50 protein-coding genes and 1 pseudogene (2 of these 51 only partly in view) are annotated in these 57671 nt (G+C 63.0%); 30 read left to right on the top strand and 21 right to left on the bottom strand.

Going from position 1 to position 57671, the window contains the following annotated elements:
• The 6 genes from xylA to RX331_RS30125 all read left to right on the top strand — a co-directional run.
• Positions 1-1207, top strand: partial view of a xylose isomerase gene (xylA, locus tag RX331_RS30150; protein ID WP_317253238.1) — the 3' portion only. 116 nt of this gene lie to the left of the window's left edge; only the last 1207 of its 1323 coding nucleotides appear in the window; the start codon falls outside the window, past its left edge; its stop codon occupies positions 1205-1207.
• A gap of 13 nt (positions 1208-1220) precedes the next feature.
• Positions 1221-1985 (top strand): ATP-binding cassette domain-containing protein, encoded by a 765-nt coding sequence (locus RX331_RS30145; RefSeq protein WP_317253237.1) that lies wholly within the window; start codon positions 1221-1223, stop codon positions 1983-1985.
• Entirely contained in the window at positions 1985-3067 is a 1083-nt protein-coding gene (locus tag RX331_RS30140; RefSeq protein ID WP_317253236.1) for an ABC transporter permease, read from the top strand. Before RX331_RS30145 ends, RX331_RS30140 begins: the two co-directional genes overlap by 1 nt.
• Before the next feature lie 89 nt (positions 3068-3156).
• Positions 3157-4089, top strand: a complete 933-nt coding sequence (locus RX331_RS30135; RefSeq protein WP_317253235.1) for a sugar-binding protein — start codon at positions 3157-3159, stop codon at positions 4087-4089.
• Between the two features lie 92 nt (positions 4090-4181).
• Positions 4182-5159, top strand: a complete 978-nt coding sequence (locus RX331_RS30130) for an aldo/keto reductase (RefSeq protein ID WP_317253234.1) — start codon at positions 4182-4184, stop codon at positions 5157-5159.
• 60 nt (positions 5160-5219) lie between these two features.
• Entirely contained in the window at positions 5220-6005 is a 786-nt protein-coding gene (locus tag RX331_RS30125) for an amidohydrolase family protein (RefSeq protein WP_317258273.1), read from the top strand.
• A gap of 42 nt (positions 6006-6047) precedes the next feature.
• Here RX331_RS30125 and RX331_RS30120 read toward each other — a convergent pair whose 3' ends face one another.
• The 8 genes and pseudogenes from RX331_RS30120 to RX331_RS30085 all read right to left on the bottom strand — a co-directional run bounded on the left by RX331_RS30120 (position 6048) and on the right by RX331_RS30085 (position 12054).
• Positions 6048-6320, bottom strand: coding sequence for a hypothetical protein (locus RX331_RS30120; protein ID WP_317253233.1), 273 nt, complete (start codon positions 6318-6320; stop codon positions 6048-6050).
• A 148-nt stretch (positions 6321-6468) separates the two neighbouring features.
• Positions 6469-7626, bottom strand: coding sequence for a lactonase family protein (locus RX331_RS30115; protein ID WP_317253232.1), 1158 nt, complete (start codon positions 7624-7626; stop codon positions 6469-6471).
• A gap of 137 nt (positions 7627-7763) precedes the next feature.
• A pseudogene (gene greA / locus RX331_RS30110) lies at positions 7764-8247 on the bottom strand (transcription elongation factor GreA).
• Between the two features lie 91 nt (positions 8248-8338).
• The gene (locus tag RX331_RS30105; RefSeq protein ID WP_317253231.1) at positions 8339-9850 is read right to left on the bottom strand and encodes an ATP-binding protein; all 1512 of its coding nucleotides are present in this window, start codon (positions 9848-9850) and stop codon (positions 8339-8341) included.
• A 257-nt stretch (positions 9851-10107) separates the two neighbouring features.
• Positions 10108-10590, bottom strand: a complete 483-nt coding sequence (locus tag RX331_RS30100) for a DUF992 domain-containing protein (RefSeq protein ID WP_317253230.1) — start codon at positions 10588-10590, stop codon at positions 10108-10110.
• A 2-nt stretch (positions 10591-10592) separates the two neighbouring features.
• Entirely contained in the window at positions 10593-11183 is a 591-nt protein-coding gene (locus RX331_RS30095; protein ID WP_317253229.1) for a hypothetical protein, read from the bottom strand.
• 43 nt (positions 11184-11226) lie between these two features.
• Positions 11227-11472 (bottom strand): hypothetical protein, encoded by a 246-nt coding sequence (locus RX331_RS30090; protein WP_317253228.1) that lies wholly within the window; start codon positions 11470-11472, stop codon positions 11227-11229.
• A 54-nt stretch (positions 11473-11526) separates the two neighbouring features.
• Complete coding sequence (locus RX331_RS30085) at positions 11527-12054, bottom strand: hypothetical protein (protein WP_317253227.1); 528 nt, start codon at positions 12052-12054, stop codon at positions 11527-11529.
• Between the two features lie 552 nt (positions 12055-12606).
• On the opposite strand from RX331_RS30085, the gene RX331_RS30080 reads away from it, so the two are divergent.
• Positions 12607-14907: an MHYT domain-containing protein gene (locus RX331_RS30080; protein WP_317253226.1), complete on the top strand. Its 2301-nt coding sequence runs from the start codon at positions 12607-12609 to the stop codon at positions 14905-14907.
• Positions 14908-14931: 24 nt separating this feature from the next.
• Here RX331_RS30080 and RX331_RS30075 read toward each other — a convergent pair whose 3' ends face one another.
• A complete protein-coding gene (locus RX331_RS30075) occupies positions 14932-16128 on the bottom strand; it encodes an acetyl-CoA C-acyltransferase (protein WP_317253225.1) in 1197 nt (398 codons plus the stop codon).
• Positions 16129-16519: 391 nt separating this feature from the next.
• The gene (locus RX331_RS30070; protein ID WP_317253224.1) at positions 16520-17299 is read right to left on the bottom strand and encodes a response regulator transcription factor; all 780 of its coding nucleotides are present in this window, start codon (positions 17297-17299) and stop codon (positions 16520-16522) included.
• Between the two features lie 381 nt (positions 17300-17680).
• Here RX331_RS30070 and RX331_RS30065 point away from each other — a divergent pair, with 381 nt between their 5' ends.
• The 9 genes from RX331_RS30065 (at position 17681) to RX331_RS30025 (ending at position 30050) form a co-directional block, all read left to right on the top strand.
• Complete coding sequence (locus RX331_RS30065) at positions 17681-18268, top strand: hypothetical protein (protein ID WP_317253223.1); 588 nt, start codon at positions 17681-17683, stop codon at positions 18266-18268.
• Positions 18269-18535: 267 nt separating this feature from the next.
• Positions 18536-19342 carry a hypothetical protein gene (locus RX331_RS30060; protein WP_317253222.1) on the top strand — a complete coding sequence of 269 codons (807 nt, stop codon included), beginning with the start codon at positions 18536-18538 and terminating at the stop codon, positions 19340-19342.
• 131 nt (positions 19343-19473) lie between these two features.
• A complete protein-coding gene (locus RX331_RS30055) occupies positions 19474-21405 on the top strand; it encodes a hypothetical protein (protein WP_317253221.1) in 1932 nt (643 codons plus the stop codon).
• 48 nt (positions 21406-21453) lie between these two features.
• Positions 21454-23664: a type I secretion system permease/ATPase gene (locus tag RX331_RS30050; protein ID WP_317253220.1), complete on the top strand. Its 2211-nt coding sequence runs from the start codon at positions 21454-21456 to the stop codon at positions 23662-23664.
• A gap of 38 nt (positions 23665-23702) precedes the next feature.
• Entirely contained in the window at positions 23703-25067 is a 1365-nt protein-coding gene (locus tag RX331_RS30045) for an HlyD family type I secretion periplasmic adaptor subunit (RefSeq protein WP_317253219.1), read from the top strand.
• 38 nt (positions 25068-25105) lie between these two features.
• Positions 25106-26665, top strand: coding sequence for a GNAT family N-acetyltransferase (locus RX331_RS30040; RefSeq protein ID WP_317253218.1), 1560 nt, complete (start codon positions 25106-25108; stop codon positions 26663-26665).
• 49 nt (positions 26666-26714) lie between these two features.
• Positions 26715-26861 (top strand): hypothetical protein, encoded by a 147-nt coding sequence (locus RX331_RS30035; protein WP_317253217.1) that lies wholly within the window; start codon positions 26715-26717, stop codon positions 26859-26861.
• A 358-nt stretch (positions 26862-27219) separates the two neighbouring features.
• Entirely contained in the window at positions 27220-29370 is a 2151-nt protein-coding gene (locus RX331_RS30030; protein ID WP_317253216.1) for a VTT domain-containing protein, read from the top strand.
• Positions 29367-30050, top strand: a complete 684-nt coding sequence (locus RX331_RS30025; RefSeq protein WP_317253215.1) for an endonuclease/exonuclease/phosphatase family protein — start codon at positions 29367-29369, stop codon at positions 30048-30050. Before RX331_RS30030 ends, RX331_RS30025 begins: the two co-directional genes overlap by 4 nt.
• A 9-nt stretch (positions 30051-30059) precedes the next feature.
• Here the strand turns inward: RX331_RS30025 and RX331_RS30020 are convergent, their stop codons facing one another.
• Complete coding sequence (locus tag RX331_RS30020) at positions 30060-30251, bottom strand: hypothetical protein (protein ID WP_317253214.1); 192 nt, start codon at positions 30249-30251, stop codon at positions 30060-30062.
• A gap of 139 nt (positions 30252-30390) precedes the next feature.
• Between RX331_RS30020 and RX331_RS30015 the strand changes: the two genes are divergently transcribed.
• Both RX331_RS30015 and RX331_RS30010 read left to right on the top strand, forming a co-directional pair.
• The gene (locus tag RX331_RS30015; RefSeq protein ID WP_317253213.1) at positions 30391-31989 is read left to right on the top strand and encodes an alpha-amylase family glycosyl hydrolase; all 1599 of its coding nucleotides are present in this window, start codon (positions 30391-30393) and stop codon (positions 31987-31989) included.
• A gap of 64 nt (positions 31990-32053) precedes the next feature.
• Positions 32054-33649 carry an alpha-amylase family glycosyl hydrolase gene (locus RX331_RS30010; RefSeq protein ID WP_317253212.1) on the top strand — a complete coding sequence of 532 codons (1596 nt, stop codon included), beginning with the start codon at positions 32054-32056 and terminating at the stop codon, positions 33647-33649.
• A gap of 15 nt (positions 33650-33664) precedes the next feature.
• Here the strand turns inward: RX331_RS30010 and RX331_RS30005 are convergent, their stop codons facing one another.
• Positions 33665-34594: a dihydrodipicolinate synthase family protein gene (locus RX331_RS30005; protein ID WP_317253211.1), complete on the bottom strand. Its 930-nt coding sequence runs from the start codon at positions 34592-34594 to the stop codon at positions 33665-33667.
• A 106-nt stretch (positions 34595-34700) separates the two neighbouring features.
• On the opposite strand from RX331_RS30005, the gene RX331_RS30000 reads away from it, so the two are divergent.
• Positions 34701-35888, top strand: a complete 1188-nt coding sequence (locus RX331_RS30000; protein ID WP_317253210.1) for a CoA transferase — start codon at positions 34701-34703, stop codon at positions 35886-35888.
• Positions 35889-35931: 43 nt separating this feature from the next.
• Here the strand turns inward: RX331_RS30000 and RX331_RS29995 are convergent, their stop codons facing one another.
• Complete coding sequence (locus tag RX331_RS29995) at positions 35932-36426, bottom strand: septal ring lytic transglycosylase RlpA family protein (protein WP_317253209.1); 495 nt, start codon at positions 36424-36426, stop codon at positions 35932-35934.
• A gap of 733 nt (positions 36427-37159) precedes the next feature.
• On the opposite strand from RX331_RS29995, the gene RX331_RS29990 reads away from it, so the two are divergent.
• The 4 genes from RX331_RS29990 to RX331_RS29975 all read left to right on the top strand — a co-directional run bounded on the left by RX331_RS29990 (position 37160) and on the right by RX331_RS29975 (position 42856).
• A complete protein-coding gene (locus RX331_RS29990) occupies positions 37160-37921 on the top strand; it encodes an SDR family oxidoreductase (RefSeq protein ID WP_317253208.1) in 762 nt (253 codons plus the stop codon).
• A gap of 36 nt (positions 37922-37957) precedes the next feature.
• A complete protein-coding gene (locus RX331_RS29985; RefSeq protein ID WP_317253207.1) occupies positions 37958-38794 on the top strand; it encodes an enoyl-CoA hydratase family protein in 837 nt (278 codons plus the stop codon).
• 259 nt (positions 38795-39053) lie between these two features.
• On the top strand, positions 39054-41402 hold the full coding sequence (locus tag RX331_RS29980) for a bifunctional salicylyl-CoA 5-hydroxylase/oxidoreductase (protein WP_317253206.1): 2349 nt from the start codon (positions 39054-39056) through the stop codon (positions 41400-41402).
• Between the two features lie 200 nt (positions 41403-41602).
• A complete protein-coding gene (locus RX331_RS29975; RefSeq protein WP_317253205.1) occupies positions 41603-42856 on the top strand; it encodes a flavin-dependent oxidoreductase in 1254 nt (417 codons plus the stop codon).
• A gap of 221 nt (positions 42857-43077) precedes the next feature.
• Here RX331_RS29975 and RX331_RS29970 read toward each other — a convergent pair whose 3' ends face one another.
• Complete coding sequence (locus RX331_RS29970; protein WP_317253204.1) at positions 43078-43533, bottom strand: cupin domain-containing protein; 456 nt, start codon at positions 43531-43533, stop codon at positions 43078-43080.
• 19 nt (positions 43534-43552) lie between these two features.
• Positions 43553-44740, bottom strand: a complete 1188-nt coding sequence (locus RX331_RS29965) for an ABC transporter substrate-binding protein (protein ID WP_317253203.1) — start codon at positions 44738-44740, stop codon at positions 43553-43555.
• 189 nt (positions 44741-44929) lie between these two features.
• On the opposite strand from RX331_RS29965, the gene RX331_RS29960 reads away from it, so the two are divergent.
• A complete protein-coding gene (locus RX331_RS29960) occupies positions 44930-45424 on the top strand; it encodes a MarR family winged helix-turn-helix transcriptional regulator (RefSeq protein WP_317253202.1) in 495 nt (164 codons plus the stop codon).
• Positions 45425-45586: 162 nt separating this feature from the next.
• Here the strand turns inward: RX331_RS29960 and RX331_RS29955 are convergent, their stop codons facing one another.
• Entirely contained in the window at positions 45587-46447 is an 861-nt protein-coding gene (locus RX331_RS29955; RefSeq protein WP_317253201.1) for a DMT family transporter, read from the bottom strand.
• Positions 46448-46517: 70 nt separating this feature from the next.
• Entirely contained in the window at positions 46518-47132 is a 615-nt protein-coding gene (locus RX331_RS29950; RefSeq protein ID WP_317253200.1) for a TetR/AcrR family transcriptional regulator, read from the bottom strand.
• Positions 47133-47346: 214 nt separating this feature from the next.
• On the opposite strand from RX331_RS29950, the gene RX331_RS29945 reads away from it, so the two are divergent.
• Positions 47347-47826, top strand: a complete 480-nt coding sequence (locus tag RX331_RS29945) for a GNAT family N-acetyltransferase (protein ID WP_317253199.1) — start codon at positions 47347-47349, stop codon at positions 47824-47826.
• 458 nt (positions 47827-48284) lie between these two features.
• Here RX331_RS29945 and RX331_RS29940 read toward each other — a convergent pair whose 3' ends face one another.
• Positions 48285-48560 (bottom strand): hypothetical protein, encoded by a 276-nt coding sequence (locus RX331_RS29940; RefSeq protein WP_317253198.1) that lies wholly within the window; start codon positions 48558-48560, stop codon positions 48285-48287.
• Between the two features lie 713 nt (positions 48561-49273).
• Positions 49274-50293, bottom strand: a complete 1020-nt coding sequence (locus tag RX331_RS29935; protein WP_317253197.1) for an AraC family transcriptional regulator — start codon at positions 50291-50293, stop codon at positions 49274-49276.
• 251 nt (positions 50294-50544) lie between these two features.
• Between RX331_RS29935 and RX331_RS29930 the strand changes: the two genes are divergently transcribed.
• From RX331_RS29930 to RX331_RS29915, 4 genes are all read left to right on the top strand, one after another.
• Complete coding sequence (locus tag RX331_RS29930) at positions 50545-50994, top strand: cupin domain-containing protein (protein WP_317253196.1); 450 nt, start codon at positions 50545-50547, stop codon at positions 50992-50994.
• A 32-nt stretch (positions 50995-51026) separates the two neighbouring features.
• Entirely contained in the window at positions 51027-52520 is a 1494-nt protein-coding gene (locus RX331_RS29925) for a flavin-containing monooxygenase (protein ID WP_317253195.1), read from the top strand.
• Positions 52521-52684: 164 nt separating this feature from the next.
• Positions 52685-54370: an AMP-binding protein gene (locus RX331_RS29920; protein ID WP_317253194.1), complete on the top strand. Its 1686-nt coding sequence runs from the start codon at positions 52685-52687 to the stop codon at positions 54368-54370.
• A gap of 25 nt (positions 54371-54395) precedes the next feature.
• Positions 54396-54851: a RidA family protein gene (locus RX331_RS29915; protein WP_317253193.1), complete on the top strand. Its 456-nt coding sequence runs from the start codon at positions 54396-54398 to the stop codon at positions 54849-54851.
• Positions 54852-55047: 196 nt separating this feature from the next.
• Here RX331_RS29915 and kynA read toward each other — a convergent pair whose 3' ends face one another.
• Positions 55048-55887 carry a tryptophan 2,3-dioxygenase gene (gene kynA, locus RX331_RS29910; protein ID WP_317253192.1) on the bottom strand — a complete coding sequence of 280 codons (840 nt, stop codon included), beginning with the start codon at positions 55885-55887 and terminating at the stop codon, positions 55048-55050.
• The gene (gene kynU, locus RX331_RS29905; RefSeq protein ID WP_317253191.1) at positions 55884-57077 is read right to left on the bottom strand and encodes a kynureninase; all 1194 of its coding nucleotides are present in this window, start codon (positions 57075-57077) and stop codon (positions 55884-55886) included. Before kynU ends, kynA begins: the two co-directional genes overlap by 4 nt.
• 141 nt (positions 57078-57218) lie before the next feature.
• On the opposite strand from kynU, the gene RX331_RS29900 reads away from it, so the two are divergent.
• On the top strand, positions 57219-57671 hold the 5' portion of the coding sequence (locus tag RX331_RS29900) for an alpha/beta hydrolase (RefSeq protein ID WP_317253190.1). It continues 378 nt past the right edge of the window; 453 of the gene's 831 nt are visible here — the first part of the coding sequence; its start codon is at positions 57219-57221; the stop codon falls past the right edge of the window.

Genomic DNA, 57671 nt, shown 5'->3' with positions numbered 1-57671 from the left:
GCGGCTCGAGGATCACCTGCGCTTTGCGGTCTGCTACTGGCATTCGTTCTGCTGGCCCGGCGGCGATCCATTCGGCGGCGAGACATTCCTGCGGCCCTGGCATCATGGCACGGATGCAATGGCGCAGGCGCGGGCCAAGGCCGATATCGCCTTCGAGCTGTTTCGCTTGCTCGACGTGCCCTTCTTTACGTTCCACGACGTCGATGTCGCGCCGGAAGGCGCCTCGCTCGCCGAATCCGTCGCCAACCTCAACGCCATTGCCGACCTGTTCGAGCAGAAGATGGCGTCTTCCAAGGTGCGTCTGCTTTGGGGTACGGCCAATCTGTTCACGCATCGCCGCTACATGGCCGGCGCCGCGACCAATCCGGATCCGGACATCTTCACCTATGCCGCCGGCCAGGTACGCGCCGCGCTCGAGGTGACCAACCGGTTGGGCGGGCAGAACTATGTGCTGTGGGGCGGACGCGAAGGCTATGAAACGCTGCTCAACACCGACATCAAGCGCGAGCTCGACCAGCTCGGTCGCTTTGTCTCGCTGGTCGTCGAGCACAAGCACAAAATAGGTTTCAAGGGACCGATCCTGATCGAGCCGAAGCCGAAGGAGCCGACCAAGCATCAATATGATTTCGACGTCGCCACCTGCTACGGCTTCCTGCAGCGCTACGACCTGCTGAACGACGTCAAGCTCAACATCGAACAGAACCACGCGATTCTCGCCGGCCATTCGTTCCAGCACGAGATCGCGCTGGCCCAGGCGCTCGGCGTGTTCGGCTCGCTCGACATCAACCGCGGCGACGATCTGCTCGGCTGGGATACCGATCAGTTCGCCATGAACGTGCCGGAGCTGGCGCTGGTATTCCACGACATTTTGAAAGCTGGTGGCTTCACCACCGGCGGTCTCAATTTCGACGCCAAGATCAGGCGGCAATCGATCGATCCGGACGATCTGATCCACGCCCATGTCGGTTCGATGGAGGCCTGCGCGCGGGCGTTCCTGGCCGCGGCTGATATGCTCGATGCCGAGGCGCTGACGGCGCCGATGGCCGATCGCTACGCCGGATGGACTGCTGCCGAGGGACGCGCGATCCTCGCCGGCCAGCGTTCGCTGGCCGATCTTGCCGATCGCGCGCTGGCGCCCGGATTCGATCCGCAGCCGCGGTCGGGCCGTCAGGAATATCTGGAATCTCTGGTCAACCGGTACGTCTGAGGCGAGGCCGAGCATGGAAACCGCTGACAGCACCACGCAGCCGGTTCTGGAATTGACCGGGATCGGCAAAGAGTTCGGCGCGATCCGCGCGCTGCATGACGTCGATCTGCGAGTTTCCCCCGGCGAGGTGGTCGGCCTGATGGGCGACAACGGCGCGGGCAAGTCGACGCTGGTGAAAATCATCGCCGGCAATTTCCGCCCGACCCACGGCGAGGTCCGGTTCGGCGGCAATGTGGTCCATTTCTATCGCCCCATTGATGCCCGCGCGGTCGGGATCGAGGTCGTCTATCAGGACCTGGCGCTGGCCGACAATCTCACGGCGGCGGCCAACGTCTTCCTCGGCCGTGAGCTCAAGCGCAAATTCGGTCCGTTCGCCTTCCTCGATCATAATGCGATGGCGGCGCGCGCGCTGGAACTGTTCGGCGAGCTGCGTTCCGAGACGAGACCGCACGATCTCGTCAAGCAGATGTCCGGCGGCCAGCGCCAGGCGGTTGCGATCGCACGCACCCGCCTGTCGAACGCGAGACTCGTGATGATGGACGAGCCGACAGCGGCGATTTCGGTCCGCCAGGTCGAGCAGGTGCTGAGCCTGATTCATCGGCTGAAAGAGCAGGGCGTCGCCGTCATGCTGATCTCCCACCGCATGCCCGACGTCTTCGCGGTCTGCGACCGCGTCGTCGTGATGCGCCGCGGCGAGAAGCGCGCGGACAAGCCGATCAACGATACCAGTCCCGAGGAAGTCACTGCCCTGATCACCGGCGCGAAGGAGGCTGCGTGATGGCCATGCCGCTCGAATCTCCGATCTCCTTCACCAATGTCGGCCGCAGCAGATGGTGGCAGCGCGGCCTCTTTGCGTCCCAGACCGGCTACGTTTTGCTTGCGCTGCTGGTGCTGCTGGTCGCGATGCATTTTGCCAGCCCGTACTTCTTCACGCAGGGCAACATGCAGAACGTGGCGAAGAACTTTTCCTTCATCGCCATCGCCACCCTCGGCATCACTTTCGTGATCATCACTGGCGGCATCGATCTATCGGTGGGATCGATGATGTGCTTCTCCGCCATGATCACGTCCATGGTGATGTCAGGCCTGTCGACGCCGGGCATGCCCGGCGCATCGCTGTTCGTGCATCTGGCTGCGGACGGCAAGACCGTGGTCGCCAATGTACCGGGGCTGATCCTGCTGGTCTCGGTCGTGGCGGGACTTGCCGTCGCGCTGATCGTCGGCCTCGTCAACGGCTTCTGCATCGCCGTACTCGGGCTGTCGCCTTTTGTCACCACGCTCGGCATGCTCTCGATCGTGCGCGGTCTCGGCTATGTCGTCTCCAACGGGCGCGGCAGCTTCCCAGGCGGGCCGGATGCTGATTATTTCTATGCGCTGACATCGGGCGATCTGTTCGGCGTGCCGGCGCCGTTCATCTATCTGGTGGTCCTCGCTCTGGTCATGGCGATCGTGCTGCATCACACCAGCTTCGGCCGCCATGTCTTCGCGCTCGGCGGCAATGAGAAGGCAGCGGAATTGACCGGCATCCCGGTGGTGCGGGTCAAGATCGAAGTCTACGTGATCTGCGCTCTGGCCGCAGGGCTGCAGGGCATCATCGTCTCGGGTTGGCTCGGATCGGCGCCGGCGAACATGGCGACGTCCTACGAGCTCAACGTGATCGCGGCGGCGGTGATCGGCGGCGCCAATCTCGCTGGCGGCGTCGGCGGCCCCCTTGGCGCCATCGTCGGCTGCGTGTTGCTCGAGGTGATCCGCAACGGCCTCGTGCTGGCGCAGGTCAGCTCCTACTGGCAGCAGACGCTGGTCGGCGTGATCATCATCCTCGCCGTGCTGGTCGATCGCATCCGCTCACGCGTCACATGAAATTACTCCGGAGGAAGCAACGAACGCATCGTCTATCCGCCTTCCGGAGCAGGCAGTTCGAAAAGGATAGGCACAAAATGGAGGGACACATGAAGAAGATACTACTTGCCGGCATGGCCATCGCGATGATGGCGACCCCGGCTTTTGCCCAGACTTACAAGTTCGTGATCGTGCCCAAGGCGATGAACAATCCGTTCTTCGACGTCGCCCGCGACGGCTGCCTGAAGCGCGCCAAGGAGCTCGGCAACGTCGAGTGCATCTACAAGGGGCCGGTCGAGCATGAGCCGGCGACGCAGGCGCAGATCATCCAGGATTTCGTGACGCAGAAGGTGGACGGTCTTGCGATTTCGGTCGCCGACGTCGCGGCGATGACCAAGTCGATCGAGGCCGCCACCGCGGCCGGCATTCCCGTCATCACCTTCGATGCGGATGCGCCCGGCTCCAAGCGCATCGCCTATATCGGCACCAACAACAAGGATTTCGGCCTCGCGCTCGGCAAGCAATTGCTGCAGCTCAAGCCCGAGGGCGGCAAGTATGCCGTCGTCTCCGGCGGTCCCGGCGCCAAGAATCTCGCCGAGCGCGTGGATGGCGTGCGTGAGGCGCTCAAGGGCTCGAAGTGGACCGAAGTCGCGGGCTCGCCGACCTTCTGCAATGACGATCCCGCGCTCGCGGTCCAGCAGATGGCGGACCTGCGCACCGCGACGCCGGATTTGGGAGCGATCGTGCCGGTCGGCGGCTGGCCCATGTTCGCGCCCGAGGGCTACAAGGCCTTTGTCAACAAGAACAAGAAGGACATCGAGGCCGGCAAGCTGACGCTCGTTGTCGCCGATACGCTGAAGATGCAGCTCGAACTGCTGCGCGACGGTTACTCCAACGCGCTGACCGGACAGCGCCCGTTCGAGATGGGCGAGAAGGCGATGGACACTCTGCTGGCCATCAAGAAGGGCCAGAAGGTTCCCGAGGTCATCTATACCGGTCTCGACCTCGTAACCAAGGATAACGTCGCTCAACTGTTGAAGTAGGAACGTTCGCCAGCCCCAACGTTCCTGCGCTACACTCCCTCTCTGGCTTGCCGGAGAGGGAGTGCTGCTGTTGACCTCGGAAGGAACTTGACATGAAGCGCGCGCGGCTCGCGAAGGGCCTCGACGTTACGGCGATCGGCCTCGGCACGGCGCCCCTTGGCGGATTGTTCTCGCCGGTCAGCGATGGCGATGCAGAAGCGACCATCGAACGCGCCTGGTCGCTCGGTGTCCGCTTCTTCGATACCGCGCCGCTCTACGGTTTCGGCCTGGCCGAGCGCCGCCTAGGCAGTGTTCTCCGCCAACAAAGGCGGGATTCATTCGCCATCTCGACAAAGGTCGGGCGTCTGTTGCGTCCGGCCACGGCCGCGCCGGAAGACGATCATTACAAGGGAACATCCGGCGAGCGGCCGCAATTCGATTTCAGCTATGACGGCGTGATGCGCTCGGTCGAGGAAAGCCTCGCCCGCCTGGGGCTCGACCGCGTCGATGTGCTGCTCGTCCACGATCCGGATGACCATTACGAGGATGCCATCGCCGGCGCTTTCAGCGCGCTCCGGCGCCTGCGCGACGATGGCACCGTCAAGGCAATCGGCGCCGGCATGAATCAATCCGGGATGCTCGCGCGCTTCGCGGAGGTCGCGCCGGTCGATTGCTTTCTGCTGGCCGGCCGCTACACGCTGCTCGACCAGGGCGCGCTGACGACATTGTTTCCGATCTGCCAGGCGAAGGGCATCGGCATCATTCTCGGCGGCATCTATAACAGTGGTATCCTCGCGAACCCGCGCATTGGCGCAAAGTTCAATTATGAGGACGCAGACGAGGCGCTCATCGCCCGAGCGCTAGAGCTGGAGGCGCTGTGCCGCAAGCATGGTACGGAGCTGAAGGCCGCCGCGGTCCAGTTCTGCATGGCCCATCCGGCGGTTACGGTCGCGCTGCAGGGGGCGCGCAACGCTGCGGAGGTCTCGGACAACATCGCTATGGCCGAGCGGCCGGTGCCGTCAGCCTTCTGGCAGGAACTCCGCGAGCGCAAGCTAGTCGATGCGGCGGCACCACTGCCGGATGGAGCCTGACCCACGGTGATCGACGCCCATCAGCATTTCTGGGATCCCGCACGCGCCGATTATCCCTGGATGGAGGCGCCTGAACTGGCGCCGATCCGCCGCGCCTTCGGGCCTGCCGCTCTCGCGCCGCTGCTCCGTGCCAACGGCATCGATGCGAGCATCCTGGTGCAATGCCGGTCCTCGATCGAGGAGACCGAGGAATTTTTGCGCGTCGCCGCGGCGACGCCCTTCGTCGTCGGCGTGGTCGGCTGGGCCGACCTGACGGATAGCGCAGTTGACGAGACGCTCGCGCGGCTGCGCGGTCTGCCCGGAGGCGACGGGCTGGTCGGCATTCGCCACCAGGTGCACGACGAGAGCGATCCTGATTGGCTGTTGCGCGAGGACGTGCAGCGCGGCCTGACCGCGGTGTTTGCGCAGGGGCTCACTTACGATCTGCTGGTGCGCACGCGAGAACTGCCAGCGGCGATCGCCACCGCGCAGGCCTTTCCGCAAGCGCGCTTTGTCCTCGATCACGCCGCCAAGCCGCCGATATCAGAGGGCTTCAGCCGCGAATGGGCCGATCTTCTTGCCGCGCTCGCCGCCTGCGGCAATGTCTGGTGCAAGATTTCCGGTCTCGCCACCGAAGCCAATTGGGACGATTGGGATGCAGAACGCCTGCTTCCGTTCGTCGCGCATGCCGCCGAATGCTTTGGCGAGGATCGGCTGATCTTCGGCTCGGACTGGCCGGTGTGTCTGCTCGCGGGAAGCTATGGCGCCATCAAGGGCGCGCTCGATGAATGCCTAACGAAGCTTGGTCCGCAGGTGCGCGACAAGGCGTTTGGCACGAACGCCCGGCGGGCTTATCGTCTTCCTTAGTCGTAAGCTGGATATGGCCAGCGCGAGGCGCCGCAGGCAGCGTCAGTCGCGCGAAGAAACATTTTTTATCTGCACCAGGAAGGTGATCAGCCACGCGGCCGCATACATGCCTGAGAGACCAAGCGCCGTTCTGCGATCGATCAGGGACAGGTTTGTCCACCACCAGATCCGATAAAGCCATAACCCGGTCGTGGCGACGCCAAGCAGGCAGACCAGCATCTTGAGAAAGGACGAGTGCGCGACACCCAATGCGCCGAACAAAAGCGTTGCTGGAATGAGAAACAGCATACAGGCGGATATCAAAGTCTCGTTCATGGCTCCTCAAGACATTTACGAATCGCGAGCGGCGTGGGCAGTTTGCAGCAAGCCGTATCCTTCCGGAAGGGAAGCCGATGCGACAAAGCCCCGGTGGGGCCCCGGGGCTTTGCAGCTTAGATAGTCGCTCAATTCGGCAGCGCGCAGCTCAGGGGATGTCGACAATCTCCACCCAGTTCGCGCCGTTGCCGACCGGGTAGCGGCTGGGTTCGCCCAGCTTCCCCGTGCTCTGGTCGATCTTGTAGACTGACAGGCGATCCGACTTTTCACCTGATGCGATGAGATACTGTCCGCTCGGATCGATCTTGATGCCGCGCGGCTGGGTCTCCGTCGTGAAATTGGCGACATAGGCGAGCTTGCCAGTGCCAGACGCCACCGTGAACAGGGCGATCTTGCTGGTGGTGCGTTCGGTCGAATACAGGAATTTGCCATTGGGCGTGATCTGGATGTCGGCCGCCCAGATTTTCGGCTTCTCTTCCTTCGGTGCCGCCGCCGCCGCCGTGCCGGCCGGCGCCTGCGGCACGCCCCAGACAAGGCCGGCTTCCGCCGGCACCGAGCTGATGCTCTCCGCGAGCGTCAGCGTTCCCTTCGCCCCATCGATTGCATATCGCGTGACGTGTCCCGAGAGCTCGTTGAGCACGTAGAGGTTCTTGTTATCAGGCGAGAACGCCATGTGGCGCGGGCCGTGACCGGCATCAGGGCTGACCGACGGCGGCTCATTGGGCGCGAGCTTGCCGGTTTTGTCATCGAAGGTGAACTGCAGCACCTGGTTGGCGCCAAGCGTGGTCGCATAGACGAATTTGTTGCTACGGTCGGGCAGGATCGCGTGCGCGTTGCGGCCGGTAGGGATGACCTGGATCGCTTCCTTTTCGACCAATTCGTTTTCGCCAATCGGGCTCACCGCCAGCTTGTCGCCGCCATAGGAGGCGGTGAACAGATAACGTCCGGTGCGATCGGTCGACACATAGGGCATGCTGTCGGGAAGCGGCGCTGACGCCTTTTGCGCGAGCGCACCGGTCGCGGGATCGATGGCGTAGGTCAATACGCGCGTCGGCTGCGAACGTATCACGGCATAGAGGTGCTTCTTGCTGGGGCTCACTGTCATCGGCATCACCAGCTTGGCGGCCTCGGTCTTGCCGATCGGTGTCAGCGCGCCGCTGGCGGTGTCCATGCTGTAGGCGTCGATATTGCCGTCCTGCGCATTCGACACGTAGACGAATGTTCTGGCGGCGGACATCGAGGTTACTCCGATAGTGAACAGCAGCGCGAACGCGACACACATCGCGGCGCTCTTTGGCGTTTTCATTTTTACTCTCCCAAGACCTGTCGAAAGTCGCTCTCGGCCGCGGTCAGTGCTGAGGCTTCGTGTGGCCTCCGGCGCTCAGGCGAAGGGGATCATACCCTGTTAAGCAAGCAGACCAAAGGGGGCATCCGCCTGAAGATTTAAGCGACCGCAATGATCTCAAGCTCTTGACCTGACATATCGAAGACATCGCCAATGGCCCTGCCCATAAGAAGCTTTGCGACCGGGGACACGAAGGAAATCGAGCCAGCCTTGGGGTCTGCTTCGTCCTCTCCGACGATACGATATGTCTGCACTCGGCCATCGTCGCGCTGGAAGGTCACCGTGCTGCCGAAGGCCACGGTGTCGGACGAGGCTGGATTGGGCACGACCTGTGCGGTCCGAACCCGCTCCGCAAAATAGCGCACATCGCGCAAGGGGATTGCCGCTTGCCGCCGCCGCTCATTCACGTCTTCGATCTTCTGTGCTGTCCTGTATGCCTCGCGTGCCTGATCGAGCTGAAACTCGAGCGCTTTCAATCCCGCTTCCGTCACGAGGTTCGGATGAGGCGACATCGGGCGGTCGGGAAGCATCGTCTCCGACGCCGTTTTCCGCACTGTCTTCCTTGGTGAAGGCAACGCTCAAGGCAAAAACTCCTTCAAAGGAACGATAGCGCAATGCTCAGCGATTTCCGCAAATCATACACCGCCGGGCGAGGCAGGCGCTATCGGCTACATCACAGAGCCGAGGAGGGGCAACCCAGCTTCGCTGGTGCTTCCTCGGCATTGGGGTCGCCCGGTGCCGTCGCCCAGGCCAGTTCGACCAGCGTTACGATGCGCCGGCCGGCGCCGTCGAGCTGGCAGACGATCAGGCCCTGCTCCTCGATATAGCTCAGAAGACGCCGCGCCCGGCGCAGCGAATGCGAGCCATAGGCGCGGGCAATCGCGGCATCGCCCGGGCAGGGCCAGCCTTCCTTCGCGGCACGCGCGATCATCATGAAGACGCCCTGCATGTCTTCCGGCAGCAGCGAGGCGCGGACCGTCACATCCTGCCAGCGGTCATCCTCTGAAATATCGGATCCGAGCCCGGCGCGGGCGCGTGTCAGCATGCGGCGGAATTCACCGAGATCGGGCACATCAGAGCCGAGGCCCTCAATCCGGCAGCGGACCACGAATTCCTGATAGAGCACGCCGATGGCGCGAAATCCCGCATCGGGCTCCGCCATGATGGCGCGCAGAATGCGGTCCACCCGCTCACGCCGCTCAGCGATCTCCTCGGCGCTGAGCGGCTGCTCCGCAGCTTCAGATCGGATTTCCTGCGCCGCCGTTTTCGCCGCCATCAGCTGATTGAGCAGATCCGGTGGCGGAGTGCGGCGCTGCGGCCGGTTAGTTTCCGGCGGCGGCGCAGCCAGGATGATGGCGCGTGCGTCCGGCGTCGCCTCCGGCAGCGGCATCAGGCGCGGGGTCGCGTTGCGCGGCGCGGTCTCCGTTGCACCGATGCGCAGTTCCAGCGGACGGCGAGAGAGCGCCGGACCGAGCGCCATGAATTGGCCGCGCTGCAGATCGCGGAAGGCTTCCGCCTGTCGCCGCTCCATGCCGAGAAGGTCGGCGGCGCGCGCCATGTCGATGTCCAGGAAGGTCCGGCCCATCAGGAAATTCGACGCCTCGGCCGCGACGTTCTTGGCGAGCTTCGCCAGCCGCTGGGTGGCGATCACGCCGGCAAGGCCGCGTTTGCGGCCGCGGCACATCAGGTTGGTCATGGCGCCGAGCGAGAGCTTGCGCGCCTCATCCGTCACCTCGCCGGCGACCGCCGGCGCGAACAGCTGCGCCTCGTCCACCACAACCAGCATCGGGTACCAATGGTCGCGGGCGACCTCGAACAGTCCGTTGAGGAACGCCGCGGCGCGCCGCATCTGGTTCTCGGCGTCGAGACCCTCGAGATTGAGTACCGTGGAGACGCGATGGATGCGTGCCCGCTCGCCGGCGACCTGCAGGCCCCGCTCGGTATGGTCCTCGGCATCGATCAGGAGGTGGCCGAAGCGGTCGGCTAATGTGACGAAGTCGCCCTCGGGATCGATGATCGTCTGCTGCACCCAGGGCGCGCTCTGTTCCAATAGCCGGCGCAGCAAATGGGATTTTCCGGAACCCGAATTGCCTTGCACTAACAGGCGGGTTGCCAGCAGTTCCTCTAGGTCCAGACCAGCCGGAGCGCCCACATTCGTTTGCCCCATCTCGATCGCAACGGTCATGTCCCGACTCAAAGTCTCCTCAGCGACGCGGGCTTAACAACCTGATTGCACCCCGTCGAGCGCGATGGCCGATCGTTGCCGTGTTCTCCACGGCTGGCCGCATGATCGTGAATATGTTGTGGAATGTGCCGCGCTGCCCGGCTTCGCGAATTGCCAAGTCCTTGAAGATATCTAACGAGCCGCGGCTGCTTTCGGCTTCGGGCCCGACAAATTGGGGCGGTAGCCGGGAATGCGTGAGAGCAGGCGCCTCGGCCCGGTTATCGTCGTCCTCTCTCGCCGAGGGTCAAATGGGTCACCGTCGCGGCGAGATTGATGCCGATCGCGCGCTCGGTGGACAACGGCTGCAGCACGACACTCCGGCGGGATCCGCCGATCAAGACGTTGGCGCCAAAGCCGGGGCCCAGCGCAACGTTGCCGCTGGCCCCCACATAGCTGCCGCGCATGGTGCCGGGGCCAATCCGCGAATTCCTGGCAAAGACGGCCCAGGATAGAACGCCACTTCCGGTGACGCCGAGGTCAAGACCGACACGCCTGATCCGCCCGGCGTAAATGTAGCGGTCCGACGAAGCACGCCGGTAGAATACGCAGCGCAGCGACTGCGTCGATCCAACGAGGAATCCGATCCTCGGGCTGGTGGAACACAGCAGCCGGCCGGCCCTGAACATCTCGCTTTGGGCGGGCGTTGCGAGGACAATTCCGACGGAAACGCACAGGGCGTAAAGCAATCGTCTCGTCTGCATCTTCAGGCCTCGACTTGATCTCCCCTGTTGGCAGGTGCCGCCGTGCGGCCGTAGCCGAGCCAGAAGGTCATGCCGATGCCGACAACGAATACCGCCGCGAGCAGGAAGAAGACCATCGACTGCTTCAGCCAGGACAGCGCCGGAACGGCGGCGCCCATGGTAATGCCGAGGAAGCAGATCTGCAGCGACAACAGGCTAAGGCCCGCAAGGAAGGTGCCGAGCGCCAGCAGTGTCAGAAGCACCAGGCTGGTTGCCGGTGTGGGGAGCAGTTGCTGAACGCCGGAGACCAGCATCATGTTCATTGTGACCAGTACGGCCACCCAATGAAGCGCCTGGGTCCAGATCAACCGGAACTGGGCCTGCTTGTTGTCGAGCTCGGGCCATTTGGTGACGACGCACACCACGGCGATGGCAAGCGCCAGGAACTCCCAGTAACCCACCAGCGGTTGATGCGAGATATTGGTATAGGCGACGCCCGCGACGGCCAGCACGAGGGCGACGGCGAACGGTAACCGCTGCCAGGGGACATTGGTTCTTCCGGAATCCGCGGAAGAAGGAGTGCCCTCGCTCTGCTGTCCGTAAGTCTCGCTCATAGGACATCTACCCGTCGGCTTCGTTTCCTGTGCCGCTTTCGATTCAGTTGGCCGACGTCCGCGCTGCAGGCGCGTGGGTGCGTACCCGCCGGCTGCCGAAATGCGGATGCCGTCCACCGTGGTGGCGCCAATAGCGGTGCTTGTGCGGGTTCACATTTACATTAGGTTTTGCGCTCTTTGGCGCAGCCGCACCCTGGTCCGCCGATTGCGCCAGCGACAGGCCTGACGGCACCGCGATGGCAGCAGCGACGCCGATGATCAGAGCCCCGAATATGAGTCGGACATTCATGCTCACCTCCATGTCGGTTGATCGCCGAAAAGGCCGCGGCTTGCGTACATTTGCTCAGGCGTCTCGCGTATCGTGTATGGCCTGGGCGACTTTCGTCGCCTGCGACACGCGACCGATCTTCGCTCCCGTGACGATCTTTCTTCGCCGCGTGCTTGAGCGCGGCGCCATGCCTTCATTCGGCGTCAATCCGGCGGAGGGGTAGGGAACGAATTTCGCGGCACGACGTAGCGCAAGCGCCTTTCGGGCCGCTTCGACATGGCGGGTCTTGGCCATGAGATTGTTGAGCCGTCTCAGTTCCCTGTTGAGCCGCTTCACGGCCGCGGCAAGAATCTGCTTGCGTTGGGACGGACGCTCGGCATTCCCAGGGAAGTTCGCACCGCGCGCCCCGCCTTTTCCGCGCACCTCTCGCCGCTTCTGCCGGCTCAGCGTCCGCTCCTTGTCGTGCATCTTGCGCAGGCGGGATCGCAGATCCACAAGAGCGGTCGCCTCGGCGTCGTAGATGGCGGGATGATGCGTGAGGCGGACCATCTCATACTCCTCGTGGCTGAGGAGGCTTTGTTCGAACTTGCATGGGACCGACATCTTCTGCTTCTCCATTGAAAATGGTCGAAGCTCGCGTGAGAAAAAATCACCCCCCAGTGTGGCGCCGCTGCTCGTGCCGCCCTGATCGATGACCGACAGATTTTGCTTCGACGCATGACCGGCCGCCGCGCTTACGGATGCGCAAAAGGAAGCTCTTTGGGCCGGCATTGGATCACAGGCTCAATGCATCGGCGTTCTGCGCGAAGCTTCCTGCAGTTCCTGTTCATGGGCAGGTTACTGCTCCAGCCCGGCATTTACAACCTGAGGTTTTTACATCGAATGGGAGCGATCCATGCGGCTGTCCAAGGGGAGTTTGCCGCAGGTGGAGGGGACCATGGAAACGGCGCCAAGCCATTGAAATCGCTGGAGCGCGGCTGGACAATTCGGTCAGATGCGCCTTGAAATTATTGGATACCTAACCAGTTTTGCTATCGGCATTTGGAGCTGCCATCCCGCCGATTTTGCCATTTTCAGCAACCGCCCGTTACACGAGAACAATGCGCCGCCACAATTTCGGTGCTATTGAGATGCTTTCGCTGCTTCGTCGACGGAATGCACCACCATCCTGGTTCCCACGATCCCGTTCTGGTCGCGCTGTCGGTCCTGATCGCCGCGCTTTCCTCCTACACGGCGTTGGATCTTGCGACTCGCATGCGGGCTGCTTCCGGCGCCGTCAGCCTCGGCTGGCTAGTGGCCGCGGCCGTCGCCATGGGCGGCGGCATCTGGTCGATGCATTTCGTCGCCATGCTGGCGTTCAGCCTGCCGGGCGTGGACGTTTCCTACGATCCGCTGCTGACGCTGCTCTCGCTGGCCCTTCCCATTCTGGTCGCGGCGGCGGCGTTCCTCATCGTCAGCCAGCGCTCAAGCACGCTCATTGCTTCCGGGATCGGCATGGGGCTTGCGATCTCAGGCATGCACTATACGGGCATGAGCGCAATGCGGATGGCGGCGTCGATCAAATACGATCCCTTCTGGGTGGTGACGTCCATCGCCATCGCGATCGGCGCTTCGATCGTCGCGCTGCGCCTTGCCTTTCACATGACCAGCGTCCGCGAACGCATATCCGCCGGGGTCGTCATGGGCCTGGCGATATCAGGCATGCACTACGCGGCGATGCAGGGCTCGTCCTTCGTTCTGACCGAAGGCGTTCTTGGCCGGGCCGCCTCCGGCACGGTGGGGCAGGCGCCGCTTGCCTTCCTGATTGCCGGCACCACCATCATGGTGCTCATGATCGGGCTGGTCGCGGCCGTCTATGACCGGGCCTCGGCCGAACGGGTCGGCCGCGAGGCCGAGGCGCTGCGGCGCAGCGAGGAGCGATTCCGCCTGCTGGTCGAGGGCGTGGCCGATCACGCCATCTTCATGCTCGATCCGGAGGGGCGGGTCGCGAACTGGAATCTCGGCGCGAACAGGTTGACCGGCTATGGCGGGGACATCGTCGGGGCGCATTACGCCATCCTGCACACCGACGAAGACCGCGACGCCGGCGTTCCGGACGCGCTGCTTCACGACGCCAGGCGCGACGGCAAGGCGGCGGGCGAGGGCTGGCGCGTTCGCAAGGACGGCAGCCGCTTCTGGGCCGAGGCGACGATTCGCGCGGTACGAAACGAGCCCGGCGAGACCATCGGCTTCGCCAAGATCGTTCGCGACGTGACGGAACGCCGCCTCGCCGAGGAAGCGCTGGAGCGCACGCGCGACGCGCTGGCGATCTCGCAGAAGATGGAGACCGTCGGGCAGCTCACCGGCGGCGTCGCCCACGATTTCAACAACATCCTTGCCGTGATCCTCGGCAGTCTCGAACTGGCGAAGAAGCGCCTGCAGCCGGAGGACCCGAGGATCCACCGGCTGCTCGACAATGCGATCCATGGCGCGCTGCGCGGCGCCTCGCTGACCCAGCGCATGCTCGCGTTTGCGCGCAAGCAGGATCTCAAGCCCGTCATCGTCGACGTCCCGGAGCTGGTCCGCGGCATGTCTGCGCTGCTGAAGTTCGACCCGGCGATCCGTGTCGAGACCCGTTTTCCGATCGAGCTGGCAAAAGTGAAGGTCGATGCCAACCAGCTCGAGCTCGCGATCCTCAACCTCGCCGTCAATGCGCGCGATGCGATGACGGCGAGCGGCGGCACCATCAGCATCGCCGCACGCGAGGAGCAGGCGAGCGACGGCCTGGCCGCGGGACGCTACGTCGCGCTCTCGGTCAGCGATACCGGATGCGGCATGGATACCGAGACGCTGCAGCACGCGCAGGAGCCGTTCTTCACCACCAAGGGCATCGGCAAGGGAACCGGTCTCGGCCTGTCGATGGTGAAGGGGCTGGCAGAACAGTCCGGCGGCGCGCTGCGATTGAAGAGCAAGATCGGCGAGGGGACCACGGCCGAAATCTGGCTGCCCGCCTCCCAGGAGCAGCAGGCGCCGGCGCGCTCCGAGACGGAAACCTCGCGCGCCATGCTGCGCAGCTTTCGCGCCCTTTCCGTGCTGGTGGTCGATGACGACCTGCTTGTTCTCGACAGCGTCGCCGCGATGCTCGACGATCTCGGCCACGCCGTGATCGAGGCGCGCTCCGGCGAGGAAGCCGTCCAATTACTGCGCCGGGCGCCGAAGGTCGACATCGTGGTGACCGACTACGCCATGCCGGGGATGAACGGGCTGCAGCTCGCTGATGCCGTCGCCGCCGAACATCCCGGCACGCCCGTGGTGCTCTGCACGGGGTATGCCGAGCTTCTCGGCACCGCGCAGCCTCATCTGCCGCGCATTTCCAAGCCGTTCGACCAGACGGCGCTGGTTGCGGTGATCGATGAGGTGATGCGCGCGCAGGCCGATACGCGCGCGGTTGTGCCGTTGCGCCCGAAGCGCGCCTGACAGGCGCGCTTCCTCGGCGCCTCGTCACCGCACGACGCGCTCGACTGCGATCGCGGTCGCCTCGCCGCCGCCGATGCAGAGCGCGGCGACGCCGCGTTTCAAGTTACGCGCTTCCAGCCCATGCAGCAGCGTCACGATCAGCCGCGCGCCGGTGGCGCCGATCGGATGGCCGAGCGCGCAGGCGCCGCCATTGATGTTAAGTTTCTCGGGGGGAATGCCGAGGTCCTTCTGCGCCGCCATCGCCACCACGGCGAAGGCTTCGTTGATCTCGAACAGGTCAACGTCGGAGCCGCTCCAGCCGACCTTCTCGAGCAGCTTGCGAATCGCGGGGATCGGCGCGGTGGTGAACCATTGCGGCTCCTGGCTGTGGGTGGCGTGGCCCTTGATCTCGGCGAGCACCGGCAGGCCGTCGCGGTCGGCGAGCGAGCGTTTAGCCAAGACGAGCGCGGCGGCGCCGTCGGCATTGGCGGAGGAGGCGGCCGCCGTGATGGTGCCGTTGGCCCGGAACGCAGGCTTCAGGCCGGGAATCTTGGCAGGGTCCACTTTCAGCGGATGCTCGTCATTGGCGATCACGCGCGGCCCGGCCTTCTCGATCAGCGTGACCGGCGTGATCTCGGCTTTGAACGCGCCGCCCTCGACCGCCTTGCGGGCGCGGGTCAGCGTCTCCATCGCGTAAGCGTCCTGGTCTTTGCGGGTGAACTGGTAGGCTTCCGCAGTGGCCTCGCCGAAATCGCCCATCGAGCGGCCGGTTTCGTAGGCGTCCTCCAACCCGTCCATCATCATGTGGTCGATGATCCGGTCATGGCCGGCGCGGTAGCCGCCGCGCGCTTTGGCCAGCAGATACGGCGCGTTGCTCATGCTCTCCATGCCGCCGGACACCACGATCGAGGCCGAGCCGGCGTGAATGATGTCGTGCGCCAACATGGTCGCCTTCATGCCGGAGCCGCAGACCTTGTTGATCGTCGTGGCGCCGGTGGCGTCAGGCAAGCCGGCGCCGCGCGCGGCCTGCCGCGCCGGGGCCTGGCCCTGGCCGGCCGGCAGCACATTGCCCATGAAAACCTCGTCGACCCGCACGGCATCGAGCTTTGCCCGCTCCAGTGCCGCGCCGATCACATGTGCGCCGAGCCTGTGCGCGCTGAGGGGAGATAGTTCGCCCATGAACCGGCCTAGCGGCGTACGCGCGGCGGAAAGGATGACGACGGGATCGGGGTTTGCGAGCATTGGTGGCTCCTGCGTTTTCGGGTCATTGTATGACGATAATCATATATTGAAGGATTGCAATGCGCCGCCATTGCCTTTGCGCGACAAAGGTCAGGAAGTTTGGTCAGCCAAGTTTCTCGGTAAAGGAGGACGACAATACCGCCGCGCCCGGCCTGGCGGGCCACAATCGGGCAATGCAGGATTAGGACAGGGCTTCCGCCACACTTTTTGTCAGGAACGCGGAGTGTGGCCCTCTTCCGCTCTGTTCGAATACCGCCGCATCAAAAGGATTACTACCAATGAAACGGCACAAATACTGAGCTTGTGTGGACGTCGCCCCCGTCCGAAGCCGCCTTTCACCGAGGGCCCTTTCTGTGGAGCGCTGCCGACCGGGTGCGCGGCGAAAATATTGTTATTGCGGAAGAGATGACTTGATGATGATTGGGACATCGGAGGGCACAAATCCAACGCCCTCGGCGCCGACGCCGCCGCGACCGGCAGCGATCGCGACTTGTGTGCGGTTGGACACACCAAGCTTGCGCATGATTTCCCGGACGTGAACCTTCACGGTTGTTTCCGTCATTCCGAGCTTGCGGCCGATAACCTTGTTGGGATCGCCCTGGCACAGGCAGACGAGAACGGCGTATTGCCGCTCGGTGAATTCGGGAGCGGGGCGGAGCCCGTCGGAGTGATCGCCACCGTGATGGATAGAGGCCTTTCCGTCGAAAAGAGAGCTTTGCTGTTCGTAAAGTATCTCTTCCTGGCCCCTACTTGATGGCTGATCTCGCGGCTCGAGTTCCGGGGATGTCGGCTCATGAATGAAATCAGGGGATCCGGCCGGCCGGCCGGCCATGATCGCGGCAGGTGGAAAATAGGTGCCGCCGTGCAGCACGAAAGAAAGCGCCTGCAACGCAAGGTCGGGGGCCATCGAATTGCTGAAGTAGCCTTGGGCTCCCGAACGGATCGCGGCGATGACCATCGCCGGATTTTCATCGTCGGAGAGGATTGCTAGCGCGGCTTCCCGGCGCAGTGTGTGGAATACCTGCATCTCGGTGAACAGCTCGAGATGAGAGGTCGCCCCGACGCTATAGATCAGCATGTCGCACGGGCTGCGCTCGACCAGCCTGGTATGCGCGTCCCCGGGATCGAGTGAAACCAGCTCGACCTGTTCGTTGCTGGCCCAGGAACTCAAGAAGCTCTCGGTTCGAGCTCGTCGAAATGCCATCGAGTCTACAATAAAAACGGTCTTTTGTGGTGGGACTGACATAACGCGCCCCCGGCTTTTGGCGATGCTATCGATAGTTTCCTTCTGGACCGCGCTGGCTGGTATGAATTAGTTCATGATGCCTCATAATTGTTCAGAAAAAGTTTACACTCGATAGTAGTAGACGCCAAGAAGGCGCCGTGTAACGAGATGTCGTCAAAACATCGCCTTTCAGCCACATTTTGACATCCCCGGATTGGAATTGTAGCATTACGCAACCGCAACTATTTATATCTTTCGATATGTACATCCGCGGCTGCGGTGCGGATTACGATGGTCCCTCGTCGGATGCACGTCGGGACAGATGCGATGTTTGTCAGCAAGTTGCCTCCAAAGCCGGATTTCGACCTGCTGGCTGCCGCTGCGCCGGCTTCCGCAGATCGCCGCACTTTCGTTCTCGCCCTGATAGGCAACCTGATCTGCAGCTGGTCGAACAACGAAAGCCTCTTCATCTACGTCCTTATGATTCTGTTGCGGACAGACGAGGCTTCGGCTGCCGTCGTGTTCGCTACCCTGAACACGACCAGGGCGAGGCTCGATTTGATCCAGCGGCTGGCGAAGATCAAGGTGACCGACAAGGCGCTTGCCCGGAGTCTGGCGGCGCTCGTCGAGCGCTTTTCGGACTCCACCAAGGTTCGCAATGAATTGAATCATTGCATGTTCATCTTCGATTCCAAGGGCGCCATCACCCACACCCAGTCGATGCGATTGATGGAAACAAGGTCGAGCCTGAAGTTCGGCGAGATCAAGCCGCTGGACGAAAGCCGGCTGCAGGAGATGCTGCAGACGACCCGCGAGATGACGAAGATCAATCGCGAGATCTGGGACCTGCTGCCGCGCCTCGAAGCCCATGTCTGCGGCGGAGAGCAGCCGGGCGTGCCGCGCGATGCGGCCTGAAAGAGTGATGGCGACGAACCATCTCGCCGCACTTCGTCTTTGATCCTCCCGATGGCTGATATCGCAAGATACGGCGATCCATCCAATGCATGCATGTTGTTGGCGAAGATGTGTCGGCAAATTGACGGAGCCGGCATCCGCAATAAGGCGAGGTGCCGTCAGTCGGAAGAACCGACGTCAACGAGCACCGCCGCGTATCGCAGACCGCAGACTTAGAAGATCAGCGATCTCGTTCCGTCCGCGATGCTCCAAGCGCAGGAGCATGCCATGAGTAAGCCAAAGCCGAAGTGGGATCCAAAGCACGATCAGGATCAGGACCAGGACCAGAAGCAGGACCAGGCGCAGGCGCAGGCCAATCTTCAGGCTCAGTTGCAGGGGCAAGGTCAGGGCCAAGGCCAGGGTCAGGGCCAGTTGCAGTTCGCCGTTCAGTCGCTGGATTCCAAGAGCGAGAACGACAACAAGAACGATAACAAGAACGGCAACGGCAACCTAAACCTCAATGAGAACAAGAACGAGAACAAGGTCGACAACGACGTCGACAACAAGCTCGACAACAGGGTCGACAACGATATCGACAACAAGATCGAGAATACTGTCGACAACAAGGTCAACGTCGATGTCGATGTGAAGGTCGATCTCGACCTGAAGGCCGATGGCCTGAGCAGCCCGGTCATCGATCTCACCCATTTCACCACGTCCGATTCCGTCGTGATGCCCGACGTGGTGAACCAGACGCTGTACGGGGGCGGCAACCAGTTCAACATCGATCAGGTCAACAACCTGGTCGATAACGACACCAACAACTCCTATGCCGTCTATAACGGCGGCGGCTCGGGCTATCCGGGTTCCGGGTTCGACATGGACGCCAAGATCGAGGGCGGCGAGTCCAAGATCGACGGCGCTCATATGGGCGACGCGGTAGGCGCAAGCGCCGGCATTCATTCCAGTGCCGATGCAATCCTCAACCAGTCCGCTTTCGACCAGAACATCACCCAGGGTGCGAACATCCAGTTCAACAGCATCACCATGCAGGTTGCCGGTCACGACCTGACCGATCACCACGATACACTCTAGTTCCGCGTTCGACCCGCGCGGCTTCTGCCGCGCGGGTCATTTCTTCTCAATGATTTTATTTCAGTCGCCGCAGTTGCCGACAACAAGCTGTCCGCGACCCTGACCGTTCACGGCAACAGGGGAAGATTCCGATGGCGTCAGCAAGCTTTACCGAGATTATTTCCCACTTCGCAGGATATCTGCATATCTTCCAGGACATCGCTCGCGACCGCGTGCAATATGATGACGGTCTCGTGGCCCGTTCTTCCGACGACTACACGACGGCGCCACCGAATTACGATCATCGCTTTGTGCCCGATGATATGGATACTGCAGCGGGTCCGATTCCGGAGCAACTCACGGACGATCCGATACACCTGGTTCGAGACCGTCCACTCAAATTGCTCCATGATGTGCAGGACCACTATCCCGATTTCTTTCCATCCCTGCCGAAACTGAATGTTCCGCTGCCGTTGCCGGCCGGCGGCGGTGGAGGCGGGCATGCCGAACATCATGTCAGGGTGACATACCAGGACGGGGGCGAGGAGACCCAGCTTACGGTTCACCAGTACAATTTCATGCATGATGACGACACCAATCTGCCGACGGGCGCGCTTGCCGTCGCAGAACCCCTGATCATGCAGGTCAACAGCAGTGCGATGGTCATCATTGAGCAACTGGCGGCCAATGCCGATGCGGAGATTCCTGCCAACTGGCAGATGCCGCAGGACGATGCCGGCGCGAAGAATTTTCTGTCCGCTCACGACGCTGCATGGGCCGACCACGGCGGTACGCCGGATCAGCATTCGGTGCCGGTCGGCTACTACGTCGATGGCGAGTTGCAGGACCGCCCGACCGAGCCGACTCCGCCGGCCGAGCGGCCGACGCTGCCGGACACCGGAGAGGGAATCGGCCAGTGGGCGACGTTGGGCAGCAACTTCAGCGTCAATGCGGCGCTGATCGTCGATATCGGCGAGGCCGCCCGCACGATGATCGTCATGGAAGATTACTTCAAGACGAACGCCGTCTTCCAGACCAACACCATCGTCGACCATGACGGCGTCCACGTATCGGGCGGCGAGCAGGCGGCCGCCCCGATCAACGAGGCGGATGTCGTCACGAACATCGCCGATTTTGCCGAGAAGCCCAGCATCTATGCCGGCTACTCCGCCACCTTCGCCGGCCCGAACTGGACCGTCGACGTGGTCGACGGCAATTACTACAGCGTTCATGCGGTGGCGCAGGTCAACTATCTCTCCGACAACGATGTAGCAACGCAGGTCAGCAGCAGCAGCCACTACAACCTCGTCGGCGGTTTCAATGCGCAGGGCAATCTGGCCGAGATTCTCGACGGCAGCGTTGAATACGACCTGATCATCATCAAAGGCAGCTATCACGGCCTCAACGTCATCTTTCAAAACAACATCCTGTTGGACAACGACAAGATCGTGATGGCCGCCGATGGGAGCCATCCGTCTCAATCGGCTATTTCGGGCGGCAACGACCTGTTGAACGACGCGACGATCGCGAATTACGGCGGCGACACCTTCGACGATCTGCCTGCGAATCTCGAACTGATCCAGAGCCTCATTGCCGCCGGCATGACGTCGCTCGATCCCGAGCTGGCCGGTACTGTGATCGGTCATGGCGGACCGCTGAAGGTGCTCTACATCACCGGCGACTATTACGACATCAACGCGATCTGGCAGACCAACATCACCTCCGATGTCGACGTGATGTACCAGCTGCAGAACCAACCGCCGGCCGATCTGATGGCGCTTAATCGGGACGGGCTCGTGACGCAGTCGGTCACGTCAGGTGCCAATGAACTGACCAACGACGCCGCAATCGTCGACGTCAATCCGGACGCGACCTACGTCAAGGGCCAGATCTATACCGACTTCATCCTGGTGCAGACGGAGCTGCTGCCGACGGCGTCCGATAACGCGGTCAACGCCGATGCCAATGCGCTGGTGACCGAACTCATTGCTTTCGTCGATCACCCGGAGGAAGCAGTGAGCGCACCTCCGCCGGCGGTCGCCAACCAGATGCAGATCGATCCGATGGCGAGCGTGCTGCACTAGCGGCAGGGTCAGTTGCTTTGCTTACTGTAATTGCAGGAGAGTACTCAAATGTGGGGCTGGGATAACCGTCCGGGCGCCAATGGTTGGCGCCTCATTCAGCATGACGAAGCAACGGCAAGCTCGGCCAAGATCATTCCGCTTCGTCCGTGGTTTGATCAGGCGCATCCCCGCCATGACGATTCGCCCGTCAAGTTTGCCGGCGAGAAGGTCGGATCGGCCGAAGCCAAAACCACCGTCAACACGACCGGACCTTCGTCGGTCGAGCGGTTTCCGCGAAAGGACGACGGAACACAGACCAGGCCGGAGGCCAGGGTGGAAGCGAAGCCGGAAGCCAAGCCCGAGGTCAAGCCGGAAGCCAGGGTGGACGGAAAGACAGAGGCCAAAACGCCGCCGGGATCGACCGTCGTGATCGAGCAGGCCACGCCAGCGCCCCCTCTGCGCACCGGAGGCGACAAGGACGGTGGCGGATCCGCCGGTGGCGGCGGTGGAGGTGGCGGGCGTGGTGGCGGCAACTCGCCGCCGCTGCATAGACGCTTCAGCGACAACGAGTTCAGGGACGTGCTCGGCGGCGGCCTGGCGAATGCCCGCCGCAACCTGGTGACCGTGGGTGTGTTCTCGGTCGCGGTCAATCTTCTGGTGCTCGCCATCCCGATTTATCTGTTCAACATGTCCGATCGCGTGCTGACCAGCCGCAGCACGGACACGCTTGTGATGCTGACGATCATCGTGATCGTCGCGATCGCGGCGCATGTGCTGATGGATATGATGCGCCGCTTCATCCTGATGCGGGTTGCCGTGGAGGCCGAGGCACGGCTGGGCGGACCGGTCCTGAGCGCCGCCGCCAAGGCCGCGCAAGGCGGCTCCAGCCGCGAGTTTCAGACATTGGCCGACTTGCAGCATCTGCGCGCGTTCATTACCGGGCCGGTGCTGCTCACAATGTTCGATACGCCGGTGGCACCGGTCTATTTCGTCGTCGTGTTTCTGATCCACCCCCATCTCGGGCTCGTCGTGCTCGGATCGGGCGTCGCGCTCATTGCCGTGGCGCTGTTGAATCAGCGCGTCACCGCGGCGCCGTTCAACCAGGCCAACAATTATGGCGCGCGGGCAAACCTGCAGGCGGAATCGATGGCCCGCAATGCGCAAGTGATCAACGCGATGGGCATGATTCCGGAAGGCGTCCTGGTATGGGGCCGTGAAACCGTGGAGTCGCTGAAGGCGCAGGTGACGGCGCAGGACCGCAACATCCTGATGACCGGGGTCTCGAAATTCCTGCGGTTGTGCACCCAGATCGCCATCCTCGGCTGGGGTGCGTGGCTCGCGCTGGAAGGCCAGGTGACCAGTGGCATGGTCATCGCCGCATCGATCGTCGGGAGCCGCGCGCTGGCCCCTCTGGAAGGAACCATCGAAGGCTGGCGCAACTTCGTACAGGCGCGTTCGGCCTATGCGCGGATCAAGGCGTTGCTGCTGAATTCACCGCTGAACCTGGAGCGGCTGCGGCTGCCGCGCCCCGCCGGCTATCTCAATGTCGAGCGCATCCTCTATGTACCGCCGCCGAACAAGAAAGTGATCCTGAACGGCATCAGCTTTCAACTGCAGCCCGGCGAATCGCTCGCCATTGTCGGCGACTCCGGCACCGGAAAGACCATGCTGGCGCGCATGCTGGTGGGCTCCATCATCCCGACCGCGGGCAGCGTCAGGCTCGACATGATGGATCTGCGCAATTGGGATCCGCGCCAGTTCGGCGAGAGCGTCGGCTATCTGCCGCAGGACGTGCAACTGTTCCCGGCCACCATCAAGGCCAACATCGGCAGGATGCGCGACGACGCCCGCGATGAAGATGTGTTTGATGCAGCGGAGGTCGCCGACGTGCATGAGATGATCTCGAGCTTCGCCCAGGGCTATGAGACCATTGTCGGCATGGACGGCGGTCCGCTCTCGGGTGGCCAGCGCCAGCGCATTGGCCTGGCGCGGGCCTTTTTCGGCAATCCCCGCCTGCTTGTGCTCGACGAGCCCAACTCCAATCTCGACGCCAATGGCGAACGGGCGCTCGCCAAGGCGCTGGTGCGCGCCAAGGAAAAGCAAATCACGGTGGTGACGATCACCCAGCGCGCCGCGCTGCTGATGAGCGTCGACAAGATCATGATCCTGCATCAGGGGTCGGTGCAGGCTTTCGGTGTGCGCGACGAGATCATTCCGATGATCACCGGACGCAAGCCGAACAACATTCCGACCGGACCGGGCGGGCCGTCTTTGAATTGACGGGTGCCGGCCGGTTTTGACAGCAACGAGGTTGCGCGATGGCGAAGAGGAAAATTGCGAACCGCTCCGCGGATTCCGAGGGCACCTGGTACGATTCGCTGCCGCGATCGACCAGGTTGCCGACAGTCGCAGGCGCGCTGATCATGGCCGTCGTGCTGATGGGATTCGGCGTCTGGGGCAACCTGGCGCCGATCGCCGGAGCCGTGGTCGCCTCGGGCGTGTTCGTCGTGACCGGACAGAACAAGATCATCCAGCATCTCGAAGGCGGCATGATCCGCGAGATCTATGTGCGCGAGGGCGACACGGTGGAAGCCGGGCAGATGTTGCTCGAGCTGGACGATACGGCGGCGCGCGCCGAATTGCAGCGGCTGTTTTTGCGGCGCATCCGCCTGACCGCCATCGATGCAAGGCTGCAGGCCGAGACAAAGGAGGAGCAGGACATCACGCTGCCGTCCGAGGTCGTCCAGTGGCTGGCCACTTCGCCCGAGGTCAAGGAGATCGTGGAGAGCCAGCAGATGACGTTCGCGGCGCGCCGCAACAACCTCAACAGCGACATCAAGAGCATCGATGAGAGCATCAAGGCGCTGGAGGAGCGGATCCGGGGGTCCCGGGTGCAGCTCGAAGCGGTCCACCGCCAGATCGTCCTGCTCGACGAGGAAATCGTGACCAAGGACAAGCTGGTCCAGCAGGGTCTGGTGCGCAAACCCGAATTGATGGTGTTGCAGCGTACCAAGGCCAACCTGGAAGGCGAGGTCGGCCGCATCATGGGCGACATCGGCGACGCCAAGGAGCGGATCGCCCGTGCGCTCGAACAGATCAACGGCGTACGCAAGACCGCCATCAAGACCGCGGTCGAGCAGATGCACGAGATCCGCGGCGAGCTGGCCGACGTGCGCGAGCGGATGCTGAGCGCGAAGGGCGTGCTCGACCGGGTGCGTGTTACGGCGCCGGTGAGCGGGGTGGTGGTGAAGCTCCGCTATCATACCAAGGGCGGCGTGGTCGAGCCGGGCAAGAATATCATGGAGCTGCTGCCGTTGAAGGACGAGCTGATCATCGAGGCGCGGCTACGGCCGCAGGATATCGATAACGTCAAGCACGGTCAGACGGCGATGGTGCGGCTGACGGCGTTGAACCAGCGTATCACTCCGATGGTGTCCGGCGACGTCATCTATTTGTCGGCCGATACGCTTGCTGATGAGAAGAAGTCCCAGCAGGTCGGACCGACCGACATCTATATCGTGCGCGTCAAGCTCAACAGCGAGGAGAGCAGGAGCGTTCCAAATTTCAGCCCGACGCCGGGCATGCCCGCGGAAGTCTATATCAAGACGGCGGAACGGACCTTCTTCCAATACCTCGTCAGGCCGATCCACGACAGCATGATGCGCGCATTCAGGGAGCGTTAGACAATCAGTCGACGCGTCGTATTGGAGAGGTGTCCGCCGTGCATATCGATATCATCGAAACCATGCCGCAGCTATCCAGGCTCGAGGAAAACTGGAACGCGGTCTACGACGCGGACGACGAGGCGCAGGTCTACCTGTCATGGCAGTGGCTGAGCGGCTGGCTGTCCTGCATCCCGGGGCCCTGGTTCATCCTGGCGGCAAAGGAGCGCGACGCCGCCGACCTGCCTTACGCCGGATTCCTTCCTTTGCGCCTGCAAACCACGATCGAGAAGGCGGACGTGTTCGGCGACATCAGGATGGCGGGCAATTTCGCCGCCGACTATACCGGTCTCGTCTGCCGCACCGAAGCGGAGAACCGGGTCATTCCGGCGTTTGCCCGCACCATCAAGCAGATGAGCTGGACGCGTTTGCATCTCGACAATATCAGGATGTCCGAGCGGCGCTGGCGGCTGCTGACGGCATGCTTTCCGAAGGCGGGCTTCCACGCCACGAACGTCGACAAGGTCAACTTCGAGAAGATCGACAACAGCCTTTGTCCCTACGCACCGCTGCCGGATGACTGGAACAGCTTCCTCGATCAGCTGAGCGCCAATACGCGGCAGAAGATCCGGCGGCTTTTGAAGCAGGTCGAAGCGTCGAGCGAGTACCGGATAACCGTGGCCACGCCTGAGACGTTCGAGCGGGACCTCAAGACCCTGCTTGGCTTCTGGGATACAAAGTGGCGTGCGCGGAAGGCGGACCGGATCGACGGCCTGATCCGCACCAACAGCGCGATGCTGACGCGCAGCTTCCAGTCCGGCCTGGTGTACCTGCCGACCTTCTGGCACGGCGAGCGGCCTGTCGCGGCGCTGGCCACGCTGATGGAGCCGCGCAAGCGGACGTTCTCGTTCTACATGACTGGACGCGACGAAACGTTCGTGGGGCCGCCGGCCGGCATGCTCCTGCACGCCTACAGTATTCGTCACGCCATCGAGCGTGGCTTTGTCGAATATGACTTCCTGCGCGGCAACGAGCCCTACAAATATTCGTTCGGCTGCAAGGAGCGGAAGATCTACTCCATCGTTCTGGAGACCCGCAGCGGCAGAAATCTCGGCGGCCGGATCGACCCCCGCTGCATCCCCGATCTGCTCGAGCAGGCGACCGAGCTTCACCGCAAGGGAAAAGCCGGCGATGCTGAGGCCGGCTACCGGCGGATTCTGGAGGTCCGGCCGAAGCACGCCGACGCGCTGCACCGGCTCGGCCAGTTGCTGGCAGCGAAACCTGATCTGGCCGGCGCGAAGCGGGCGTTCCGCGCCTTGACGACGGTCCGACCCGACGCTGCCAAGGCATGGCAGTGCCTCGGCCAGGTCTGCGAACGCCTCGATCAGCATGAGGAGGCGCTGCGTCACTATATCGAGTTCGTGCGGCTCCAGACGGATTCGCCGGATGCGTTCGTCGCGGTGGCCCAATGCATGGTGAAGCTCGGGCGGATGGCGGAAATCAATGCCGCACTTCTGGCCGCCATCGAGCCGGCGAACGGCGCATCGGTGAGGAAGTGGCGCGATTGGCGGAGCGTGCCGGACCGGCAAGCCACCCGCGGACAGGCCATTTCAGCGTAGGCTCGTTGTTGGCATTATCCCGCATGTGACGCGTGACCAGGAGAGCATCATGCTCGCGATGGCACGAAGCGTCGCGCATTGGCTCGGCGCCGCGACATTCTTCGCCGTGCCGCCGTTCGTCAGCCGTCTGGTGCGCCGGTGGAATTCGCGGCATGCATCGGAGACCGAACGTGCTTGTCGCTGGGCGTCCAGATGAGCGCCGCAAAAACCCTGGGCCGGGCAGCAGATCCGAGACCGAACTGCCGGACCAGCCGGCACTGCCGGGACATATCCGGGTCAGAACGAGCGCGATACGGTGCCCAAATTTGGCAGGTCGGGAGGAGGTCATCATTGGCTCGGGTCACTATCGCAGCACCTTCCGCGTCATGTTTGATGGATTCAAGTCGCCGACGTCGCTGCACAGCACCTACATAGAACCCGTGAACGAGGAAGAGCACGCGCGCGGCCGCACCGGCACGGAAGATGCCGCACGCCCCGCAGTTCCAATTGAGGTTGCTCGGTTCGGCAGAATGGAACCAACCCGGTAGCGGAACGTTGATCTGCGGCGAGCCGCTGTGCGTCCGCGCTTTGTTGTCCGCTTCTATGCCTTGCCGAGGTGCCGCCTGCTGCGAAGCTCATCCATTCTCGTTCCGGGTAAAACCGTCTGGAGAAGATGCAAGGCAGGGCGGCTGGCCATTCTCAACGACGCAGCCGCTTATTTTGCCGCTCTGCGCGAGGCGCTGCTGCTCGCCACGCGGCAGGTCTACATCATCGGCTGGGACATCCACAGCCAGACCCGATTTGTCGGGCCCTCCGGACAGGCCGATGATGGCTATCCGGAAGAACTCGGCGCCTTCCTCAAGGCGCTGCTGCTGGCCAAGCCGGACTTGCGCATCGACATCCTGGTCTGGAATTTCCCGCCGCTCTACGCCGCCGAGCGCGAATGGAATTCCGTCACCAAGTTCACCGCCGGCGTATCGGCGCGACTTCGCTTCTGCTTCGATTCCAGCCTGCCGCTTGGCTCCGCGCAGCATCAGAAGATCGTCGTCATCGACGGCGCGCTCGCTTTCGCCGGCGGGCTCGACCTCACGATCCGGCGCTGGGACACCAGCGCTCACGCGGTCCATGATCGGCTGCGGATCGATCCGGACGGCAGGCCCTATCCGCCGTTTCACGATGTGCAGTGCATGGTGGACGGCGAGGCCGCGGCCAGCCTGACCGAAATCGCCGAGAGCAGGTGGCGGACCGCCGGCTGCACCGTCGAGAAGCCGGTAGCAGTAAGCGGTGAGCGCTGGCCGGCGTCGGTGCCGGTGCAGTTGCGCGGCATCACGGCCGGCATCGCCCGCACCGAGATCGCCACCGCGAGCACGCCCGCGGTGAACGAGGTCGCGCTTCTGTTCGAGGCTTCGATCAACGCGGCCGACCGCTTTATCTACATCGAAAACCAGTTCACTAGCGCCACCGACATTGCACGCCTGCTGGCGCAGCGGATGCTTGAAGTGCCGCAGCTTCGCGTCCTGATCGTGACACCAAAGCTGCATTCGTCCTGGTTCGAATCGCAGGCGATGCAGAGCGGCCGCGGCGGATTCATCGGCCAGTTCGTGGCGGCCGGCGTCATGGACCGCGTCCGCTTTCTCTATCCCTCAGTGCGGGACGGCGAGGCGGATGCCGCGGTCATGGTGCACAGCAAAGTCATGATCGTGGACGACCGTATTCTGCGGGTGGGGTCGGCCAACCTCAACAACCGATCGATGGGCGCGGATACCGAGTGCGATCTCGCCTTCGAGGCGACATCCGACGCGCAGCAGAAATTTATCGCGCGGCTTCGCCGGCGGTTGATCGGCCATTTCTGCGGCGTCGACGAACAGGAGATCGCCAATAACGAGGCCGATCTGTTCGGATATCTCGACCGACGCGCGGAGGGCGAGGCGGCGAAATCCCTGCGGCCGATCGACCCGGCCGCGTCGGCGGGCGGCATGGCGGCCATGGTGCAGCCGGTCGCCGACCCCAGAGAGCCGCTGCATCTCGACCGCGCCGCCACGCGGATGTGGACGCCAAGAACCATTTTGGCCGTTTCGGGTCTCGCTGCAGCGCTCGCCGCTCTTGCACTCGCTTGGCAGTACACGTCGCTGCGTGACTTCACCGATGTCGGCTTCGTCTCCTCGGTCATTTCGCAGCCCGCGCGCTCGCAACTCGCACCACTGTTTGCGGTGGCTGCCTTCGTGCTCGGCGGGCTGGTGGTGTTTCCGGTGCTGGTGCTGATCGCCGCGACGGCGGCGGCGCTGGGACCCTGGATGGGATTCTTCAGCGCCGGCGCCGGCGTACTGCTCAGCGCGCTAACGCTGTTTGCGATCGGCCGCGTGCTCGGCCAGGCTCGGTTGCAGCGGCTGCTCGGGCGGCGGGCGGGGCGGGTGCAGAGCCGCATCATCGGCAAGGGCGTGGTGGCGGTCGCCATGATCCGGATGGTGCCGATCGCGCCGTTCTCGATCGTGAACGTGGTGGCGGGCGCCAGCAAACTGAGCCTGCGCGACTTCATGCTCGGCACGGTGCTCGGCATGGCGCCGGGCATTGCGGTGATGGCCGCGCTCGGCGCGCAGATCGCCGATCTCGCCAGAAACGCGTCGTGGACCAACGCCTTGCTGCTGGCGCTCGCGGTCCTCGCCTGGATTGCGCTATGCCTCGGCGTTCAGTTTCTGGTGACCTGGTGGGCGGGACGACGCACGTGACGAACACCCTGCGCATCATGACGTGGAACGTGCACGGCATCTTCCACCTCAATCCGAAGTTCGATGTCGAGGGCGTCTGCTCGATCATCCGCCACTGGTCTCCCGACATCGCGGCACTGCAGGAGGTCGATTCACGCGGAAGGACCGATGATCCCTTCGCCCTTCTGGCAAAAGCCATCGCCGGCCACAGCGTCGATGCGCGGACGATCGTCACCGAGGACGGCGACTATGGCCAGGTGCTGCTCAGCCGATGGCCCTTCGCCGCGCCGCCAAGGATCTCCGACGTCTCCTATCAGGAGCGCGAGCCGCGCCGGGCGATCGCCGCGCGCATCCTGGCCGACCAGGGCGAGGTCACCGTGATTGCCACTCATCTCGGGCTCAGCATCCATGAGCGGCACGCCCAGGCGCATGCCTTGGCCGAACTGGTGCAGCCGACGCGAACGCTGGTGCTCGGCGATTTCAACGACTGGTTCTGGGTGAAATCGGTGCGCGGCGTGCTGGCGCGGATTTGTCCGGTGCGTACGCGGCTGCGGACGTTTCCATCGCATTTGCCGATGATGCGGCTTGACCGCATCTATGCCTCGCGCGATCTCACCATCCGCTCGGCCTGGACCGATCGCAAAGCCCGCGCCTATTCAGACCATCTTCCCGTGATCGCGGATGTCGCGTTTGGGAATTGAGGCCGGCCGTCAGGTTGGCTTAGCGGGGTGCAACGTCCTTGGGTGTCGCTCGTGCAGCAGAACGGCGAGATCGTGGCGCAGCTCCGGGCGCGCCTTCATCGCCGTTTCGAACAGCGCCTCCTGGATGTCGCGGGGCATGTCGCCCCAGATGGCGATGGCTGCATCGCCGAGCAGCGGTGCGAAGCTCTTGTCATCCGTCATGTGATCCTCCGTCGGCTCTACGTCCGAGCCGCGCGAAGGTTCCCGCCTGCTGATCGGTCACGTTATTCGGAACCGCGGCTTGCGGGATGAATTGTCCTCGCTAAGCTTTCGTGGCCCTCGCACCGGAACGATTGACAGCATGAATGGACCGAGGCCATGGTGGGAATCCGCCGTCATCTACCAGATTTATCCGCGGTCCTTCCAGGACAGCAATGACGACGGGATCGGCGACCTCAACGGCATCACCGAGCGGATGCCTTATCTCGTTGATCTTGGCGTCGACGCGATCTGGATCTCACCCGTCTTCCGTTCGCCGATGAAGGATTTCGGCTACGACATTGCGGACTATGTCGACATCGATCCGATCTTCGGAACGATATCGGATTTCGACCGCCTGATTGCCGCAGCGCATGCGCGAGGGATCAAGGTGATCCTCGACTTCGTTCCGAACCATTCGTCCGACCAGCATGCGTGGTTCGTTGAAAGCCGCGCGTCGAGGAACAACCCAAAACGCGACTGGTACATCTGGCGTGATCCGGCACCTGGCGGCGGTCCGCCCAACAACTGGCTGTCCGAGTTCGGCGGCAGTGCGTGGGAGCTCGATCCGGCGACCGGCCAATATTACTACCATGCCTTCCTGAATTCCCAGCCCGACTTGAACTGGCGCAACCCGCAAGTCGTGGAAGCGATGCGCGAGGTGCTGCGCTTCTGGCTGGGCAAGGGCGTCGACGGCTTCCGCGTCGACGTGATCTGGCACCTGATCAAGGACGCGCAGTTTCGCGACAATCCGCTCAACCCGGATCATCGCCAGGATAGGCCACCGAACGAAGCGCTGGTCCCGCTCTACACCACCGATCTGCCCGAGGTGCATGATGTAATCGGCACGCTGCGCCGGACGATCGATGAGTTTCCAAACCGCCTCTTGATCGGCGAGATCTATCTGCCGGTGGAGCGCCTCGTCGCTTATTACGGCAGGGATCTCGGCGGCGTGCATCTGCCGTTTAACTTTGCGCTGCTCAACGTGCGCTGGGATGCAAGGTGCATCCAGTCGCTGATCACGGATTATGAGGGCATATTACCGGAGGGTGGCTGGCCGAACTGGGTGCTCGGCAATCACGACCGTCCGCGCATTGCCGGCCGGGTCGGCGCGGGTCAGGCCGCGGTCGCCGCCATGTTGCTGCTGACCCTGCGCGGCACGCCGACGATCTACTATGGCGACGAGCTCGGCATGTCCCAGGTCGATATTCCTCGCGACCGCGTGCGGGATCCCTTTGAGCGCAATGTCCCCGGCATCGGCGTCGGCCGCGACGGCTGCCGGACGCCGATGCAATGGGAGGCCAGCGAAAACGCCGGCTTTACCGCGGCCGAACCATGGCTGCCGCTGGCGAACGATTGGCGATCGAACAACGTCGCTGAATTGCGCGGGGATGCCCGCTCGATCCTCAATCTCTATCGTCGCCTGCTGCGGCTGCGCAGGGAAAGGCCTGCGCTGTCGCTCGGTGCTTACAGGCCTTATGTCGTCGACGAGGATCTGCTTGCCTATTACCGCGAGCTCAATGACGAGCGGCTGCTCATCGTCCTCAACCTCACCGACCGCCCGCAGGCGCTGAAGCTGGAAGAGGGGGCGCACGCGCGGATCCTGGTCTCGACGGGGGCACAGCGCGATGGCGAGCTGGTTCCTGGCACCGTTACGGTCATCGGTGATGAGGGACTCGTGATCGATCTGGAGAACCGATAGGAACCAGCATATTTGGCGGACGTTTGGCCCTCGATGATTGACCCGAGGGAGCTTGGTCGCGCGCGTGAGTGCAAAGGAAACGTCGAGGGCCTGGTGGCGCAGCGCCGTCGTCTACGAGATCGCCGCCATCTCGTTTCAAGACAGTGATGGCGATGGCTATGGCGACCTCCCGGGCCTGCTGCAGCGGATCGATTATCTCAAATGGCTCGGTGTCAGCGCGGTCTGGCTGACGCCGATCTACAAGAGCCCCGATCAGGATTTCGGCTACGACATCTCCGATTTTTGCGGCATCGATCCGCGCTACGGTACGATGCAGGATTTTGAGCGCGTCAGGGACGCGCTGCACGCGGCCGGCATCAAGCTCATTCTCGATTTCGTCCCCAACCACACCTCCGACCAGCATGCCTGGTTTCAAGAGAGCCGCACGTCGCGAAACAATCCGAAGGCCGATTGGTACGTATGGGCGGAAGCCGGCCCGAACGGCGGACCGCCGAACAACTGGCTCAGCCGATTCGGCGGCAGCGGCTGGGAGTGGTGCGAGGCGCGCCGGCAGTTCTACTACCACTCGTTTCTGACCAGCCAGCCGGACCTGAACTGGCGCAACGAAGCGGTGCGCGAGGCCATGGCCAACGTCATGCGTTTCTGGCTTGACCGCGGCGTCGACGGTTTTCGCGTCGACGCCAGCGCCGTGCTGATCAAGGACGAACTGCTGCGCGATAATCCCAGAGATCCCGAAGCTGACGACAACACGCCCCCGCCGCAAAAATATGCGCCCGTCTTCACCGATGACCGTCCCGAAGCGATGGGCTGCATCGAGTTCATTCGAAGCGTTCTGGACGACTATGATGAAAGGCTGCTCTGCGGCGAGGTGCAGGGCAAGACCGACCGTATCGGCCATTTCTACGGCAACGACAAGCCGCGCATGCACCTGCCGCTGAACTTCGCGCTGCTCGACACGGAATGGAATGCAATCGCGCTGCAGGCGACAGTCGACGCCTATTACAATGCGATCCCGGACGGTGGCTGGCCCGATTTCGTGATCGGTGGCCATGATAAGCACCGGGTGGCGAGCGAGCTCGGCGAAGCGCAATCAAGAATTCTCGCGATTCTCTTGATGACGCTGCGCGGCACGCCGTTTCTGTTTGCCGGCGACGAGTTCGGAGCGGAGCAGGTAAAAATTCCGCCCGACAGGATTCGCGACCCCTTCGAAAAACTGGTGAAGGGGTTCGGCTTGAATCGCGATCCCGAGCGCGCGCCGCTGCGTTGGGACGACACCGGGCAAGGTGGGTTCACGACCGGCGAGCCCTGGCTACCGCTGGACGAGGATCGTTCGCGCAACATTGAGGCGCAGCGCCGCGAGAAGCGTTCGCTGCTGCATCTCTACCGAGAGCTGATCGCCTTACGGCACCGCGAACCGTGCCTCTCGCGCGGCGAGTACCGGCCGCGGCGGGCGCACAACGACATCTTCTGGTTCGCGCGCACCCTGGATAAGGCCGAAATCCTGGTCGGTCTCAATCTCTGCCGCGAGCCGCGGCTCTGGGAATGGCAGGGCCGCGGCGTCACGCTGATCTCGACCCATCTCGACCGTGAGCAAGACAAGGTCGAGGGCCCGATGCATCTGCGGCCTAACGAAGGCGTGGTGATCAAGCTGAACCGTTGAGCCGCGGCTGGCCTGTCACCGCCCCCAGCGCAGCACTACCGGATCGAGCTGACGGGCGATTTCGATCAGCCCGGCGCGCGTGGCCGGGTGGACTTTTTGCAGGGGATGGCGGACCGCTTCCGAACCGATCACGCCACCTTCCTGCATCAGGATTTTTGCCGTCTGCAGGCCACATTGGCGGTTCTCGTAATTGATCAGTGGCAGCCAGCGCGCATAGGCCGCCATCGCCTCAACCCGGCGCCCCGCCAGATAGGGATCGATGATCTGCCTGATGCCGTCTGGATAGCCGCCCCCGGTCATCGCGCCGGTCGCGCCGGCATCGAGATCGGCCATCAGCGTGATCGCTTCCTCGCCGTCCCATGGCCCTTCGATGTTGTCGCCGCCGGCGGCGATGAGGTCGCGCAGCTTCGCCGCCGCCATCGGCACCTCGATCTTGAAATAGCGGATATTCGCCAGCTCCCGGGCCATGCGCGACAGCAGGTCGACCGACAGCGGCGTCCCTGCCACCGGCGCATCCTGGATCATGATCGGGATTTCAATGGCGTCGTTGACGGCACGATAGAATTCGAAGATGGCCTTTTCCGGCACGCGGAAAGTCGCGCCGTGATAGGGCGGCATGATCATCACCATGGCCGCGCCCGCATCCTGGGCCTGGCGGCTGCGCTCGGCACAGATGCGCGAACCGAAATGCGTCGTCGTCACGATCACGGGCACGCGGCCGGCGACATGCTCGAGCACCGCATGCATCACCTTTTCGCGCTCGGCATCGGTGAGGACGAACTGCTCGGAGAAATTGGCGAGAATGCACAGGCCATTGGAGCCCGCATCGATCATGAAATCGATGCAGCGGCGCTGCCCCTCGAGATCGAGTTCGCCACGGTCGTCGAAGATGGTGGGAGCGACGGGGAAAACACCGCGATAGGGCCGTTTTGCAGTCGAGGTCATCTGGGGAGGTTCCGTTCGAAGGAGATCAGTGATTGTATGGTCGTCCAATTCATTCATCAACATGCTAGAAGCTTCGGCACAAGCGGGCGAGACAGGGAAGAGGTCGATGGGGGGAGTTCTGGAGGGCGTTCGCGTCCTCGATTTCGGGCGCTATATCGCGGGTCCTTACTGCGCGACCTTGCTGGCGGAATTCGGCGCGGAAGTCATTCGCGTGGAAAAGCGCGACGGCAGCGAGGACCGTTTTGTGGCGCCGGTCGGGGAAGGCGGCGAGGGCGCGCTGTTCCTGCAGGTCAACCGCAACAAGAAAAGCATCACGCTCGATCCGATGAAGCCGCAGGGGCAGGAGGTGATGCGGCGCCTCGTCGCGACCGCGGATGTCGTGGTCGCCAATCTGCCGCCGCAGACGCTGCGCGCGATGAAGCTCGATTATGATTCGCTGAAGGCGATCAAGCCGGACATCATCCTGACCACGGCAACCGCTTTCGGCAACCCGGGCCCGTGGTCCGACCGCGTCGGCTTTGACGGCGTCGGGCAGGTGATGTCAGGCGCGGTCTACATGACCGGCAAGGGCGATCCGCCCTATCGTGCCGCCGTGAACTGGGTGGATTTCGGCACCGCGCTGCATTGCGCCTTCGGCACGCTCGCCGCCCTGATCGAGCGCGGCAAATCGGGCCGCGGCCAGATCGTCGAGGGCGCGCTGCTTGCGACCGCGCTCTCCTTCACCAATGCAACGCTGATCGAGCAGGCGGTGATATCGGCCAACCGCGTGCCAACCGGCAATCTCGGCCAGACCGCGGCGCCCGCCGATATCTACCGCACCAGGGACGGCTGGGTGCTGTGCCAGGTCACCGGACATCCGCTGTTCATCCGCTGGGCCAAATTGATGGGCGAAGAGGATCAGTGGCTGAATGACCCCCGCTTTTCCGACGACCTCAAGCGCGGCGACAATGGTCCGGTCATCTCCGAGCGGATGGCGCGCTGGTGCGCCGAGCGCACCACGCAGGAAGCGGTCGACACGCTCGGAAAAGCGATGATTCCGGCAGGTCCTGTGCTCAGCCCGCAGCAGGCGCTGGAGCATCCGCACATCCGCGCCACCGGCTTCATGCAGGACGTCGATTATCCCGGCCTGCCGAACCCGGCGCCGACGGCGCGCGCCGCGGTGCGGCTGTCGGAAACGCCGGGCCAAATCGTGACGCGCCCGCCGACGCTCGGCGAGCACACCGATCGCGTGCTCGCCGATATCGGCTATGACGCGGATGCGATCGCGGCGCTGCGCAAGGACGGGATCATCTAGTCACTCAGCGGCGGGAGGCGATCGAGGCATTCAAACGGGATCTTCAGCCAACCGGTCCCGGGATCCAATAGTCGCCGAAAAGCGGCTTGACGATGACGCTGTAAATTACCCCGAGCTGCAGGCTCGGATCGAAATAGCGCATCGCCCGCTCATTGAGGTCAATGATGCGGCCAGGCGTCAGTGGCCCCACGTCGTTTATCTTGACGATGACCTTTTTGCCTACAGCTTCAACAAGGGCATATTTCGGCCTCGCGCCATATTGGACGCCACCAAATTTCTGACGCAAGCTCGTCTTGATGGCAGCCGCCCAGACCGAGGGATCATAGCGCTCGCCGGAGGCTGTGTTCCGGCCGCCCTCCCGCCATCCGGGCCGGAACGGATTGTATGTGGATGCTGCGCCAACGATCGCATCCCCAGCAGCGGCAGCGACAACGGCGCTTGAATGAACTGCAACGATTTCACTTCGAGCAACGGTAACAGAAATGGCAAGCGCAACCAGGGCACCGCAAATTGCGGCGCTCGAGCGGAACAGCATCATAACACCTCGATTGATTTTCTAGATCGTCCGGTTCCCGATGTCGCAAAACATGGTCAAGCGAAACGCGGAAGCGTTCACGAATTGACGCCAATTCTTTGCGAATTCGCGCCAAACCGTGGCGACGGAACCGTTGTGGGAACCAGCAGTGGTCCTCGCACAGCGTTCTTTAGTTCTCGCCGTCTAAGACAGAGATTGCGTCAGCAACATGACTGAATAAGCGTTTCGGACAGGGCTTCAGTAGGAGCAAGCGTCTGCGAACACGCCTAGCCGTGATCGGCGAGATCGAAGGGCTCGGCAGCTACGTTCACATCCCGCGCGACCATGATTACACCATTTCCGTCCGCCTGCGGATGCTGACACTGCGTCATCTCGCGATCGGCCGACGAGACCTATTTCGCCAACCCGAAGAGCACGTGCTGCTGCAGTATTATGCGAATGCGATCGTGCATCTGCTCAAGGGGAAGCCGGAGAGCGACCCACACTTATTTGTCGTCACCCGCGAAGGCGGGTTACCCAGTATCCCAGAGACAGTAGTGATTGAAACGATAAGCCGCGACGTACTGGATCCTCGCCTTCGCAGGGGTGACAGTACAAGGATGGGTAGAGCCAAGCGAAACCCAGGTTTGGCTGCGCGCTGCCCATCCTACCAGATCCATCCCACCCGCAGATCGGTTCCTTGCAAAAGCTTGAAGTTTAAAATATATGCTGGACCATCGCTCAGGAGGCTCCACCGATGGCCCTGATATCGCGTTCCTGCCATGCGCTCGTCACCGGGGGCGGGCGGGGCATCGGCCGGGCGGTTGCCGCGGCGCTGACGGGGGCGGGCGCCACCGTCACCGTGCTTGGCCGCAACCGCGCGACGCTCGATGAGGCCGTTGCCTCAGGCGCGGCGCAATTCGCGGCGGTTGCCGATGTCGCCGATCCCGCGTCGGTGAGACCGGCGATTGCGGAAGCCGCCGCGCGGCAGCCCATCGATATTCTCATCGCCAATGCCGGCGCGGCGGAATCCGCGCCGTTCGGCCGCTCCGACGCGGCGCTGTTCCAGCGCATGATGGACGTCAACTTCATGGGCGTGGTGCACGCCGCGCAGGCGGTATTGCCCGGCATGCTGGAGCGCAGAAGCGGCCGCATCGTCGCCGTTGCCTCCACCGCGGGCCTGAAGGGCTATGCCTATGTCTCGGCCTACAGCGCCGCCAAGCATGCGGTGATCGGTCTCGTCCGCTCGCTGGCGCTGGAGACGGCGAAGAGCGGCGTCGCCGTCAACGCCGTCTGCCCCGGCTTCACCGAGACCGACCTGCTCGAAGGATCGATCGAGAACATCATCAAGAAGACCGGCCGCAGCCGCGAGCAGGCGATCGCGGAACTGGCCAAGCACAATCCGCAAGGACGGCTGATTGCGCCGTCGGAAGTGGCCGATTCCGTGCTCTGGCTGTGCGGCGATGGCGCCGGCGCGATCACCGGGCAGGCCATCGCGGTCGCCGGCGGCGAGGTTTGACGGGCGAGCGACGACAATCCAATTCAGGGAGATATCATGAGCAAACCAGCCAATCCCGTCACGCTGCCGCTGGCAGACTACTCGCCAAAGCATTTCCTGCTGGCCGTGGTCGACCGTGTCGCCACCGTGACGCTCAACCGCCCCGAGCGGAAGAATCCGCTGACCTTCGAGAGCTACCGCGAGCTCACCGATTTCTTCCGCGCCTGCGCGATGGATGACGAAGTGAAGACGGTTGTCGTCACCGGTGCGGGTGGCAACTTCTCCTCCGGCGGCGACGTCTTTGAAATCATCGGCCCCTTGATCCAGATGGACACCAAGGGCCTCACCGCCTTTACCCGCATGACCGGCGATCTCGTCAAGGCGATGCGCGCCTGCCCGCAGCCGATCGTCGCGGCTGTCGAGGGTATTTGTGCCGGCGCGGGCGCGATCGTCGCAATGGCCTCCGACATGCGTCTCGCTGCCTCAGGCGCCAAGGTCGCGTTCCTCTTCAACAAGGTCGGCCTCGCCGGTTGCGACATGGGCGCCTGCGCGATCCTGCCGCGCATCATCGGCCAGTCGCGGGCCTCGGAACTGCTCTATACCGGCCGCTTCATGACCGCGGAGGAGGGTGAGAAGTGGGGCTTCTTCAGCCGCATCGTCACCCCGGAACAGGTGCTGGCGCAGGCGCAATTGCTGGCCAAGCAAGTTGCTGATGGACCGACCTTCGCCAACACCATGACCAAGCGCATGCTGGCGATGGAATGGGCGATGTCGGTGGAGGAGGCGATCGAGGCTGAAGCGGTCGCCCAGGCGCTCTGCATGACCACGGAGGATTTTAACCGCGCGTTCGAGGCGTTCTCGAACAAGAGGACCCCGGTGTTCCAGGGGAATTGAGGCTGTCCGTGTCCCGGACGCGGTGCAGCGTTCTTCACGCTGCTCCGCAGAGCCGGGACCCACAACGAATGGGCCCGGCCTAGCGGCGCACCGCCATAGCGCGTCGAAGACGCGCGTGAACGCGCTTATGGCGCTGCGCGGCATCCGGAGCACGAAACTGAGAATCATAGCCCGGACAACTCACAGCCCTTGCCCAAAAATTGTTTTAGACTTAAAGTAATTTCCGGACTAGCCCGACAGCCTGTCTCGGAGGCGAGAGATGAAGATCGCGATCATCGGCGGCGGACCGGCCGGTCTCTACGCCGCGATCCTCCTGAAGAAGCAGCGGCCGCAGGCCGACATCATTGTCTATGAGCGCAACCGCGCCGACGACACGTTCGGCTTCGGCGTGGTGTTCTCCGACGCGACGCTGGACAATTTCGAAAAATACGATCCCCCGAGCTACCGCCGCATCACGCAGGAATTCGCCTATTGGGACGACATCGCCGTGCATTTCCGCGGCACGGTGCATCGCGTCGGCGGCAACGGCTTCTGCGGCTGCTCGCGCCGCACGCTACTCCTGATCCTGCAGGAGCGCGCCAGTGAACTCGGCGTCACGCTGAAGTTCGAAACCGATATCGACGACGAAGAACGTTTTGCCGATGCCGACCTCATCGTACTGGCCGACGGCATCAACAGCCGCTTCCGCGACAAATACATCGACTATTTCCAGCCGCAGATCGATCTGCGCTCCAACAAATTCGCCTGGATGGGCTCGACCAGGCCGCTCGACGCCTTCACCTTCATCTTCCAGGAGACCGAGTGGGGCCCCTTCATCGCGCACGCCTATCAGTATGAGGCGGGCCGCTCGACCTGGATTTTCGAGACCGACGCGGAAACCTTCCGGCGCGCCGGGCTCGAAGGATTGAATGAGCAGGAATCCGCCGACCGCATGGCCGACATCTTCGGCTGGTTCCTCGACGGCCACCCGCTGCTGATCAATCGTTCGATGTGGCGCAATTTCCCGATGATCCGCAGCCAGCGCTGGGTCAAGGACAACATGGTGCTGCTCGGCGACGCCAAGGCGACCGCGCATTTCTCGATCGGCTCCGGCACCAAGCTCGCGATGGAAGACGCGATTGCGCTGGCGGATGCGATGGCCGCGGCGCCGTCGGTCCAGGCCGCGTTGCAGACCTACGAGCAGGGCCGGCGCGAGGAGGTCGAGAAGACCCAGCATGCCGCCGATGTGTCGCTGGTCTGGTTCGAGCATGTCGACCGATTCTGGGATTTCGATCCCGTGCAGTTCGCTTTCGGCGTCATGACCCGCGCCAAGGCGATCACCTACGACAATCTGATGCTGCGTGCGCCGGAATTCGTCCGCGAGGTCGACACGGCGTTCGCAAGACAGGTGCGCGCCAAGGGCTTCGATGTCCATCTCGACAAGCCGGTCGCGCCGATGTTCCAGCCGCTGAAGCTGCGGGAGATGCAGGTCGCGAACCGCGCGGTGGTCTCGCCGATGTGCATGTATTCGGCAAAGGAGGGGGTGCCGACCGATTTCCATCTGGTGCATTACGGCTCGCGCGCAATCGGCGGCGCCGGCCTGATCTTCACCGAAATGACCTGCGTTGGCCGCGACGCCCGCATCACGCCCGGCTGCGCTGGCCTGTGGAACGACGAGCAGCAGGCGGCGTGGACCCGCATCGTCGATTTTGTCCACACCAATTCGGCCGCAAAGATCTGCCTGCAGCTCGGCCACGCCGGTCGCAAGGGCGCGACTAAATTGATGTGGGAAGGCATGGACCGGCCGCTGGAAGCGGGCGGCTGGGACACGATCTCTGCATCGCCGCTGCCTTACTTCCCGGATAGCCAGGTGCCGCGCGAGATGGACCGCGCAGCGATGGACAGGGTCAAGGCGGAGTTCGTGTCGGCGGCCTTGCGCGGCGAGGCCTGCGGCTTCGACATGCTGGAACTGCACTGCGCCCATGGCTATCTGCTGGCGAGCTTCATCTCGCCGCTGACGAACACGCGCACCGACGAATATGGCGGCACGCTGGAGAACCGGCTGCGCTATCCGCTCGAAGTGTTCACCGCGACGCGCGCGGCGTGGCCGGCGCACAAGCCGATGTCGGTGCGCATCTCCGCCACCGATTGGGCCACAGGCGGGATCACCGGCGACGATGCGGTGGTGGTCGCCCGGGCCTTCGCCGAAGCCGGCGTCGATCTGGTCGACGTTTCGACGGGGCAGACCGTGCGCGACGCCCAGCCGATCTATGGCCGCATGTTCCAGACGCCGTTCTCCGATCAGGTCCGCAATGAGGCCCGGGTCGCGACCATGTGCGTCGGGAACATCACGACGGCGGATCAGGTCAACACGATTTTAGCCGCCGGCCGGGCTGATCTCGTGGCGCTGGCACGGCCGCATCTGGTCGATCCGTCCTTCACAATGCGGGCGGCGGCCTGGTATGGCGCCGATATCGCCTGTCCGCCGCAATATCTGCCGGGCAAGGAACAGATCTTCCGCAACAGCGTGCGCGACCGGCAAGATTTCGAGGACCTCAAAATTAAGGGTAAGCCGAAAACCCGCGCCGAGCTGAAAGCCGAGGCGACAAAGCCGCTTGCAGCCGAATAAGGTGAATGGCACCCTCTGGCTCGATCCCTCCCTAGCCCCGCCCTTCGCGGGGAGAGGGCAGGGGTGAGGGGCTCTTTCCGCGAGCAGTGAACGCCGTGAGTGCGGTACCCCCTCACCCGGATCGCATCTCACGATGCGATCCGACCTCTCCCCGCAAGTGGGGCGAGGTTGAAGAAAAAGGTCGAGTTGGAGTTACGCGCATGAAAGCGATCATCGTCGGGGGCGGCATCGGGGGCCTTACCACTGCGCTGATGTTGCGTGCACGCGGCATCGATTGCGAGTTGTTCGAGCAGGCCGATACTATCCGCGAGCTCGGCGTCGGCATCAACACGCTGCCGCATGCGATCAGGGAGTTGACCGGCCTTGGCCTCTTGGAGCGGCTCGATGCCGCTGCGGTTCGTACCGACCAATTGTACTATCTGAGCCGCCATGGCCAGGAAGTCTGGCGCGAGCCGCGCGGCCTCGACGCCGGCCATGACGTACCGCAATTCTCCGTCCACCGCGGCCGCCTGCAGAGCGTGATCCATCGCGCCGTGGACGAGCGGCTTGGTCCTGAGCTGATCCACACCGGCTGCCGGCTCGGCTCCTTCGCACAGCACGAGGGCGGTGTCATCGCGCATTTCTTCGACCGCACCGGCGCCCATGTCGAAACCGCGCGCGGCGACATCCTGATTGGCGCCGACGGCATTCACTCGCGGGTGCGCGAGATGCTGTTTCCGGACGAGGGGCCGCCATGCTGGAACGGGCACATGCTGTGGCGCGGCGCGCGCGACTGGCCGGCGTTCCTGACTGGACGTTCGATGATCGTGGCCGGCGGGCTGAATGCCAAAGTCGTAATCTATCCGATTGCGGAAGGCTCCAGCCCCTCGAGCCGGCTGACCAACTGGGCCGTGATGGTGAAGATCGGCGACGGCAATTCGCAGCCGCCGCGCCGCGAGGACTGGTCGCGGCCCGGCAAGCGCGAGGAGCTGATGCCGCACGTCGAGCGGTTCAAGGTGCCATATGTCGACGTGCGCAGCCTGATCTCGGCGACACCGGAATTTTATGAGTATCCCTGCTGCGACCGCGATCCGCTGCCGTACTGGACCTGGGGCCGGGTCACGCTGCTCGGCGACGCCGCGCATCCGATGTATCCGGTCGGCTCCAACGGTGCCTCGCAGGCGATCCTTGATGCCCGCGCGCTGGCTGATGAATTGGCACGTGCCGAGCATCCGCGCCAGGCGCTGGTGGCCTATGAGAAGAAGCGCCTGCCGATGACAGCGGAGATCGTCCGCTCCAACCGCCGCGGCGGGCCAGAAGGCGTGATCGATGCCGTCGAGCAACTGGCGCCGGATGGGTTCACCGATATCGAGAAAGTGCTGAGCCACGCCCAGCGCGAGGCGATCGTGCGCGGCTATGCCTCGAAGGCGGGATTCGCGGCGCCGCAGCTCGGGCTGGCGGCGGTGCGGGCGTAGCGAGGTCCTTATCCTGAGGGTCTACGAATCTACCCAGTTCCGTCATTGCGAGGAGCTCGCGACAAAATTGCAAAGCAATTTTGCGCTGAAGCGACGAAGCAATCCATGCCTGTACTTGCTGTGCAATGGATTGCTTCGCTGCGCTCGCAATGACGTGGATGGAGCGGTGCGTACAGTTGAGACGGCGCTGAAGCGCCTCCTCATCGTGAGGGTCTAAGACCTCACGCCCCCGGAGGCGGCGGCAGGAAGTGGATGTTGTGCTCGGCCGCCAGCGCCACCACCGCGTCCGGCGTCTGCTCCTTCATGTTGTGGATCGCCCAGAACAGATCGTAGAGCCGCCGCGTCGGCGACACCCAGAACAGCGTCTTCGCCGTTCGTCCCGACTTGTTGAAGATGCCGTGCGGCTTGCCCATCGGCAGCCGCACGAGGTCGCCGGGCGTCGCCCGCGTCTCGGCGCCGTCGAGGAAGAAGTCGAGCTGGCCCTCCAGGATGTAGAGATATTCATCCTGGTCGGGATGAATGTGCGGCGGCACGAAGGTCTCGGCCGGAAACGTCGCATGCCATGAGAAGGAATGCTCGGTGACGTTCTTCGGCACATAGGTCTGGCCAAGAATGCTCCAGGAAATGCCCTGGATGCCTTCATTGGCGCGGGTGATGCCGGCGATTTCAGTCTTCATTGCTGTTCCTTTCCCAACATTATTTCGCAGGACAATCCTTGGCGTAACGGTCGCCGTAGTTCGAAAACACTTTTTCGACGATCTCGGTCTGGAACTTGCCGTCGGGGCGCTTGGCGACCTTGGTCAGATAGAAATTCTGGATCGGATAGCCGTTGACATTGAACTTGAAGTCGCCACGCAGGGAGGTGAACTCGGCCTTCTTCAGCGCCGCCGAGACGGCGTCCTTGTTCTTCAGGTCGCCCTTGACCGCCTTCACCGCGCTGTCGATCAGCATTGCCGTGTCATAGCCCTGCATGGCGTAGGTGCCGGGCACGCTGTTGTAGGCGGCTTCATAGGCGGCGACGAACTTCTTGCTCTGCGGGTTGTCCATGTCAGGCGCCCAGTTGGCGCCGCCGAACATGCCGACCGCGGCGTCCTGCTGCGCGGGCAGGGTGGATTCGTCGACAGTGAACGCCGACAGCACCGGGACCTTCTCGGCAAGGCCGGCCTGCTTATACTGCTTGACGAGGCCGACGCCCATGCCGCCGGGCATGAAGGTGAAGAGCGCATCGGGCTTGGAGTTGGCGATCTTGGTCAGCTCGACCTGGAAATCCAGCGTGTTGAGTGGCGTGTAGCTCTCCTCGACGATCTCGCCCTTGTAGTCAAGCTTGAAGCCGGCGGCCGAATCCTTGCCGGCCTGATAGTTCGGCACCAGTACATAGACGCGCTTGTAGCCGCGGTCCTGCGCGACCTTGCCGAGGATCTCGTGCACCTGGTCGTTCTGGTATGAGGTCACGTAGAAGAACGGGTTGCACTCCTTGCCGGCATAGCTCGATGGCCCGGCATTCGGGCTGATCAGGAAGGTCTTGTTATCGGTGACCGGGCGGTGGATCGCCTGCAGGATGTTGGAGAAGATCGGCCCGACCACGAAATCGACCTTCTCCCGCTCGAGCAGGCCCTTGGCCTTGGACACGGCGCCGTCGGGCTTGAGCTCGTCGTCGACCACCACGACCTCGACGTCCTTGCCGCCCATCTTGCCGCCGAGATCCTTGACCGCGAGCTGAAAGCCGTCGCGGGATTGCTGGCCGAGCACGGCGGCGGGGCCGGACAGCGTGACGATGATGCCGACCTTGATCTTCTCCTGCGCCATGGCAGGGGCAGCTACGGTCCCCAGCAAAACGGCAAGTCCGGTCAGCTTGAGTCCGGTCAGCTTCAACGACTGCTTCATGATTATTCCTCCGTTCGGCCTTGGCGGCCGAAACTCATGCCACATCAAGCGCTGCGCAGCTTATTCTGACGTCGACGGCGCCTGCAAGCAGAACGCCTCCATGCAAGCCATGATGCAAGCTTTGCGCCAATTACTTGAAACTTAAAGAAATCTGGGCAATGATCGCAGCCCCAGCCGGACAAGATTTTCATGACCCTCGATTCTGAGACCAAGGCCGTCGAACTCCCGGAGCATCATGGCGATGAGCTGAGGCTGTGGCTGCGCCTGTTGACCTGCACGACCCTGATCGAGGGCGAGGTGCGCAGCCGCCTGCGCGAGCGGTTTGACGTGACGCTGCCGCGGTTCGACCTGATGGCGCAGCTCGACAAGGTTCCCGAGGGCATGACGCTGTCGGACGTCTCCAAGCGGATGATGGTCTCGAACGGCAACGTCACCGGCCTCGTCGAGCGCCTCGTTGAGTCGGGGCATCTCGACCGCCGCACCTCGGAGGTCGATCGCCGCGTCCAGGTGATCCGCCTGACCAAGGCGGGCCGCGCCGAATTCCGCAAAATGGCGGCGGAGCACGAACTGTGGATCGCCGACATGTTCGGCGACCTCTCGCCAAAGGACGTGCGCGAATTGATGCGCCTCCTGGCAAAGACCAAGGCGTCGGCGCAGCGATCGGCCAAAGCGCGCACGGGCTGAGGAGCGGCGAGCGCTAGCTGCGCTATTGCATGTACTCATAGAACCCAGCGAGAGCCGTTGTGCCGGAGGATCACGTCTGCTTGGCCTCCGACAGCGGCGCGAAACGGACATTCCAAGCACCGGCGCTTTGGGCCAAACGCGGAAGTCGCTACGACGCGATGATCAAATTGGTCGAGCGCTCGGTCTTACTTGTGTAATGGCGACGCCGGAGATCGCGAGCAGCCCACCGACAATCAACTTTGGAGTGATGCGTTCGCCAAGGAACAACACGCTCGAAATCAAGGCGAACACCGGAAGCAGCAGACCGAAGGGGGCGACGCGGCCCATGGAGCAACGGGCGATCAGCCAGAACCAAAGGCCAAACCCAACAATTCCTCCGATGAAAATTGTGTAGGCGAGTGCCAGCCAACCACGTTCATCCGCCGTGACAAGGCTCGCCAGTTGTCCATATTCAAGGAGCAATGACATCAACATGACCTGCGGCACCGTGAGCAGCGACGACCACCCCATCAACATCAGGGGATCAAAAGGGCCGTAGCGTTTCGTCAAGACGTTGGACACCGCGAATGCGAAGGCTGCCCCGACCACAAGCAGCAGCGGAAGCACGTTTGCCGACAGCCCAGGCTCCGCTGCCAACACGACCACGCCGACGAATGCAAGCACCACTCCAGCGGAGGTGGTGAGAGACGGCCTCTCCGCGAGCAGCGGCCAGGCCAACAGAACGGTGAAAGGCGTGGCGAGTTGATATGCGACGGCCGACATGCTTCCCGAGCCGAGCCCAAGACCAACGTAAAAGAGCCCGAAGTTCAGTCCACCAAGAAAAATCGAAATAGCTGCGATAGGGCCGAACTGTTGAGGCGTGGGCCTTTTGACGAACGGAATAAGCAGCAGCGCGATGGCCAGGAAGCGCAGTGCGAGGAAGAAGAGAGGCGGAAACTCCGTAACGCCCACTTTGATGGCGACGAACTGATAACCCCAGAGCAAGGGGACGGCCACCGCGCAGACGATTTGGACGGCAGACATGGCATCCTTCCTTTCAAGACCGATCGGTCTATATATCAGCGCGCCAACAGAGGAGGCGTCCATGGGTTGTTTACCTGATGAAGCGGTCGAGAAGCGCGTCAGCGGTGGCTTGCGATGTGATCCGCGTCGGCGCCGTTTTGCCGACCACCCGCAGCCCCTCAACGAAACAGACGAGAATTCGGGCGGCACTTGAAGGCTCAACGCCATCGGCCAACTTGCCCGCCGTCTTCGCACGGGAAAGCGCATCCGCCACCCTGGCCTCCATGGCTTTGAAAAAGCTCGCGACGCGACGACCCACTTCAGCATCCTGGCCAGCCAGTTCCATGGCTGTGGCCACCAGCAGGCATCCGCGCCGACCATTGGCACCGCTCGTGCGGTCAACATAGCCGGCAAGGTAGGCCCGCAGGCTGTCGACCGGCTCTCTGCGGGGGGCGAGTTCGATATCCATCCGCGTCAGGGCATCGGCAATGTAGCGATCAAGCGCAAGCAAGAAGAGCGAGTGCTTGTCACCGAAAGCGGCGTAAAGGCTGCCACGCGAGAGCTTCGTCGCGCGAAGAAGGTCCGGGAGCGCCGTGGCGTGATAGCCGCGCGCCCAGAACACACCCATCGCGCGTTCGACGGCGGCTTCCACGTCGAAACTTCGGGGGCGGCCACGGGGCAACTGCACTGGGTTTTGGTGACTCATTGCTAATATATATAGACCAATTGGTCTTTAAATCGCAAGATGCCGCTTCGGGTCACAAGCGGCGGTCCGGCCGCTAATCTCCTCAGGTCCGGTTCTCCTCTTAGAGCGGCCCTTGCGGCCGCTCAAGGGCAGTTCGGCTGAGGGCCCAGAAGCAGACGAGCCGCGATCGCAGCTTGCGGTTGTGGTCCGCGCGTTTCTGTACATAATTAGCCGAATGGAAATTCGGGATGCCAGGATTGAGGACGCCGAAGCCGCTTGCCTCGTTATGAGGCGGTCGATTGCGGAGCTATGCGAGGCCGATCATAAGAATGATAGCGCCATCTTGGAGCGCTGGTTGGGAAATAAGACTCCCGAGATTCTCGCCTCTTGGATTAGGCAGCCGGGAAATTCGTTGCTCGTAGCCGCTCAGGATAACAACATTCTTGCTGTGGGCTCGGTTACTGACGCGGGCCAAATCACTCTGAATTACGTTTCTCCCGATGTGAGATTCCGAGGCGTCAGTCGTGCCATGCTTCGGGCGCTCGAAGCAAGGGCTCGGGAGCGAGGCAACACGCGATGCACCCTCACTAGCACCGAAACCGCACTTCGATTCTATAATTCTAACGGCTATACGGCGGACGGACGCCCGGTCCGCAATTTCGGTACCAGCTCCGGCTACCCAATGTCGAAGGTGCTCATTGAGCATCCAACTTAAAGGCCAACGATTTCGGCTCTGGGTAACAGCAGCCATCCACGGTGGAGAGGCGGCTATCCCTCCAACGGCTCTTAGCAGGCTTCACTTTGCACACGCCGCGCGGTGATTGCTCATCATTATTTCTTCAATCGACCGCATGTCGCATTGAGGACGCTGTGGAGGTACGAGCTAGGGGTCAACTCGACCGTCTGCGGATCGTCTCCCGGCATTACGTTCTTTTTTACATTGCTCCCGAGCACAACCTTGTTCCGATATAGAACGGCCCACTTCCCGTCGTCTCGCCGCAAGTAGGCCGAGCAATCAATGTCGATCAAGGGAACCTGAATTCTCTGACCGCTGCTTGGATCGATCGTTACTACGATCACAGAAGCCGATAAAACAATTCTGTGCCACACCTTCAATCGTGAAACCATCACTTCCCCGGCCAAGCTCTAGCTCATTCGTAATCTTTACGCTGGCTAGTCCCCCGTCGGCTTGGAAACTAGCACAACCCTGTTATCACCTAGAGGCGAAGGCTGCCGTATGCCGGCCTTCTCCAGTCGAAATTTGTGGCCCGCTTCCGTCCATCGACCAAACCGATCGTGGACCACCTCCATCAAGCCATAACTTGCAAGTGCTGCAATTGCCTGTTCACCGGCTCGCATGGAGTTGCTGTCTACCTGATCCTCACTGCCGAGATACTGATCCACCATCAAGACGAGGGCGATCAAAGCATTTTGCTCGCTGTCGGTCATTGCGTTTCTCACTGGGATGCTAGGGAAGCCGTCAACACTGCACTAGTAATCGCGCACGTGCTAGTTCTGCTTCGGGTCAGACTGAGAAGTCAGGGTCGTAGCGAGCCGTGTCCGTTCTACCCCCAAAAGTCGACATTGCGACGACCCTGACGTTGTTCGCCTTCGGACCAACAGGCGACATCACAGGCCAGGCTGGATATAACAGAGCGACTCCCATACCGGAGACCGCCAAGGCGACGAAAATGACAAACCACTCGCCCCCAGACCTGAATAGCATCGGGTGTTACCGCGGACGTTGGCCCGATTCTGACGTGCCCCACACGAGCCGAATTGGCTCTATTACGAAGTAGACACCGTAGCGGATGTTGTCTTGCGCACGGTTGACGTCTTCACTGACGGTCGCATTGAGCGCAACAGTATCGCGCTTGAGGAGCGGAAGGGGGATAGATGCCCATCGCTGGTGGAAGGTTCATTCATCGAGACCGTGCGCAGGATTCCGCTCGAACTCATTACGGCCATTGAGTTCGAGGAACTTTGGCAACGAGGGACGGACACGCCGTTTTGGTTCCCCGACGACTTCCAAAAACCGTCCAATTCTGAAGTTGCCCGAGGCTTAAGGTCTCCTTGGGGTCAAAAGCCGTATTCTTTACAGCGAGCACGGGTTTTCCGGCTTATGACGCAAAGCAGACGCAACATGTTTGGGATTCCGCGTCCTAGTGCATCGCACGCAGCGTTGTCGAGGGCGTTTCACCGAATTTGGCGCGGTAGGCGCTGGCCATCCGGCTCAGATGCGTGAACCCGAGCTCGAAGGCGATATCGGTGACGCTGTCTGTGGAGGAGGCGGCGGCCAGCCTCGCGTTGAGATGGGCGAGGCGGATATCGCGCAGCATCTCCGAAATCGACGTTCCGAAATGACGACGGAAGCCGAGCTGCAGCGCGCGGATGCCGATGCCCGCGCTTGCTGCGAGCTGCAAGAGGTCGAGCGGCTCGTCGGCATGCGCGTTGAGAAATTCGCGCGCCCGCCGCACCGACGATGGCAGCGCTTCGGCCCGGCCACCGAACTGCTCGATCGCATCGCTCGCGCTATGGCGCTGGCCATGAAGCAAGGCACCGAGCAGCGTCTCTCGGATGTTAGCCGCTGCGATCGGCGACAGCGGCCGCTGCGGCCCGAGGCGCTCGGCAAGATCGACGAACTCCATGATCTGCGACTGAAGCGTTCGGCCGCCGCTGGAGGCGAGATCGACGGCCGGCTCGAACTCGACCGCGCCCACCGGCCGTCCTGACAGCGCCGCGGCCCGTTGCTCCAGGATACGGCGGTCGATCAAGAGAATGATCTGGGCGCAATCGTCCTGCCAGGTCATGCGTGTCGGATTCGTCGGCGACAGCAGCGACGCGCTAATGCCGGGAGCGGTCGCGATGTCGCACGAGGCCGTCTCGATCCGCGCTGAGCCCCGCACGGGAATTTGCAACAGGAAGAAGCGCTCCAGGCAGCCAGGATCGATCGACACGGATCCGCCATAAGCGACGTAGTTGACAGACAGTCCGCCGAAGACGGCGCTGTTATGCAGCGCAAAGAAGTCGGGTGAGGTCCTGTGCTCGGGCGTCAGCCGATGCGGGCAGAAGATGCGCCCGACGGCATCGGCGGCATCATCGACGCTGTCGGTGGCGACGCGGGTGAACGCGGCCAGCCGGGCGGCCGGTTCATGCCTGGCGATGCTGATGCCCGTCGCCACGATCCGGCCCTCCGCATTTATTTGAAGCCTATAATATCTGCGGGCCGGGCGGATGGAAAGGCGATTTGGTGGTCGTGGGTGCCTGAAGCGAAGGCAGGCTCCGCCGTCATCCCGCGGCGCAACATTCAAAAATCACCGGCGCCGCAGTCCGGATTCGTTTTCCGGCTAGACGGTCGCTTCAACCAGATCCAGCCTGCGTGGACTAGTTCGGACATCGGAGCCACATCAAAACGGCGACAGAGGAGGGCGATATGGCGGCACTCGAAAAGGGCATCACCAAGAACGGCACCGGCTATGGCGGCAAGACCTGGAACATTCTGGGTCAGGTCTACTTCCCCAAGGCTGTCACCGATTCCACCTTTGCCTTCGAGACCAACAGCGAGCCCGGCCAGTTCGTGCCGGTGCACGTCCACCCCACACAGGATGAGTTCATCCTGGTGCAGGAGGGCACGCTCGACCTCAAGCTCGACGGCGTCTGGGTGCAGGCCAAGGCCGGCGACCTCGTCCGGATGCCGCGCGGCATCCCGCATGGCTATTTCAACAAGTCGGACAAGCCGGCGCGCGCACTGTTCTGGGTATCGCCGATGCAGAAGCTCGAGGCGCTGTTCGACAAGCTGCACAATCTGACCGACCCCGCAGAGGTGGTCCGGATCTCGGCGCAGCACGAGGTGGATTTCCTGCCGCCCGAAGCGAACGAATAGCGCGTCCAACCCATCTAGCTGGAGACATCGTCATGGTCAGGCGAAAGAAGGTCTGCGTCATTGGCGCAGGCGTATCCGGACTTGCGGCCGCAAAAGCCTTTGCCGCACGCGGCCATCAGATCACGATCATCGAGCGCAGCGGCGATCTCGGCGGGGTCTGGGAGCCGGCGCGCTCGTATCCGGAGGTGCAGACCCAGAGCCCGAAGGACCTCTATCGCTACACCGACAAGGCGATGCCGGATTCCTATCCGGAATGGCCGAAGGGGCCGCAGGTTCATGCCTACCTCACCGCCTACGCAAAGGATCATAACCTGCTCGGCGCGATGCGCTTCAACACGACGGTGGTGCGGATGGAGCGGCGTCCCGATTCCGCACCCGGCTGGCGGCTCGAAATGCGCGGGCCGGATGGCGCCACCAGTCTGGAAGATTTCGACTTCGTCGCGGTCTGCACCGGGCAGTTCAACGAGCCGCAGACGTTCAGCCTGCCCGGCGAGGAGGTCTTCAAAGCGCAGGGCGGGCACATCCTGCACTCTTCGAAGTACAACGATCCGTCGATCGCCAAGGGCCGCAAAGTCGTCGTGCTCGGCGGCTCGAAGTCGGCGACGGATATTGCCGTCAATGCGGTCAATTCCGCCGCGGCCGAGGTGACGCTGGTGTACCGCGAGCCAGTGTGGCGGATTCCCTACTTCATCGGCGGCCTCGTCAACTTCAAGCGCATCCTCTACATCCGCGCCCAGGAGGAGATGTTCAAAAGCTGGGGCATCGGCCCGCTATCGCGCCTCGCGCATGCGGTCGCCAAGCCGCTGGTGTGGGCCAACTGGCGCGGGCTGGAGAGCCTTTTGAAAGCCCAGCTCAAGCTCGGCAAATGCGACATGGTGCCGAAAGAAAGAATCGAGGACGGCGTCAACTGCTCGGTACCGATCGCAACCCCCGGATTCTTTCCGATGGTCGCCGACGGCCGCATCAAGGCCATCAGAGGCAGCTTCGATCATTACGACGGCAATGCCATCGTGATGACCGGCGGGCAGCGTGTCCAGGCTGACGTCGCCGTGCTCGCGATCGGCTACAAGCTCGGCGTGCCGTTCCTGTCGCAGGCCTATCGTGACAAGCTTGTCGATCCCGACGGGCAATACCGGCTCTATCGTCTGATCGCCAATCCCGATCTGCCCGAGATGGGATTCGTCGGCTTCAATTCGAGCTTCTGCACGGTGCTCTGCGCTGACCTCGCGGCGAACTGGCTGGTGCGCTACGCCGACGGCCAGCTCGCCCGTCAGCCGACGGCGAAAAAGATGCAGGACAACATCGAGATGATGCTGCATTTCCGGCGGGTCGAGCGGCCGGCGGCCGGCGTCTATGGCGGGCTCTGCGTCGCGCCCTATCACTTCAAGCATTTCGACGAATTGCTGGCCGATATCGGCGTGAGCGGACGGCGGCGCAATCCGCTGGTCGAGAAATTCACCCCGCCCGATGCCGCCGCCTATGGTCGCTTCCTGGCCGCAGCGCTGGATTACCGGGCTGCGGCCTAGGTAGGGGCCAAGTTCCACGGTCGGGCGCGTGCCGCCCGGCCGTTCTATTGTCGGCAGGGCCCAATTCCGCACTTGCGGAAAAATACTTTAAGCTTAAAATGATTGGTGAGCCAGCGCTGCCGGGCGTCTTTGATCTCAAGCCTTTCCTCGATGAGGCGATGAAAATGTCAGGTAGAACTCCCATCCGATCTCTTGGCCCCTCCGGCCATGTCGATGATTTCGCGCGGCGCAACCTGCCGCCGTCAGAGCAGTGGCCCGATCTCTTGTTGGACCGTCCTGAGTTTCAATATCCAGAATATCTCAATGCCGCGGTCGAACTCACCGACCGCATCGTCGAGAAAGGCTGGGGCGACCGGATCGCCCTGATCGGCAACGGCCGCCAGCGCACCTACAAGGAGTTGGCCGACTGGTCGAACCGCCTCGCGCATGCGCTGGTGGAGAATTACGGCGTCAAGCCGGGAAACCGCGTCCTGATCCGGTCCGGCAACAACCCGGCGCTGGTCGCGGCCTGGCTCGCCGCCACCAAGGCCGGCGCCGTCGTCGTCAACACCATGCCGATGCTGCGCGCCGGCGAGCTCGGCAAGATCATCGACAAGGCCGAGATCGCGCTGGCGCTAACTGACAGCCGCATCGCCGACGAATTGGTCGCCTGTGCCAAGACCAGCCGCTTCCTCAAGCAGGTCGTGAATTTCGACGGCACCTCGAACCACGACGCCGAGCTCGATCGTGTCGCGCTGAACAAGCCGGTGAAGTTCGCCGCCGTCAAGACCGGGCGCGACGACGTCGCGTTACTTGGATTCACCTCGGGCACCACCGGTGAGCCAAAGGCGACGATGCACTTCCACCGCGACCTCATGATCATCGCGGATGGTTATGCAAACGAAGTGCTCAACGTCACCGAGGACGACGTGTTCGTCGGCTCGCCGCCGCTCGCCTTTACCTTCGGACTCGGCGGCCTTGCGATCTTCCCACTGCGGTTCGGCGCCACCGCAACACTGTTGGAAAACGCCTCGCCGCCCGAGATGATCAAGATCATCGAAACCTACAAGGCGACGATCTGCTTCACCTCGCCGACCGCCTATCGCGCGATGATGGCGGCGATGGACAACGGCGCCGACCTGTCGTCGCTGCGGATCGCGGTCTCCGCCGGCGAGACCTTGCCGGCGCCGGTGTTCGAGAGCTGGACGAAGAAGACCGGCAAGACCATTTTGGACGGTATCGGCTCGACCGAACTACTGCACATCTTCATCACCAACCGCGTCGGCGATGCCGTTGCCGGCGCGACGGGACGCCCGGTCGCCGGCTATGAGGCAAAGATCGTCGGCGACGACATGAGCGAATTGCCCGATGGCATCGCGGGCAAGCTTGCGGTGCGCGGCCCGACCGGCTGCCGCTATCTGGCGGACGCACGGCAGTCGAACTATGTGCGCGAGGGCTGGAATCTCACCGGCGATACCTTTGTTCGCGACGCGACCGGCCGCCTGTCCTTTGTCGCCCGCTCGGACGACATGATCGTCTCCTCCGGATATAACATCGCCGGTCCCGAGGTCGAGGCGGCGCTGCTGTCGCATCCGGCCGTTGCCGAATGCGGCGTGGTCGGCGCGCCCGACGAGGCGCGCGGCATGATCGTGAAGGCCTATGTGGTGCTGGCAGGCGGCGCGCTGGGCGATGCCGCGCTGACGCAGGCGCTGCAGGACCATGTCAAGCAGACCATTGCGCCCTACAAATATCCGCGTGCGATTGAATATGTCGCGCAACTGCCGAAGACCGAAACCGGCAAGCTGCGACGCTATGCGCTTCGGCAGATGGCCGCGGCGGGACCTGCGCCGCCAAGCGTCGCCGCGGAATGAGTTCTAACCAGATGGAGAAAAGCCGGTGACCGCCCCCAAAGGCCCCACGCTGAGCGTGGTGCCTCATCCCAAGACCGATGTTTCGTCGGGCCCGCAAGTGCTGCAGCCGAGCGGCTGGCCGATGCCGAAAGGTTACGCCAACGGAATGGCGGCGGACGGCCGCATCGTCGTGACCGGCGGCGTAATCGGCTGGGATACCGAGCAACGGCTGGCTGAGGGTTTTGTCGCGCAGGCGCGCCAGACCCTTTCCAACATCTCCGAAATTCTGGCCGCCGGCGGCGCCAGGCCTGAGCATCTCGTGCGGCTGACCTGGTATGTCCTCGATATCGAGGAATATCTCGCAAGCCTGAAAGAACTCGGTCGCGCCTATCGCGATATTTTTGGCGCGCATTATCCGGCGATGGCTCTGGTGCAGGTGGTGCGCCTGGTCGAGAAGGAAGCCCGCGTCGAGATCGAGGCGACAGCGGTGGTGCCGCGCTGAGGCTTGATGAGATTAGAGTTGATTGCGACCACGAGGAAGGTGCGCTCCCTCTCCCGCTTGCGGGGGACGGCTGGGGTGGGGGTGTCTCCGCAGGCGACACTGCCCGCGCGGAGAGAGCCCCCACCCGGCGCTTCGCGCCGAGCGGGAGAGGTGAAGAGCGTCCGCGGTTGAACTCATCTAACCAAAAACCATCATACTAGAGCTCCGTCCTCAACCGCCAGAGCTCCGGAAACAGCTCGACCTCGAGCATCTTGCGTAAATAGGAGACGCCCGAGGTGCCGCCGGTGCCGCGCTTCAACCCGATGATGCGCTCGACCGTCGTGACATGGTTGAAGCGCCAGCGGCGGAAATAGTCCTCGAAATCGACCAGCTTTTCCGCAAGCTCGTAGAGCATCCAGTGCTCCGCCGGCGACGCGTAGACGGTCTTCCAGGCCGCCAGAACCTCGTCGTTCGGCTCGCGCTTGATGCGCCAGTCGGTTCGGCGCGCGTCTTCGCCGATGTCGAACCCGTTGCGCGCCAACAGCAGCAGCGCCTCGTCATAGAGGCCCGGCTCAGCCAGAATCTCCTCGAGCTTTGCCGTGATGTCGGCGCGGTGGGCATGCGGGCCGAGCAGCGCCAGGTTGCGATTGCCGGCGAGAAACTCGATCGCGCGGTATTGGTACGACTGGAAGCCCGAGGATTGCCCGAGCTGATCGCGAAACTCGGTATATTCGCTGGGTGTCATGGTCCGGAGCACGTCCCAGGCGGTATTGAGCTGCTCAAAAATCCGGGCGACGCGCGACAGCATCTTGAAGGCGGGCTGCAGCTGGTCGTGGCGGATCGCCCTGATGGCGGAACGGATTTCGTGAATGGCCAGCTTCATCCAGAGTTCGGACGTCTGGTGCTGGATGATGAACAGCAGTTCGTCATGCGCGTCCGAGAGCGGCTTTTGCGCGTCCAGCAGGCGTTCCAGGTGCAGGTAGTCGCTGTAGGACATGCGCTCATCGAACGACATCTGGGCTCCCTCGCGCGCGGGGTCTTCGGGCTTGCCGGTCATGTCACGAGCGCCTTCTTGCGATATTCCGGGCTATCCCAGCGGCGATGGGCCATAACATCTGCGAGGATATCGACCGCGGCGCGAACCTCGGTTTCTCCGATGTAGAGTGGCGTAAAGCCGAAGCGCATCATATCGGGCGCGCGAAAATCGCCGATCACGTTGCGCGCGATCAGGGCCTGCATGATCGCATAGCCCTCCGGGTGACGAAACGAAACCTGGCTGCCGCGCTGCATTCCCTCCCACGGCGAAGCCAACGTCAGCTCGGGGCAATTCCGTTCGACTTCGCGGATGAAGAGGTCGGAAAGCGCGATCGACGCGTGGCGAACGTCGGCCATGCTGACGCCGTCCCAGACGTCGAGGGCAGCCTCCAGCGCGGCCATCGCAATGATCGGGGGCGTGCCGACCCGCATGCGCTCGATGCCAGCTCCGGCCCGGTAGTCGAGGTCGAAGGCAAAGGGCGCCTGATGGCCCATCCAGCCGGAAAGCGCCGGCCGCGCTCTATCGGCGAGGTAAGGCGCAACATAGATGAAGGCCGGCGCGCCGGGACCGGCATTGAGATATTTGTAGGTGCAGCCGACGGCGAAATCGGCTTTGGCAGATTCCAGATCGACCGGGATAGCACCTGCGGAGTGCGCGAGATCCCACACCGTCAACACGCCGGCGGCATGCGCCTTGCGCGTCAGCGCGCGCATGTCGTGGAGCCGGCCGGTGCGGTAGTCGACCTCGGTCAGCATGAGGACCGCGATCGTCTCGTCGATCGCGGCTTGGACCTCTTCGGGGGCCACGACCTTCAATTCGTAGCCGCGGTCGAGCGACTGAAGAAGCCCGCTGGCGATGTAGAGATCGGAAGGAAAATTGCCGGTGTCCGACAGGATCACGCGCCGCGACGGATTGAGCTCGAGCGCCGAGCCCAACGCCTGGTAGACCTTGATGGACAGGGTGTCGCCCACCACCACCGTGCCGTCGGCGGCGCCGATCAACCGGCCGATGCGGTCGCCGATACGTCGCGGCTGCGTCATCCAGCCGGCGACGTTCCAGCCCTTGATGAGGTGCTTGCCCCATTCCTCCCGTAACATGCGGCCGACGCGATCGGCGGCGGCAACGGGCAGGGGGCCGAGCGAATTGCCGTCCAGATAGATCAGGCCATCCGGGATCGTGAACAGGGATTTCGTTCGCGTGAAATCGGTCATATCGTTCCCTGGTCCGTACCCCGGAATTATTCGCGCTGATGTCGATTATTTCAAGCTTAAAATTTATGGCCGGCGCGCGCTTCCCGGTATAGACTGCCTGGAGGCATCTCTCCGCACCGCCAGAATGGATACCGAGCCCACGTGATCTTTCATCAGATTTCCGACTGGAGCGACGCCTATGCGAACGCTCCGAACATTCCGGGCGGTGATCGCTGGCCGACCGCGTGGGTGCAGCCGGCGCAGGCCTATCGCGGTGCGCTGCAAGCCAGCGGCCGCGCAACGCTCGACGTCAGCTATGGCGAGCGGGAACGAAACCGCTTCGATCTATTTAGCCCGGAAGGCCGGCCAAAGGGCCTGGTCGTCTTCGTGCATGGCGGATTCTGGAAGGCGCTCGACAAGAGCTTTTGGTCGCACCTCGCGCGCGGCTCGGTCGAGAGCGGCTATGCCGTGGCGATGCCCTCTTATACACTGTGCCCGGAGGTGCGCATCGCCGAGATCACACGCGAAATTGGCGTGGCCATCGCGCGCGCCGCCGCGATGGTCGACGGCCCGCTTCATCTCGCCGGCCATTCCGCGGGCGGTCATCTGGTGACG

It is taken from the genome of Bradyrhizobium sp. BWA-3-5 (genome assembly GCF_032917985.1).
In the GTDB taxonomy this organism is placed as follows: domain Bacteria; phylum Pseudomonadota; class Alphaproteobacteria; order Rhizobiales; family Xanthobacteraceae; genus Bradyrhizobium.
This window is presented reverse-complemented; position numbering and strand designations above follow the sequence as displayed.

Coding starts and splice junctions, on each gene's coding strand:
- RX331_RS30145 (WP_317253237.1), top strand. CDS start 1,221: ATGGAAACCGCTGACAGCACCACGCAGCCGGTTCTGGAATTGACCGGG.
- RX331_RS30140 (WP_317253236.1), top strand. CDS start 1,985: ATGGCCATGCCGCTCGAATCTCCGATCTCCTTCACCAATGTCGGCCGC.
- RX331_RS30135 (WP_317253235.1), top strand. CDS start 3,157: ATGAAGAAGATACTACTTGCCGGCATGGCCATCGCGATGATGGCGACC.
- RX331_RS30130 (WP_317253234.1), top strand. CDS start 4,182: ATGAAGCGCGCGCGGCTCGCGAAGGGCCTCGACGTTACGGCGATCGGC.
- RX331_RS30125 (WP_317258273.1), top strand. CDS start 5,220: ATGGAGGCGCCTGAACTGGCGCCGATCCGCCGCGCCTTCGGGCCTGCC.
- RX331_RS30120 (WP_317253233.1), bottom strand. CDS start 6,320: ATGAACGAGACTTTGATATCCGCCTGTATGCTGTTTCTCATTCCAGCA.
- RX331_RS30115 (WP_317253232.1), bottom strand. CDS start 7,626: ATGAAAACGCCAAAGAGCGCCGCGATGTGTGTCGCGTTCGCGCTGCTG.
- RX331_RS30105 (WP_317253231.1), bottom strand. CDS start 9,850: ATGACCGTTGCGATCGAGATGGGGCAAACGAATGTGGGCGCTCCGGCT.
- RX331_RS30100 (WP_317253230.1), bottom strand. CDS start 10,590: ATGCAGACGAGACGATTGCTTTACGCCCTGTGCGTTTCCGTCGGAATT.
- RX331_RS30095 (WP_317253229.1), bottom strand. CDS start 11,183: ATGAGCGAGACTTACGGACAGCAGAGCGAGGGCACTCCTTCTTCCGCG.
- RX331_RS30090 (WP_317253228.1), bottom strand. CDS start 11,472: ATGAATGTCCGACTCATATTCGGGGCTCTGATCATCGGCGTCGCTGCT.
- RX331_RS30085 (WP_317253227.1), bottom strand. CDS start 12,054: ATGTCGGTCCCATGCAAGTTCGAACAAAGCCTCCTCAGCCACGAGGAG.
- RX331_RS30080 (WP_317253226.1), top strand. CDS start 12,607: ATGCACCACCATCCTGGTTCCCACGATCCCGTTCTGGTCGCGCTGTCG.
- RX331_RS30075 (WP_317253225.1), bottom strand. CDS start 16,128: ATGCTCGCAAACCCCGATCCCGTCGTCATCCTTTCCGCCGCGCGTACG.
- RX331_RS30065 (WP_317253223.1), top strand. CDS start 17,681: ATGTTTGTCAGCAAGTTGCCTCCAAAGCCGGATTTCGACCTGCTGGCT.
- RX331_RS30060 (WP_317253222.1), top strand. CDS start 18,536: ATGAGTAAGCCAAAGCCGAAGTGGGATCCAAAGCACGATCAGGATCAG.
- RX331_RS30055 (WP_317253221.1), top strand. CDS start 19,474: ATGGCGTCAGCAAGCTTTACCGAGATTATTTCCCACTTCGCAGGATAT.
- RX331_RS30050 (WP_317253220.1), top strand. CDS start 21,454: ATGTGGGGCTGGGATAACCGTCCGGGCGCCAATGGTTGGCGCCTCATT.
- RX331_RS30045 (WP_317253219.1), top strand. CDS start 23,703: ATGGCGAAGAGGAAAATTGCGAACCGCTCCGCGGATTCCGAGGGCACC.
- RX331_RS30035 (WP_317253217.1), top strand. CDS start 26,715: ATGCTCGCGATGGCACGAAGCGTCGCGCATTGGCTCGGCGCCGCGACA.
- RX331_RS30020 (WP_317253214.1), bottom strand. CDS start 30,251: ATGACGGATGACAAGAGCTTCGCACCGCTGCTCGGCGATGCAGCCATC.
- RX331_RS30015 (WP_317253213.1), top strand. CDS start 30,391: ATGAATGGACCGAGGCCATGGTGGGAATCCGCCGTCATCTACCAGATT.
- RX331_RS30005 (WP_317253211.1), bottom strand. CDS start 34,594: ATGACCTCGACTGCAAAACGGCCCTATCGCGGTGTTTTCCCCGTCGCT.
- RX331_RS30000 (WP_317253210.1), top strand. CDS start 34,701: ATGGGGGGAGTTCTGGAGGGCGTTCGCGTCCTCGATTTCGGGCGCTAT.
- RX331_RS29995 (WP_317253209.1), bottom strand. CDS start 36,426: ATGATGCTGTTCCGCTCGAGCGCCGCAATTTGCGGTGCCCTGGTTGCG.
- RX331_RS29990 (WP_317253208.1), top strand. CDS start 37,160: ATGGCCCTGATATCGCGTTCCTGCCATGCGCTCGTCACCGGGGGCGGG.
- RX331_RS29985 (WP_317253207.1), top strand. CDS start 37,958: ATGAGCAAACCAGCCAATCCCGTCACGCTGCCGCTGGCAGACTACTCG.
- RX331_RS29980 (WP_317253206.1), top strand. CDS start 39,054: ATGAAGATCGCGATCATCGGCGGCGGACCGGCCGGTCTCTACGCCGCG.
- RX331_RS29975 (WP_317253205.1), top strand. CDS start 41,603: ATGAAAGCGATCATCGTCGGGGGCGGCATCGGGGGCCTTACCACTGCG.
- RX331_RS29970 (WP_317253204.1), bottom strand. CDS start 43,533: ATGAAGACTGAAATCGCCGGCATCACCCGCGCCAATGAAGGCATCCAG.
- RX331_RS29965 (WP_317253203.1), bottom strand. CDS start 44,740: ATGAAGCAGTCGTTGAAGCTGACCGGACTCAAGCTGACCGGACTTGCC.
- RX331_RS29960 (WP_317253202.1), top strand. CDS start 44,930: ATGACCCTCGATTCTGAGACCAAGGCCGTCGAACTCCCGGAGCATCAT.
- RX331_RS29955 (WP_317253201.1), bottom strand. CDS start 46,447: ATGTCTGCCGTCCAAATCGTCTGCGCGGTGGCCGTCCCCTTGCTCTGG.
- RX331_RS29950 (WP_317253200.1), bottom strand. CDS start 47,132: ATGAGTCACCAAAACCCAGTGCAGTTGCCCCGTGGCCGCCCCCGAAGT.
- RX331_RS29945 (WP_317253199.1), top strand. CDS start 47,347: ATGGAAATTCGGGATGCCAGGATTGAGGACGCCGAAGCCGCTTGCCTC.
- RX331_RS29940 (WP_317253198.1), bottom strand. CDS start 48,560: ATGACCGACAGCGAGCAAAATGCTTTGATCGCCCTCGTCTTGATGGTG.
- RX331_RS29930 (WP_317253196.1), top strand. CDS start 50,545: ATGGCGGCACTCGAAAAGGGCATCACCAAGAACGGCACCGGCTATGGC.
- RX331_RS29925 (WP_317253195.1), top strand. CDS start 51,027: ATGGTCAGGCGAAAGAAGGTCTGCGTCATTGGCGCAGGCGTATCCGGA.
- RX331_RS29920 (WP_317253194.1), top strand. CDS start 52,685: ATGTCAGGTAGAACTCCCATCCGATCTCTTGGCCCCTCCGGCCATGTC.
- kynA (WP_317253192.1), bottom strand. CDS start 55,887: ATGACCGGCAAGCCCGAAGACCCCGCGCGCGAGGGAGCCCAGATGTCG.
- kynU (WP_317253191.1), bottom strand. CDS start 57,077: ATGACCGATTTCACGCGAACGAAATCCCTGTTCACGATCCCGGATGGC.